The sequence below is a fragment of the Citrobacter sp. Ct235 genome (assembly GCF_030332305.1).
GTDB classification, from domain to species: Bacteria; Pseudomonadota; Gammaproteobacteria; order Enterobacterales; family Enterobacteriaceae; genus Citrobacter_A; species Citrobacter_A telavivensis.
On record NZ_JAOWIC010000028.1, the window covers coordinates 1 to 57,671 of the forward strand.

The following is a 57,671-nucleotide window of genomic DNA, read 5'->3' on the forward strand; positions in this document are numbered from 1 at the left end:
GGATTTTTCTCTTCAATCTCACTGGCGTTTTTCTGTGAAGTGATTCACATCCGCCGTGTCGATGGAGGCGCATTATAGGGGGTCGACTCAGGAAGACAAGCGGAAAAATGCAGATTTATTTCAACCGCTCACCTTTTGACCATAATGCTTATTTTTGCTGCTTTTTGATCGCCGATGGCAGGTCAGCAAGGCTATTTAATACCCAATCGGCGGCATTTTCTGCTTCCGGGGTGATCGGCTTGCCGGTACGAACTAACACTTTTGTCCCGACGCCTGCCGCGGCAGCCGCCTGCATATCTTCTAATTTGTCGCCCACCATATAAGACGCTGCCATATCAATGTGCAGGAAATCGCGGGCCGAGATCAGCATCCCCGGATGCGGTTTACGGCAATCACAGACCTGGCGGTACTCTTCCACGCTGCCCTGCGGATGGTGCGGACAGTAATAGATACCGTCGAGGTCGACATCGCGATCGGCCAGCGACCAGTCCATCCACTCTGTTAATGTCTCAAACTGCGCTTCGGTAAATTTGCCGCGCGCAATCCCTGACTGGTTGGTGACAACCACCAGCGCATAGCCCAGGGTTTTAAGCTCGCGCATGGCATCAATAACACCGTCGATAAATTCGAACTCGTCGATTTCATGTACGTAGCCGTGATCGACATTAATTGTACCGTCACGGTCGAGAAAAATTGCGGGTACGGACTTTGCCACCTTTTATAGCTCCTGAATAAGGCATGTAGCGCTAGTATCGCATGTTTCGGCAGGCAAGAAAGTGCTCATCGTAGAAACCCTGATTGATTTAGACGTCTGGATGCCTTAACATCCATTTTGTTGACGGCTTTTGACCGCATCAGACAGACGAAAATGCCACGGTAACTTCATTACGATAATAAATAATCAATGATTAAACTTTCGAGTATCACCAAAGTGTTCCATCAGGGGACTCACACCATTCAGGCGTTGAACAACGTTAGCCTGCATGTCCCTGCCGGACAAATTTATGGCGTTATCGGTGCCTCAGGAGCCGGTAAAAGCACACTGATCCGCTGCGTAAACCTGCTGGAGCGCCCGACGGAAGGGAGCGTTCAGGTCGGTGGACAAGAGCTGACCACGCTATCTGAATCTGAGCTAACCAAAGCGCGTCGCCAGATTGGCATGATTTTCCAGCACTTTAACCTGCTGTCCTCCCGTACCGTTTTTGGTAACGTCGCTCTGCCACTTGAACTCGACAACACGCCGAAAGAAGAGGTTAAGCGTCGCGTGACAGAACTGCTCGATCTCGTGGGACTGGGTGATAAGCACGACAGCTACCCTGCAAACCTGTCCGGTGGTCAGAAGCAGCGTGTCGCCATCGCCCGTGCGCTGGCAAGCCAGCCCAAAGTGCTGCTGTGCGACGAAGCCACCAGCGCGCTGGATCCTGCCACCACTCGCTCCATCCTCGAACTGCTGAAAGACATTAACCGTCGCCTTGGCCTGACCATTCTGCTGATTACGCACGAGATGGACGTGGTTAAGCGGATCTGCGACTGCGTGGCCGTTATCAGTAATGGTGAACTCATTGAGCAAGATACCGTCAGCGAAGTGTTTTCACACCCGAAAACGCCTCTGGCGCAAAAGTTTATTCAGTCAACGCTGCACCTGGATATTCCGGAAGATTATCTGGCGCGCCTCAAGGCGGAATCGACAGCCGACAGCGTCCCGATGCTACGCATGGAATTTACCGGTCAGTCGGTTGATGCTCCGCTGCTTTCCGAAACGGCGCGCCGCTTTAACGTGAATAACAACATTATCAGCGCGCAGATGGATTACGCCGGCGGCGTGAAGTTCGGCATCATGCTGACTGAAATGCACGGCACACAAGAAGAAACGCAGGCCGCAATTGCCTGGCTGCAAGAACACCATGTAAAAGTAGAGGTACTGGGTTATGTCTGAGCCGATGATGTGGCTGCTGGTTCGTGGCGTCTGGGAAACGCTGGCGATGACCTTCGTATCGGGTTTCTTTGGTTTTGTGATCGGTCTGCCAGTTGGCGTACTGCTATACGTGACGCGCCCCGGACAAATCATTGAGAACGCGAAGCTCTACCGCACCCTGTCTGCGGTTGTGAACATCTTCCGTTCGATTCCGTTCATTATTCTGCTGGTATGGATGATTCCGTTCACTCGCGTAATTGTCGGAACGTCAATCGGTTTGCAGGCCGCGATTGTCCCACTCACCGTCGGTGCTGCGCCATTTATCGCGCGTATGGTGGAAAACGCCCTGCTCGAAATCCCGACGGGGCTGATTGAAGCCTCGCGCGCAATGGGCGCAACGCCGCTGCAAATTGTACGCAAAGTGCTGCTGCCGGAAGCCCTACCAGGGCTGGTGAACGCGGCGACCATTACGCTGATTACACTGGTCGGCTATTCCGCTATGGGGGGTGCCGTGGGTGCCGGCGGTCTTGGACAGATAGGCTATCAGTACGGCTACATTGGATACAATGCTACTGTTATGAATACGGTACTGGTATTACTCGTTGTTCTGGTTTATTTAATTCAGTTCGCGGGCGATCGCATCGTCCGGACTGTGACGCACAAGTAACGTTCTACAAAACACAAATATCACATTAAGGAAATAAGCATGGCGTTCAAATTCAAAACCATTGCGGCAGTAGGCGCCCTGATTGGTTCACTGGCACTCGTGGGTTGCGGTCAGGATGAAAAAGATCCAAACCACATCAAAGTCGGCGTGATTGTCGGTGCGGAACAACAGGTTGCTGAAGTCGCACAAAAAGTCGCAAAAGAAAAATACGGTCTGGACGTTGAGCTGGTGACCTTCAATGACTACGTTCTGCCGAACGAAGCGCTGAGCAAAGGCGATATCGATGCCAACGCCTTCCAGCACAAACCGTATCTGGATCAGCAGATCAAAGATCGCGGGTACAAACTGGTTGCCGCAGGTAATACCTTCGTTTATCCGATTGCTGGCTACTCCAAAAAAATCAAATCCCTGGATGAACTTCAGGATGGCGCACAGGTAGCGGTTCCGAACGATCCGACCAACCTGGGCCGTTCCCTGCTGCTGCTGCAGAAAGTGGGCTTGATCAAACTGAAAGATGGCGTAGGCCTGCTGCCGACTTCACTGGATATCGTCGGAAATCCGAAAAATCTGAAAATCGTCGAACTGGAAGCCCCGCAACTGCCGCGTTCTCTTGATGATGCGCAGATTGCCCTGGCGGTGATCAACACAACCTATGCCAGCCAGATCAACCTGACGCCGGCAAAAGACGGAATCTTTGTTGAAGATAAAGATTCCCCGTACGTTAACCTGATCGTGACCCGTGAAGATAACAAAGACGCGGAGAACGTGAAGAAATTCGTCCAGGCTTATCAGTCTGACGAAGTTTACGAAGCCGCAAACAAAGTCTTCAACGGTGGCGCTGTTAAGGGCTGGTAATTTTTAGGCGCTTTTCACAATCTGTAATATCATTCAGGACGGGCGTTAGCCCGTCTTGTCATTTATGCAAGCTCCTGATTCAATATGTGACAGTTAGATCATTCATTGAGGAAATATTATGCGTGCTTTACCGATCTGTTTATTGGCACTCATGCTGAGCGGCTGTTCTATGCTAAGCAGATCCCCTGTTGAACCCGTTCAAAGCACCGCAACCCCGCCTAAAGCGGAGCCGGAAAAACCGAAAGCGCCGCGCGCGGTCCCCGTCAGAATTTACACCAATGCGGAAGATCTGGTCGGCAAGCCGTTCCGCGATCTCGGCGAAGTAACCGGTGAATCCTGTCAGGCCTCTAATCAGGACTCTCCGCCGAACATCCCGACGGCACGTAAACGCATGCAGATTAATGCGTCGAAAATGAAAGCCAATGCCGTTTTACTGCATAGCTGTGAAGTCACCAGCGGGACACCCGGCTGCTATCGTCAGGCCGTCTGTATTGGTTCTGCGCTCAACATCTCGGCTAAATGAGTCATTTTCAGTTTGAGCAAATCGGTGTCATTCGCTCGCCCTACAAAGAGAAGTTCGCCGTTCCCCGCCAGCCAGGGCTGGTAAAAAGCGTCAACGGCGAACTGCACCTGCTGTCGCCCTATAATCAGGCCGATGCGGTACGCGGTCTTGAAGCATTCAGCCACTTATGGGTGATCTTTGTTTTCCATCAGACGATGGAAGGGGGATGGCGCCCAACCGTGCGCCCGCCTCGTCTTGGCGGTAACGCGCGTATGGGCGTATTCGCCACGCGCTCAACGTTTCGCCCCAATCCCGTCGGCATGTCGCTGGTCGAACTGAAAGGCATTGTCTGTCAGAAAGATCAGGTTATTCTGCAACTGGGTAGTCTGGATCTGGTCGACGGTACGCCGGTCATCGACATCAAGCCTTATCTGCCGTTCGCGGAATCTTTGCCGGATGCAACCGCCAGCTACGCACAACAGGCACCTCAGGCCGAAATGGCGGTGAGTTTTACCGACGAGATTGAACAACAGTTTCCTGCACTGGAAAAGCATTACCCCCTGCTGAAAACGTTTATTCGCGATGTGCTGGCGCAGGACCCGCGTCCAGCCTATCGGAAAGGGGAAGAGACAGGCAAAACCTACGCCGTCTGGCTGCACGATTTCAACGTGCGCTGGCGCGTAACCGAGACGGGTTTCGAAGTCTTTGCGCTAGAACCCCGCTAATTTCACGCCCTTCTCTTTTGACATCCCTTTCTCGCTGGTAAACTGAGTTACTTTTTTTGTGTCAGGCTCGCATTGAGCCTGTTCGATCGTTCAACTGGAACCGTAACAACATGCGTACTAGCCAATACCTGCTCTCCACTCTGAAGGAGACACCTGCCGACGCCGAGGTTATCAGCCATCAGCTGATGCTGCGCGCCGGGATGATCCGCAAGCTGGCCTCCGGGTTATACACCTGGCTGCCGACCGGCGTGCGCGTCCTGAAAAAAGTCGAGAACATCGTGCGTGAAGAGATGAACAACGCCGGTGCCATCGAGGTGTCTATGCCAGTCGTTCAGCCTGCTGACCTGTGGCAAGAGAGTGGCCGTTGGGAACAGTACGGTCCGGAGCTGCTGCGTTTTGTTGACCGTGGCGAGCGTCCGTTCGTACTCGGCCCAACGCACGAAGAAGTGATCACCGACCTGATTCGTAATGAGCTCAGCTCTTACAAACAGTTGCCGCTGAACTTCTACCAGATTCAGACGAAATTCCGTGACGAAGTGCGTCCGCGTTTCGGCGTGATGCGCTCCCGTGAATTCCTGATGAAAGATGCCTACTCTTTCCATACTTCTCAGGAATCGCTGCAGGAAACCTACGACACGATGTACGCGGCTTATAGCAAGATCTTCAGCCGTATGGGGCTGGATTTCCGCGCGGTGCAGGCTGACACCGGTTCTATCGGCGGCAGCGCCTCGCACGAATTCCAGGTACTGGCGCAGAGCGGTGAAGACGATGTGATCTTCTCTGACTCCTCTGACTACGCGGCCAACATTGAATTTGCTGAAGCCGTTGCGCCGAAAGAACCACGCGCTGCGGCAACGCAGGAGATGACGCTGGTTGATACGCCGAATGCGAAAACCATCGCCGAGCTGGTTGAACAGTTTAATCTGCCTGTCGAAAAAACCGTTAAAACTCTGCTGGTAAAAGCCGTGGAAGACAGCAAGTCTCCGCTGGTCGCGCTGCTGGTTCGTGGCGATCATGAGCTGAACGAAGTCAAAGCGGAAAAACTGCCGCAGGTTGCCAGCCCGCTGACGTTCGCCACCGAAGAAGAGATCCGCGCACTGGTGAAAGCCGGTCCGGGTTCCCTGGGTCCGGTGAACATGCCGGTGCCGGTGATTATCGACCGTACCGTGGCTGTAATGAGTGATTTCGCGGCGGGCGCTAACGTGGATGGTAAACACTACTTCGGTATCAACTGGGATCGCGATGTCGCAACCCCAGAAATTGCTGATATCCGTAATGTTGTCGCCGGCGATCCGAGCCCGGATGGTAAAGGCACGCTGCTTATCAAGCGCGGTATCGAAGTCGGTCATATCTTCCAACTGGGCACCAAATATTCGGAAGCGATGAAAGCCTCCGTTCAGGGTGAAGATGGCCGCAATCAGATCCTGACCATGGGCTGCTACGGTATCGGGGTTACACGTGTGGTGGCGGCGGCCATTGAACAGAACTACGACGATCGCGGCATCGTCTGGCCTGACGCCATCGCCCCATTCCAGGTCGCGATTCTGCCGATGAACATGCACAAGTCCTATCGCGTGCAGGAACTGGCTGAAAAACTGTATGCCGAGCTGCGTGCGCAAGGCATTGAAGTGCTAATGGACGACCGTAAAGAGCGTCCTGGCGTGATGTTCGCGGATATGGAACTGATCGGTATTCCGCACACTATCGTGCTGGGCGACCGTAACCTCGACAACGACGATATTGAATACAAATACCGCCGCAATGGCGAGAAACAGCTGATTAAAACCGGCGACATCGTCAACTATCTGGTTAAACAGATTAAAGGCTGATGTCATAAGAGGCTCTGATTTTCAGGGCCTCTTTTTTACATGGATTGTATAAAATGGCTAAACCAACGGCGTATTACCGCCTGTTCCTCCCTTGCCTTCTTTTGCTTTCGGCCTGCACCGTTGACGTCAGCCCACCGAATAAATCCGCCACCGCCATTGATGCGCAATCTAAAAAATGGGCGGTTAAATTCCAGCGCCAAAGCTCATTCACGAATAAAGCACTGGTCGAAATTACTGATACCGAACTTAAGCCAGGCGATCTCCTGTTCTCCTCCAGCCTTGGGGTCACCTCATTAGGCATCCGCGCGTTCAGTAACGCTTCCGTAAGCCACGTTGCCGTCTATCTGGGAAATAATGAAGTGGCAGAAGCCACCGGGGCTGGCGTGCAAATCGTTTCACTCGAACAGGCGATGAAGCATAGTGATAAGCTTTTTGCCCTGAGAGTTCCTGAACTGACCCCGCAACAGGCCGCGGAGATCAAAACCTTCGCCTATAAAATCAAGAACAGCGGCTACAACTATCGCGGTATCGTGGAATTCATTCCGTTTATGATGACCCGCCAGATGTGTTCGCTTAACCCCTTCTCCGAAGATTTCCGGCAGCAGTGCGTCAGCGGACTGGCGAAAGCGCAGCTGAGCGATCCCCGAGCGGGAGAGAAAACGGCGTGGTTTTGTTCCGAATTCGTAACCGATGCGTTTGCTAAAGCGGGACATCCGCTAACTCTGGCGCAGTCGGGCTGGATAAGCCCTGCCGACCTGATGCACATGCGGGAAGGCGACCTTGCCGCGTTTAAGCCAGAAACGCAGCTTCGCTATGTCGGTCATTTGAAGTTAGGGATTTATATCAAGACGGGACGTTTTGTAGGACTGACGCGCTAAGCTGCAGACGCCATAGCATCACCGCAGGTAAGACGATAGCGGTCCGGTGACCGGACCGCTATCTTTCAGTCTGCCACTCAGTCGGTGCAGCCCTTACCCGGGATAAATTTAATCTCTTTATCCGCCATCAGCGTTTTCACAGGCTCATGGGTATCCGGATTCACCTCCAGCGTGAAGTGCCCTTCGACAGACAACAGCACCGGTTTTTCACTGGTGCCACGCGCCGCAAGATAACCGCGTTCCAGCTCGGCGTTACTGGCAACGGATACCCGCTTTCCTGTCGCGCAGTCGGTGAAGGTTGCGGCATCCGCCATATAGAAATACATGCCACGCATCGCCATCGGCGTCACTGGCAAGCTCGATTTCACAGGCGCAAGCGTATAGTTAAACTGAGACTCGATAGGGTTACCCTCCCGATCCAGCATCTCCAGCGCTTCTCCTTTCGCACGATAGTAGGATTTCTCGCCCTGACTGTCGGTCAGCACCAGTTTATCGGCCGTACGCGCCCAGGTGCCGTAGGAGGCAAAAGAAGACGGCTCTTCACGTACGCCCTGATAGCGTTCGTTCATTACCCATGTGCCATCTTTCTCCAGAAACAGAGACGTCTCAATTCCCTCGCAGTCAGCACAAGGTAGAATGCCTCGCCAGCTTTGCTGCATCGGTTTTAATTCTGCAACCTGAGTCGGCTGGATAACGTCAACGTCTGAACGGTTATTACAACCAATCAATGCGAAGAGCGTAAACGCCGCCATCGCTGAAAGTAGTGTTTTTTTCACCCTGACTCCCTATCCATTTTTATTCCTGCCCGTCAGTCATCGCGACGGACTTTCCCGCGAAGGGCTTTTACTGAGGATTTCTGCGCCTTCGAATTTAATCTTCGTTCTTTCGATGCCCGCGTTGGTCGGGTTGCGCGTCGGCTTTTTTGTTCTGCGGTGAGTTCTTTTATGACCGCCACTAGCCTGGCAAGCGCCGCTTCCCGGTTGAGTTCCTGGTTGCGGTATTCCTGCGCCTTAATAATCATCACGCCATCGGCCGTAATCAGGTGATGGCTGGCGGCCAGCAGACGTTCCTTATAATACTCTGGCAGGCTGGAGGCCCGAATGTCAAAACGCAAATGTATCGCCGTTGAGGTCTTATTGACGTGCTGTCCCCCTGCGCCCTGGGCTCGAATGGCGGTGATCTCCAGCTCATCGTCAGGGATTGAGACAGTTCGCGAAATGACGATCATGCCGGCTGATGCCACGACGTCAGATGAATTTCCAGATTATTCTGAGAATCAGACAACCAGATAGCACCATCCTGAATCGTCGCCTGTAGCGTCATGGTACGGTTCGCAAAGGCGCTGAGCTGGGCCAGTTGTTCATCATCCAGATACCAGACCGTGAGATTCGAAAACTGCGCGCATTTACTCTGGTTTTGCTGCCACCAGATCTGCGCTGCCCGACTGTTATAGGCAAACAGCGCCACGTCGGCGGCCTGCGTGCACGCCTTCTTAATACGCCTTTCATCCGGCAATCCCAGCTCGACCCACAGGTCGATACCCATATGATCGTTACGCAACCATGCTTCCGGCTCATCCTCCGCGCTTAAGCCACGCGTAAACTGGAGACGCTCATCCGCATACTTAATCCACGCCAGCAGACGCAGCATCATGCGCTCCTGGGTTTCAGAGGGGTGACGCGCCAGCGTCAACGCCGCATCAAGAAACTGGTTACGGTCAAGGTCCGCCACGTTAACAACGGCTTTATAAATTGTCGCTTTAAGCGCCATGGAAAAACTCCTTTCGAATCAGGCGATCATTGTAGCGAAAATGAAGCCAAAAGGCTGTCAGAGGATCATCTATCAAGGCGCTGATATTGCGCGAATGGCTGTGGTATAGTCACCTTGCTAAACAGAGTTTATCTTCGTAGGCTTAGACTTGCATCCACGGTTAAGTCAGAATGCTGACAGGAGGGCATGTGGAAAAATATTGTGAGTTAATACGCAAGCGGTATGCGGAAATCGCCAGCGGAGACTTAGGGTATATCCCGGATGCGCTGGGTTGCGTATTGAAGGTGCTTAATGAAATAGCGGCAGACAGTGCCCTTTCAGAGTCGGTCAGGGAAAAGGCGGCCTATGCTGCGGCGAACTTACTGGTGAGCGATTATGTCAATGAATGATACATACCAACCCATCAACTGTGATGACTACGACAACCTCGAGCTCGCCTGCCAGCATCATTTATTACTGACGCTGGAACTGAAAGATGGTGAAGTTTTGCAGGCGAAAGCCAACGATCTGGTTTCGCGGAAAAACGTGGAATATCTGATCACCGATGTTGCGGGTGAAACGCGCGAGCTTCGTCTCGATAAAATTGTCAGCTTCAGCCATCCGGAAATCGGTACCGTGGTGGTTAGCGAATCCTGAATATGTGCTGCCGGATGGCGGTGCAAGCACCTTATCCGGCCTACGCGCCATGCGATACGTAGGCCTGATAAGCGCAGCGTCATCAGGCATTTCAGATGCTCTTATCCCACACCAATTTCGCCCCTGATTCCCCCTCTGTAAGCCCCTCACGCGTGACAAATACCCCAGCGGCCGCAATCAGCGTTTCACCGTAAAACAGCAACGGCGTGGTATCTCGTCGCCAGGAAGGCACATTCAGCTCCTGCCAGATTTTCTTTAACTTACGCCCACCGTTGCGGCCAACAATATGCAGCATTCCGGATGCTTTAAAACGGATGCTGACGCACTCATCCTCGCGGGGCATGCGCAATTCCCCCCCCGGTTGTAGCCTGAGATAGCCCAGACCGGCAGGCAGCGTGAGCGGCATCTGCCAGCAAGGCCAGGGCAGTATGGTCTCACTCTGCCCGACAGCAGATTTAATCCACCACAGTTGCCCCTGATAACGTCGCACCTCATAGTCGCCGAAACGCAGACACGGTGAAGCATCTTCACGCGCCAGCGCCACCTCCTGCCAGAGACGGTCAAGTCCATCGCGTGAAGGCATTGGCGCATTTTGCGCAGCCAGCCAGCGGCGAAGCAGCGCTGCACGCCGGACACGGCTCATTGCCTTGAGCGGCGTAAGCGCCAGCGTTCCGTTTGCCGTGGTGCAACCAGACAGTTCATCGGCAAGCAGTTCATCCAGCAGACTCTCCTGCTCGGCGCACAGCGCGGCGCTGCGCGCTGTGGCATCAGCGAAATGCGGCCAGCGCTGTTGCAGAAGCGGCAGAACCTGCAAACGCAGGAAGTTGCGATCGTAGGCGTCATCCTGATTGCTTTCATCTTCAATCCAGCGAAGCTGATATTGCCTTGCCCATTGCTCCAGCGCCGCACGAGTTTGCGTCAGCAGCGGACGGATGAGTTGCGTGCCGGCAAACGCAGAAATCTCCGCCATCGCAGACAGCCCCGCCGGGCCGCTGCCGCGTTTGAGCGCCAGTAAAAAAGTTTCACACTGATCGTCAAGATGCTGGGCGGTCGCCAGCACTTCACCGGGCAACAATGCGTCGGCAAACGCCTGATACCGCGCCTGTCGGGCATGAGCTTCAATCCCCAGTCCCGCGTCCGCCAGCGTTACCCGCTCCACCACCAGCGGTACCTGCCATTGCGCACAGACGGCTTCGCAATGCGCTACCCACGCATCGGCGTGAGCGCTTAGCCCGTGATGGATGTGAATTGCGCGAAGTGAGAGCGTCGGTTGCTGCGCCCGCCATTGCACCAGTTGGTGCAGGAGCACGGTAGAGTCCAGACCGCCGCTAAAAGCGACCAGTATCTGTCGGGAGGTGAAAAGCGAAGTGTTCAGCGTGAGTGTTGTCATAGCGGTTATTTACAGTGACGTTGCCCGGCACGTTACCGGGCAATCGCCGCAATAACAAGTCTTACTGCTCATACAGTTCGAGCGGCAGGCCATCCGGGTCTTTAAAAAAGGTGAAGCGCTTGTTGGTGAAGGGATCGATGCGGATGGCTTCGCAACTGACGTGATTTTCCTCCAGATGCGCAACCGCGTTATCCAGGTCATCCACGCTGAACGCCAGATGGCGCAATCCGCAGGCTTCCGGGCGACCTGGACGCGCGGGCGGGAAAGGAAATGAAAAAAGCTCAATCACATATTGTCCGTTTAGCGCCAGATCACCCTTCCACGAGTCTCGTTCTTCACGATAGGCTTCGCTCATCAGCGTAAACCCCAGAATATCGCAATAGAAGGACTTACTCGCGGCATAGTCTGTCGCAATAATCGCAATATGGTGAACCTGTTTTAATCCCAGCATAGTGTCTTCATCTCCTTTATTTATCATCAGCACGTTACCCGCCAGAGGGCGCTGAAGGCAAGCTGTCATGCTGTTTTTAAGACTCGTACGTGGTATACGCCATCGTCATCCTGCTTCGCCCCGTGAATATCCGTTTCAAAGCCCGGATAGTGGTGGCCGACGGAACAGAGCATCAACAGGAAATCGAGCACTGCGCGACTCTGCCCGGTGATCATTTCTCCCGGCATCAGCAGCGGAACGCCAGGGGGATACGGCAGGATCATATTCGCTGACACGCGTCCCACCAGCTGATCGAGAGTCACCGTTTCGACTTCGCCTTTGATCTGCCGTTGCCAGGCCTGATGCGGCGTCATGATCATTTCCGGCAGAGTATCAAACGCTCGCAACATCAGTCCGGAAAGATCGTGCTGGCGAATGAGCTTATGGATCCCTTGCGCCAGATCCTGGATACGCATGTGACGATAAAAATCAGGATCTTCCGCATACAGATCCGGCAGCATATTCTTCACACGCAAATTGAGATCGTAAGAGCGTTTAAATTCGGTCAGGCCACGCAACAGCCCCATCGCCCGGGTTTTATCAATCCCGATACTAAAGAGAAACAGCAGGTTGTACGGGCCGGTTTTCTCCACCACCACGCCGCGCTCATCGAGGAATTTTGCCACCAGCGCGGCGGGGATCCCCTCGTCACTCATCTTCCCCTGCTCATCCATACCGGGAGTCAGGATAGTCACTTTTACCGGGTCGAGGAACATATGGTCGTCGTCGGCATCGGTAAATCCGTGCCAGTCTTCACCTGGCGCAACCGGCCAGCACGCCGCTTCATCAACCTCTTCTGGCTGCCAGATATCAAAGAACCAACCGTCAGACTCTTCACGCAATCGCTGTACCTCTTTGCGAAAATGCAGCGCACGCTCTACCGAGCGGTTGATTAACCGCCTACCCGAATTTCCACGCAGCATCGCCGCCGCCGTCTCAATGGAGGCAACAATGGGATAGCTCGGTGAGGTAGAGGTGTGCATCATAAAGGCTTCGTTGAAGGTCTCTTCGTCATATTCCCCTTTAATATGGATAAGCGACGCCTGCGACAACGCCGCCAGCATTTTGTGAGTGGATTGTGTCTCAAAAATCACCTTGCCAGGCACTCGCTCACCGCTCATCCCGCTTTTCCCCTGATAAATGGGATGGAAGTGGGTATACGGCACCCAGGCAGAATCGAAGTGGATAGAGGGAACATCCAGCGTCTGTTTGATCCAGTTGGTGTTATACAGCAGTCCGTCATAGGTTGAGTTGGTTATCACCGCATGAACCGGCCACTGTGCCTGGGTCGTGGCGGCAACTTTGCTCGCAATACTCTCGTGCGTAAACTCGCGCTTAGGAATGCCGCCCAGAATGCCGAGCGCGTTACGCGTCGGTTTCAGCCAGATTGGGACCACGTCGCTCATCATCAACAAATGCGCCAGCGACTTATGGCAGTTGCGGTCAATCAGCAGCGTACTGCCGGTCGGCGCGGCGTACATCCCCACAATTTTGTTTGAGGTAGAGGTGCCGTTGGTCACCATGTAACTCTGCTCTGCACCGAAGGTTCTGGCAATGTACTCTTCGGCCTCCAGATGCGGTCCGGTGTGGTCGAGTAACGAACCCAGCTCAGTGACCGATATCGACACATCTGCTTTTAGGGTATTGCCGCCGAAAAAGTCATAGAACAGGCAGCCAACCGGGCTTTTTTGATAGGCCGTTCCAGCCATGTGCCCCGGCGTACAGAAGGTGTACTTCCCCTCTTTCACGTAAGTGAACAGCGCCCTGGTGAAGGGCGGCGTGATATTGTCGAGGTACTCGTTGGTGTACTGGCGAATGCGCGTCGCAATATCTTCCGCCTGCCCCAGCGCATACTCAAAAAACCATAACGCCATGCGCATATCGTGAACGCTGACGTCCATGGTTGAATGCGTGTTGATAAACGCATACAGCGGTAAATACTCATTAAGCTGGTTAATCTCGCTGCACAGATCGAGACTGTACTCATCCCAGTCAAAAATTACCCCGCAGATGCGCGGGTTGTGTTCGATAAATTTCAGCAGGTCGACGCTGTTCTGTGGCCAGATTATCTGAAATCCCTGTGATTGCAGCGCACGCTCAAGCTCCTTGATGGGCTCATCTTTATAAAAAACCCCGTGCGGCCCCATGATGGCGATGATGTTCATGCGTTCCTCCTGGAAAAACCTACGCTAATCATAGCGGGTTCAAACCACAGGTAAAAAAAAGGGCCACAATTTGTGGCCCTTTTCGGAATGGTCAACGTTTATGCGTAACCGTAGCTCATCAGACGCTGATAGCGACGGTTTTTCAAATCTTCGGTGCTCAGTACATCGAGATCGGCAAGATCGGCCAGCAGTTGCGCTTTCAGCGAAGCCGCCATCACTTCCGGGTTGCGGTGCGCACCGCCCAGTGGTTCAGGGATGATGGAATCAATCAGCTTCAGCTCTTTCAGACGCGGCGCGACGATACCCATTGCTTCAGCGGCCAACGGCGCTTTGTCCGCGCTTTTCCACAGAATGGACGCACAGCCTTCCGGGGAGATCACGGAATAGGTGCTGTATTGCAGCATATTCACTTTGTCACCCACGCCGATTGCCAGCGCGCCACCGGATCCCCCTTCACCGATCACGGTGCAGATAACCGGAACGCTCAGACGTGACATTTCACGCAGGTTTCGTGCAATAGCTTCAGACTGACCGCGCTCTTCCGCACCGACGCCTGGATAAGCACCCGGCGTGTCGATAAAGGTAATGATCGGCATGTGGAAACGCTCGGCCATTTCCATCAGACGCAGCGCTTTACGATAGCCTTCCGGTGCCGGCATACCAAAGTTACGACGGATTTTTTCCTTGGTCTCGCGGCCTTTCTGATGACCAATGATCATCACCGGACGACCATCCAGACGCGCGATGCCGCCGACGATAGCTTTATCGTCGGCATAGGCGCGATCGCCCGCCAGTTCGTCAAATTCATCAAACGCCAGGCGAACATAATCCAGGGTGTAAGGACGCTGCGGATGGCGTGCCAGTTGGGCAACCTGCCATGCGCCAAGATCGGCGAAGATTTTGCGCGTCAGCTCTACGCTCTTTTCACGCAGGCGATGCACTTCTTCATCGATATTAATATCCAGTTTCTCGTCCTGACGGCTCACCGCAGTCAGAGAATCGATTTTTGCTTCCAGCTCTGCAATCGGCTGTTCAAAATCAAGGAAATTCAGACTCATAGTATTCCTGTATTAGTCAAACTCCAGTTCCACCTGCTCCGAACCAATGAGGCCACGGAGATCGTTTAGCAAACGATCGCTCGGAGAGACACGCCACGTTGCGCCAAAACGCAACCGCGCACGTGCATCCGCCCTCTGATAGTAGAGATGTACTGGAATTGTCCCCGAGCGGTGGGGTTCCAGAGACTGACGGAGTCGGTTTAAAAGCTGGTCATCAATTTGCCTGTCCGTCAGCGAGATAGCAAGCCCGCGAGCATATTTTTCCCGGGCTTCGTCAATATCCATCACTTCGCGGGCGGTCATTTTAAGCCCCCCGCTGAAGTCATCAAAGCTGACCTGTCCGCTGACGATAAGTATGCGGTCTTTTTCCAGCAATTGCTGGTATTTATCCAGGGCGTCGGTAAATAACATCACCTCCAGACGTCCGGAACGGTCATCCAGCGTACAGATGCCGATACGATTGCCGCGCTTGGTGACCATAACCCTTGCGGCAATGACGAGCCCCGCAGCCGTGGTCACTTTACCACGTTCTGTCGGATGCATGTCTTTCAGCCGGTAGCCTCCGACATAGCGCTCAATTTCTTTCAAATACTGATTGATAGGGTGACCCGTCAGGTACAGCCCCAACGTTTCACGTTCCCCATCTAACACCACCTGTTCCGGCCACGGTTGGCAGCTGGCGTAGGACTGTTCAATTTGCTCCGGCTCTTCCGCCAGCACACCGAACATATCCGCCTGGCCAATCGCTTCCGCTTTCGCGTGCTGGTCGGCGGCTTTCAGCGCATCGCCCAGCGAGTTCATCAGTGCGGCACGATGCGGCCCCAGCCTGTCAAACGCCCCGGACATGATCAGTTTTTCCAGCACCCGACGGTTGAGCTTTTTGGTATCGGTGCGCGCGCAAAGATCGAACAACTCGCGGAAATAGCCGCCGTTGTTACGCGCCTCAATGATCGCCTCGATCGGACCTTCACCCACGCCTTTGATCGCGCCGATACCGTAAACAATCTCGCCGTCGTCGTTGACGTGGAAGTGATACAGCCCGGAGTTGATATCGGGCGGCAGGATCTTCAGCCCCATGCGCCAGCATTCGTCCACCAGTCCAACCACCTTCTCGGTGTTGTCCATATCAGCGGTCATGACCGCCGCCATAAACTCGGCAGGATAGTGTGCTTTCAGCCACAGCGTCTGGTAAGAGACCAGCGCGTAGGCAGCAGAGTGCGATTTGTTAAATCCGTACCCGGCGAATTTCTCCACCAGGTCGAAGATTTTCATTGCCAGTTCGCCGTCAACGCCGTTCTTTTTCGCCCCTTCTTCGAAGGTGCCGCGCTGCTTGGCCATCTCTTCCGGCTTTTTCTTACCCATCGCACGACGCAGCATGTCCGCGCCGCCAAGGGTATAGCCAGAGAGCACCTGAGCAATCTGCATGACCTGTTCCTGATACAGGATGATGCCGTAGGTCGGCTCCAGTACCGGCTTCAGGCTTTCGTGTTGCCACTGCACATCCGGATAGGAAATCTCTTCACGCCCGTGCTTACGGTCGATGAAGTTATCCACCATCCCGGACTGCAACGGCCCCGGACGGAACAAGGCCACCAGGGCTATCATATCTTCGAAGCAGTCAGGCTGCAGACGCTTAATCAGGTCTTTCATGCCGCGGGATTCAAGCTGGAAGACCGCCGTAGTTTCCGAGCGTTGCAGCATATCGAAACTTTTCTTGTCGTCCAGCGGGATAGCGGCAATATCCAGCGGCGGCTCGCCGTGCTTCTCGCGGCGGGCGTTGATCATCTCCAGCGCCCAGTTGATGATGGTGAGCGTACGCAGGCCGAGGAAGTCGAACTTCACGAGGCCGGCATATTCCACATCGTTTTTATCAAACTGGGTAACCGGATGCAGCCCCTGTTCATCACAGTACAGCGGCGCAAAATCGGTGATTTTCGTCGGTGCGATAACCACCCCACCGGCATGTTTACCGGCGTTACGGGTCACGCCTTCCAGCTTACGCGCCATGTCGATCAGCGCTTTAACTTCTTCATCTGCCTCGTAAATTTCTGGCAGTTGCGGTTCGGCTTCGAAGGCTTTCGCCAGCGTCATCCCAGGATCAGGCGGTACCAGCTTCGAAATCCTGTCGACAAAACCGTACGGGTGGCCCAGTACACGGCCCACGTCGCGAATAACCGCTTTCGCCGCCATCGTACCGAAGGTAATTATCTGCGATACCGCATCACGACCGTACATGTCCGCAACGTGTTCAATCACCTGGTCGCGTTTCTCCATACAGAAGTCAACGTCGAAGTCAGGCATGGAGACACGTTCCGGGTTAAGGAAACGTTCGAACAGCAGGTCAAATTCCAGCGGATCGAGGTCGGTGATTTTCAGCGCATAGGCCACCAGCGATCCCGCACCGGAACCACGGCCCGGGCCTACCGGCACGCCGTTGTCTTTCGACCACTGGATAAACTCCATCACGATGAGGAAGTAGCCAGGGAACCCCATCTGGTTGATCACCTGTAGCTCAATGTCCAGGCGTTCATCGTACGGCGGACGTTTCTCTTTCCGCTCGGCTTCATCCGGGAACAAGAATTCCAGACGCTCTTCCAGACCCTCTTTCGATTTCTGTACCAGGAAATCTTCCGTGGTCATATCGCCAGTCGGGAACTGCGGCAGGAAGTATTCGCCCAGACGCACCGTTACGTTGCAGCGTTTGGCAATTTCGACGGTGTTTTCCAGCGCTTCCGGAATGTCGGAGAAGAGCTCGCACATCTCCTCTTCCGAGCGCATATACTGCTGCGCCGAATAGTTGCGCGGACGCTTGGGATCGTCGAGCGTAAAGCCATCGTGAATGGCGACGCGGATTTCATGCGCGTCAAAGTCTTCACTGTTGATAAAGCGCACGTCGTTGGTGGCCACCACCGGCAACCCCCGCGATTCCGCCAACTTAACGGCCGCATGCAGATAGGTCTCTTCATCCGGTCGACCGGTACGGATCAGCTCAAGGAAGTAACAGTCCGGGAAGTGCTCTTCGTAGAAAGCGACACACTCTTCCACCAGCGCGCTATTGCCGCGCAGCAGGCTACGCCCGACGTCGCCCATCCGGCCGCCGGAGAGCAGGATCAACCCTTCTTTCAGCTCGATCAGCCAGTCGCGGTCGATGATCGGCCCCGCCGCACCATAACCGCGCTGATAGGCTTTGGAGATCAGCAGGGTGAGATTTTGATAACCGGTGTTATTCGCGGCGAGTACCGTCAGATGCGTGAGTTCATCGCCCATCTGCTCACTCTGAACATGGAAGTCAGCGCCAACAATGGGTTTAATCCCTGCGCCATGACCCGCTCCGTAGAACTTCACCAGACCACAGAGGTTCGTAAAATCGGTGATCGCCAGTGCAGGCATGCCTAACGCGGCCGCCTTTTTCACCAGCGGCCCGGTTTTCGCCAGCCCATCGATCATGGAATAGTCGCTGTGCACCCGCAGGTGGACGAAACGAGGTTCAGACATCTTCAGATTCCTTCAACACAAGAATCAGGACGCGAGTCCCAGTGCGCGTTTAACGGGAGCAAAACTACGTCGGTGATGCTCCGTTGCGCCATGTTCAGCCAGTTTTTCCAGATGGAAAGCGGTTGGATACCCTTTGTGTTGGGCAAAACCATATTGCGGGAAAACGATATCCAGCTCGGCCATTTCGGCGTCACGCGTGACTTTTGCAAGAATAGACGCGGCGCTGATTTCCGCCACCCGACTGTCGCCCTTCACCACCGCCAGGGATGGCACAGGCAATGCCGGACAGCGATTGCCATCGATCAGCACATATTCCGGCGCAATGTGTAACCCCGCCACCGCTCGCTGCATAGCCAGCATAGTGGCGTGGAGAATATTCAGCTCATCGATTTCGTGTGGTTCTGCACGACCGAGGCTCCAGCTCAACGCTTTTTCTTTGATTTCGTCATACAGCGCCAGACGGCGCTTTTCAGATAATTTTTTGGAATCGTTAAGACCCACAATCGGGCGCGCCGGGTCGAGGATCACGGCAGCAGTGACGACCGCGCCGACCAATGGACCGCGTCCGACTTCATCCACACCCGCCACTAACTGCGTGTGCGGATAAACAAATTCGATCATTGTACTAACTCCAGGACCGCATCCGCCGCCTGCTCATCGGCGTTACAGCGGATCTGCTGATGCAGTTCGCGAAAAGTATCATGCATCGCATGGCTGGTTTTACCGTTGGCCAACAAGGGGAGGAGCGCCTCAGCCAGCTTTTGCGGCTCACACTCTTCCTGCAATAGCTCTTTCACCAGTTCCCTTCCCGCCAGCAGGTTTGGCAGCGAGACATAATCAGTCTTCACCAGCCGCTTCGCCAGCCAGAACGTAAAGGGCTTCATGCGATATCCCACTACCATCGGGCATTTCGCCAGCATGCACTCAAGCGCGGCGGTGCCCGATGCCAGCAATGCTGCATCACTGGCGACCATCGCTTCGCGTCCCATCCCATCCAGCAGGTGAACATGAAGATCGGGTGCAACCTCAGCCTTGATGCGTTCAAACTGTTCGCGGCGTTTGGCATTGACCAATGGCACCACGACTTCAAGGTCAGGGTATGTCTGTCGCAACAGTTGTGCTGTTTTTAAAAAATCGGCACTCAACATTTCGACTTCTGCACCACGGCTACCAGGCAATAACGCCAGGCAGTGGGCATCATGGGAAATACCCAGCACATCCCGCGCCGCGTTTTTATCCGGGTCCAGCGGCATGGCATCCGCCATCGTGTGACCGATAAAACGGCACGGTACATTAAACTTGTCGTAAAACGCTTTTTCGAAAGGCAGAAAAGCCAGAACCATGTTGGTGGATCTGCCTATTTTGAAAACGCGTTTCTGTCGCCACGCCCAGACGGACGGACTGACGTAATGAATCGTTTTGATGCCCTGTTTTTTCAAATTCCCTTCGAGAGTGATATTGAAATCGGGTGCATCGATACCGACGAAAACATCGGGCTGCAACTCGGTGAATCGACGGGTCAGATCGGCGCGGATATGCAGCAGACGACGCAGGCGTCCAAGCACTTCCACAATGCCCATCACCGCCAGTTCTTCCATTTCATACCAGGCTTCACAGCCTTCAGCCTGCATGCGCGGGCCGGCGACGCCGACAAAACGCGCATCAGGTACGCGCGCTTTCAGCGCCCGGATTAAGCCAGCACCAAGAATATCGCCGGAGGTTTCTCCGGCGACCAGGGCAATCGTTAAGGAGCGCTGTTCAGCCATTAACGAATCAGTCCGCGCGTTGAGCGGGCAAAGAAATCGCTGAACGCCTGAACTTCCGGATACTGCTTCGCCAGTTCAGCGATTTCCGGTTTCACTTCTTCCAGGGTTTTGCCGCTACGGTACAACGCTTTGTAAGCATTGCGGATAGCGGTAATCGCTTCGCGGGTAAATCCGCGACGCTTCAACCCTTCGATGTTGACGCCAAACGGCGTCGCGTGGTTGCCCTGAGCAATAACGTACGGCGGAACGTCCTGAGCAACGCCAGAACAGCCACCGACCATCACGTGTGCACCAATAATGCAGAACTGATGCACTGCGGTCATGCCACCGATGATGACGTAATCATCCAGCGAAACGTGACCCGCAAGCGTGGCGTTATTTGCCAGAATACAGCGATCCCCTATTGTGCAATCGTGTGCCACATGGGCATTAATCATCAGTAAGTTATCGCTGCCCACCTTCGTCAATCCACCGCCCTGTACTGTACCACGATGAATGGTAACGCTTTCACGAATGCGGTTACGATCGCCAATTTCCACACGGGTCGGTTCACCCGCATATTTCAGATCCTGGTTCACTTCACCGATGGAGGCGAACTGATATATCTCGTTATCGCGGCCAATTTTAGTATGACCATTCACGACAACGTGAGACTTCAGTACGGTACCTTCACCAATTTCAACATGGGGTCCAACGAGGCAAAAAGGACCAATGTGAACGTTAGCGCCGAGTGAGGCGCCTTCTTCCACAATGGCGGTTGGATGAATAAAGGCGGATTTATCAATCACGTATCAGGCCTCCCGGCTACGAGCGCACATCATCGTTGCTTCGCAAACTACTTTACCGTCAACCAGCGCAACCCCTTTAAAGCGGGTCAGGCCACGGCGCGTTTTCTCGAAAGTGACTTCCATGATCATCTGATCGCCTGGCACGACGGGACGCTTAAAGCGTGCTTCATCGATACCCGCGAAATAGTAGAGTTCTCCTGGCTCCAGTTTCCCTACGCTTTTAAACGCAAGAATACCCGTAGCCTGTGCCATTGCTTCCAGAATCAGCACGCCTGGGAAAATAGGTTTACCCGGGAAATGGCCCTGGAAAAACGGCTCGTTAACGGAGACATTTTTCACTGCGCGCAGAAAACGACCTTCTTCAAAGTCCAGCACGCGGTCAACCAGTAAAAACGGAAAACGGTGCGGCAGAAGTTCTAAAATCTCTTCAATATGCAGAGTATGAGTGTTAGTAGTCAAAATACTCTTCCTGTCCAAATATACTAAAAGCCAATAATAACACGGCCTGCCGCAATCGTATGAATGCCGACAGGCCGTAAAGTATGTGTGACCGGGTGAGAGTTTAGTCTTGTTGATTAACCTTGCGCTCAATGGCTTTGAGGCGCTTGCTCATATCATCAATATTCATCACCAGTGTGGCTGTCTTACGCCATACTTTGTTAGGTTGCAGCGGAATGCCTGAGGAATAGACGCCAGGTTCAGTGATGGGACGCATCACCATCCCCATGCCCGTCACGGTAACCTTGTCGCATATTTCCATATGCCCGTTGATTACGCTGGCACCGCCGATCATGCAGTAACGGCCAATCTTCAGGCTGCCCGCCATGATGACGCCCCCGGCAACCGCCGTATTGTCGCCAATCACAACGTTATGTGCAATCTGACACTGGTTATCAATGATAACCCCATTGCCGATCACCGTATCATCCAGTGCACCGCGGTCGATGGTAGTACAAGCGCCGATCTCCACACGATCGCCAATAATGACGCGACCTAACTGCGGGATCTTCACCCAATTGCCACGATCGTTGGCATAGCCAAAACCGTCAGCACCAATGACCGTACTGGACTGGATCAGGCAATTCTCACCGATCTGAATGTCGTGGTAAACCGATACATTCGCCCACAGGCGCGAACCGGCCCCAATTTTCGTATTTTTTCCGACGAAGCAGCCCGCGCCGATAACCACGTTATCGCCAAGCTCCACGCCAGATTCAATCACCGCATTTGCGCCAATTGAAACATTACTACCCAGCGTTGCCGTCGCATCAACCACTGCACTCGGTGCAATGTTCTGTGCCGGCTGCGGCGTGGTATCTAAAATTTGCGCCATTCGCGCGTACGTCAGGTAGGGATTCTTCACTACCAGCGCAGCACTCTTAGCAAAAGGAAGATCGTCCTGCGTCATGACAACGGCAGACGCCTGGCATAAGGCCAGGTGCTCACGGTATTTCGGATTCACCATGAACGTGATGTGACCCGTTTGCGCAGATTGCATGGACGCAACGCCGGTGATGACGAGATCGCCATCACCGTGTAATTCTGCATCCAACTGCTCTGCTAAATCAGCCAGTCGAATTGAAGGCATTACTTATTTAACCTGTTTCAGTACGTCAGCAGTGATGTCTTTTACGTCGCTGCTGTTGTAAGCAACGGTGTTCGCGTCAACGACCAGATCGATGCTCTGGCTGCTGGCAACAGATTTCACAGCAGTCTGGATACGGGTAACCAGTTTGCCACGTTCTTCGTTGGAACGACGTGCACGATCCTGCTCAAAAGCCTGCGCTTTCTGAGAGAAGGTCTGGCGCTGAGCCATCACGTCTTTTTCCAGCTTAGTACGATCGCTCCCCGCTTTCATGGACTGCAGACGCTGCATTTTAGATTGCAGATCGGATTCCATACGCTGCAGTTCGCTCGCGCGGCCTTTAAACTCATTTTCCAACGTGTTGGAAACACCGGTCTTCTGCGCAACCTGCTGGAACAGGCTACCCATGTTGACGATTGCAATTTTGTCAGCAGCCTGTGCAGACGTAACCATTGCTAAACCGAGACCTGCCGCTAATAACCACTTTTTCACAATAAACTCCTTACCATCCCATTTGCACCCGAAGGTACAGTTCTTTGCGTGGCCAGGCGATCCCATGCAAGATCGCCTAAAGTCATCGCTACACTACCATTACATTCCTTTGCGAAGAACAATTACCAGGTTTTACCAATGTTAAACTGGAACTGCTCTTTTTTGTCTCCATCGTAATCCTTAAACGGCTGGGCGTAGGAGAAGACCAACGGCCCCAATGGGGACATCCATTGTAATGCGATACCAGCAGACATACGGATATTGCTCGGATCACTGTAGTCTGGATAACCGGCATATGCACTTGAATCCCAGTTAGTATCCCAGACAGTACCCATATCCCAGAAGAACGAGGTACGCACCGAGTTGGCGTATTTATCGCTGATGAACGGTGTTGGGGTAATGAATTCCAGGCTGGCGACAGCCATGGCGTTACCGCCCACTGCATCATCCGATTTACACGGCGCTGACTGAGTGCTCTCACATTCGTTATTGTAGTCGCTATCGCCATCATGACGACTGCTGGATGGGAAATAGACTGCTTTCGGACCAATGGTGTTGGACTGGAAGCCACGCACGGTGCTGGAGCCACCGGCATAGAAGTTCTCATAGAACGGCATCTCTTTACCGCCGATTCCATCCCCGTAGCCCCAACGGGTACGACCGAGGACCACCCACTTGTGATCGTCGTCGATCGGTACGTAGGTCGCGGTATCCAGCGTCGCTTTGTAGAACTCGTTATCAGAGCCAGGAATGGTCACCTTACCGTTCAGGTTGACGCGGGTCCCTTCCGTCGGGAAGAAGCCACGGTCAAGCTTGTTATACGTCCAACCATAGTTGAAGGTGAAGTCGTTGGCACTGTAAGAGTTACGGTCATTCGAGTTATCCGGGTATTCACCCACGGAGTTCAAATAACGCCACATCGCGACCTGCGGCTGCATGTTGGACAGGGAGTTATGCACATACCCTAAGCCAGCACGCAACGTGTTGTATTCGTTGACCGGGAAGCCCAGCGTGACGTCTGTACCATAACTTTTGTTGGTATAGTCAGACAGATCCGCATCGTTCGCATCGAAGTCGTTATAGAAGATACGACCGCCCAGGCTCACACCATCAACGGTGAAGTACGGGTTGGTAACGGAGAGTTCGCTGTAGGTCTGGTAATCGTTCTTGGTACCGTTAATCCCCACCGCGTAACCCGTACCCAGCCAGTTATCCTGCTGAACACCCGCCTGGAAGCTTACGCCGCTTTCCGTACCGTAACCGACACCGAAGTTGAAGCTACCGGTGTTACGCTCTTTCACCTTATAGACCACATCAACCTGGTCCGGGCTGCCCGGAACACGCTGCGTGTCGGTGTCGACCGTTTCAAAGTAACCCAGACGGTTCAGACGCTCTTTACCCTGATCAACCATATCGCTGCCCAGCCATGCCCCTTCCATCTGACGCATTTCGCGACGCAGGACGGCATCTTTGGACGTATCGTTACCTTCAAAACGGATCTTACGCACGTAGAAACGGTTACCCGCATCGACGTTTACGCGCAGTTTAACGGTTTTGTCAGCGTCGTTGATTTCAGGCTGTGACTGAACGCGCGGATAAGCATAGCCATAGCGACCCAGAAGCTTTTTAATATCATCTTCCATTTTGGTCACTTTGGTGCCGTTATAGAGTTCGCCCGGCTCAATTTTCGTCAGGCTTTCTATCTCCGCTGAGTGCCCCGCCAGGTTCCCCGTTACCTGAACGCCAGAAAGCTTATACTGCTCGCCTTCCGTGATGTTCACGGTAATGTAGATCCCTTTCTTATCCGGGGTCAGGCTGACCTGCGTTGAATCGATGTTGAAACGTGCGTAACCGCGATCCAGATAGTAGCTGCGCAGGGTTTCAAGGTCACCCGCCAGTTTCTGCTTCTGGTATTTGCGATCGCCAACGACGTTCCACCACGGGACTTCATCACGCAACTGGAAGTGAGAGATCAGTTCATCCGTGCTGAAGGCATGGTTACCGACGATGTTGATCTGCTGGATCTTCGCCGATACCCCTTCCTGGAACACCAGTTTAAGGTCAACACGGTTGCGCGGCAGTGGTGTGACAACCGCTTTCACACTGGCACTGTATTTACCGACGCTATAGTAGAAGTCTTCCAGACCTTTCTCGATATCGGCAATGGTGGTGCGATCCAGAGATTCGCCAACACGCACGCCAGATGCCTCGAGGTTTTGCTTCAGCATGTCATCTTTCACCGATTTGTTACCGGAGAAGGTGATGCTGGCAATAGTCGGACGTTCTTTTACCTGAACCAGAAGCGTATCGCCATCGCGAAGGACACGAACATCCTCAAAGTTGCCAGTGGCAAACAGTGCGCGAATGGTATTACTGATATCTTCATCATTAACCGTGTCGCCTGTGCGCACCGGCATACTGAGGAGGGCCGCACCAACGGCGACACGCTGCAGGCCTTCGAAATGAATGTCCTTCACTACGAACCCTTCAGCACCGTATACGGTCGCGCTGCTAAACAGCAGCGACGCTATGAGCAACTTTTTCATCGCCATCGTTATTATGCGTTCTTCCTAACTAACTCTCTTACAACCGAGAGAAATCATTGAAAAGTGCAAGCCCCATTAACAGCACCAGCAATATCGAGCCAATGCGATAACTAAAGTCTTGAACCCGCTCGGATACCGGTCCGCCCTTAAGCTTTTCAATCGCCAGGAACAGCAGATGCCCCCCGTCAAGAACGGGCAACGGAAACAGGTTGATTATCCCTAAGTTCACGCTAATCAGCGCAAGGAACATCAGATAATAAATCACCCCGAACTCCGCTGACATCCCAGCCCCCTGAGCGATAGAAATCGGCCCACTGAGGTTGTTCAGTTTCACATCACCGGTTATCAATTTTCCCAGCATACTGACCGTCAGCTTCATCAACTGCCACGTTTTATCCGTGGCCTGTGCAATGGCGCTGAACGGCCCATACTGGCGTACTGTCTTGTACTCATCCGGCAGAGGAATGATTTTCGGCACAACGCCGGCAAAACCTTCTGCCTTCCCATTACCCGATTTCGAATCCGGAATTAATGTTAAAGACAAGGCACTCCCCTGTCTTTCAATCTCCAGCGCTAACGGCTGACCTGGATTATCGCGCACCAGGGTCACGAACGTCATCCATTGCGTTAGCGGTTGACCATCGACTTTAACGATCCTGTCGCCTGCTTGCAAACCCGCCTTACTTGCGGCGGACTGCGGCTGGACTTCTGACAGCACCGGTTCAATTTGCGGTCCGCGCGGTCGAATCCCTAAAGAAGATACAGGATCTTCCTTATCAGGCTCAAATGCCCACTGCCGCAAATCCAGCGTTTTTTCCTGTCGCTGGTTGCTGCCGAAAGGCGCCACGCTGATTGTCGTCTGTTCATCGCCAATTTTTGCGACCAACTGTAAACGCACTGCATCCCAATCAGGGGTTTCGATGCCATCAACGGCTTTAAGTTCCGTGCCTGGAATAATTTGCGCCTGGGCGGCAATCGAATTGGGCGTTATTTCACCAACAACCGGACGAACACCGGGGACGCCGATGATAAACACCAGCCAGTAAGCAAAGATGGCAAAGAGGAAATTGGCAACCGGACCGGCTGCAATGATTGCTGCGCGCTGGCCAACGGTTTTATTGTTGAAAGCGTGGTGACGCAGCTCCGGGATCACCGGTTCCGCGCGCTCATCCAGCATTTTGACATAGCCGCCCAGAGGGATCAGGGCGATGACATATTCGGTCCCAGACCGATCGGTACGGCGCCAGAGCGCTTTACCAAATCCAATGGAAAAGCGCTCAACACGGACACCGCAGCGCCGGGCAACCCAGAAATGACCAAATTCATGCACGGTGATCAGCACACCCAGTGCGACAATGAATGCAGCCAGATTCCAGAGAATACTCAGCATAAAACCTTCCGTTAAAGCGTTTTGAATACCAGTAACAACAGGCAAGCAAAGACCGGCACTGCCGCCGTCAGGCTATCAATACGGTCCAGAATACCACCGTGTCCTGGAATCAAATGACCGCTGTCTTTAATTCCCGCTTCACGCTTAAACATGCTCTCAGTCAGATCGCCCAGCACGGAGGCCAGCGCGGCGACAATAGAACAGATTAATAAGGTGACAGGCGCAACATCCAGATTCGCCCACATGCCGTAACCCCAGGAGATGACAGCTGCCGTGGCAAGGCCACCAAAAAAGCCCTGCCAGGTTTTCCCCGGCGACACTTTTGGTGCCAGTTTATGCTTGCCAAACAGTTTGCCAAACATATACGCCCCGGAGTCCGCTCCCCAGACCAGGATCATGACATAGAGTAGCCATATTGCGCCACTGTAATGATTCTCGTCGTAGTGCCAGGCACGCAGCGCCAGCATTCCCCAAAAGAAGGGAACGATCGTCAGCACGCCAAAAATTATGCGTAATGTCTTCGAATTGCGCCAGAGAGTCGCCGAGCCAGGATAAAAAAACACCAGCACTAACGCAACAATCCACCAGCCCAACGACGCCCACAGCGAGGCCTCGACCCACGGCTGATGAATATTATGATGATATTCCGGCAGCAGAAACAGCATCAGTGCGAGCAACAGCCCGCACAGCACCGCCAGCCAGACGCGTTGCGTGCGCGTGGCAAAACCGCTTAACTGTCCCCATTCCCACGCGGCCAGCATACAAACAACCAGCGTCACAATGGCGAACCCCACCGGCGGCAACAGAAACAGCGCCGCGATGACCACGGGTATTAAAACGAAAGCAGAAATCAGGCGATACTTCAGCAAAAGCGACCCCCATCAGGCTTTATCATCACCGGGCTCGGTGCCGCCGAAACGACGCTCTCGATTAGCAAAGGCATGCAGCGCACCTTCAAAGTCTTGTTCATCGAAATCGGGCCAGAGAACATCTGTAAAGTAAAGTTCGGCATAGGCGATTTGCCAAAGCAAAAAGTTACTTATTCGATGCTCTCCCCCAGTCCTAATTACTAAATCCACCGGAGCCAGCTCATGCATACAGATTTGTTGATTGAGCATGTCTTCATCAATCTGCTCAGGCCGCAGTAAACCTTCCTGCACCTGTTCTGCCAGCTGTCTGACTCCCTGGACAATATCCCAACGTCCGCCGTAATTCGCCGCAATATTCAGCGTCAACCCGGTATTCTGGGCGGTAATCGCTTCAGACTTACGAATACGTTCTTGCAAACGCGCGTTAAATCGACTGGTGTCGCCAATAATGCGCAGGCGGACGTTATGGCGATGCAGGCTTTTAACTTCACTATCAAGCGCCCACACAAATAACTCCATTAACGCACTCACTTCCTGCGCCGGTCGGTTCCAGTTTTCACTACTAAAGGCATACAGCGTTAACGCATCAATACCATTGTTGGCAGCAAAAGAGACGGCCCGGCGGACGGATTTCGCTCCGGCCTTATGCCCAAATGCGCGAATCTTCCCTTGCTTTTTCGCCCAGCGACCATTGCCATCCATAATGATCGCGACATGACGACAGCCATGTGCAGGCAAATTTTCGCTTACTGGTTGAGTTGCAGACAACATAACGCGTTTATAGTCCCTGAAAGGATTTAGCGGTACTCAGGAATACTGAAGCCTTTACACAAAAAAGCCGTGTCAAACCACGGCTTACCTGACCCAAAAAAGCCAAATACCTGCGATCAGGTGGCGCAGACTATATCACTGAAGCACAACGCTAACAAATAGCACGATCTCCTGTAGAAGGATTATCCTAAGCTTGCGAGTCGCATCACTTGTTTTCTGGCGACTTCTCGCGCAATCGCATCCACCCTCAGTACGTCATCAACGCTCTGGGGTTCCTCCAGATCCATCTGCTCCAGCACAGCTAAATTGAGATCGGCGATATCGGTAAAGCGTATTTCTTCAGCAAGAAATGCAGCAACGACAACTTCATTGGCTGCATTCAGCGCGGTTGTGGCAGCTTGCCCCTGCTCAAACGCCTCCATCGCCAGCTTCAGGCATGGGTAACGTTGGTAATCCGGCGCGCTGAACGTCAACGCGCTGAGTTTGCAGAAGTCGAGCGGCTTCACGCCGGAGGTTACGCGATTCGGCCAGGCCATCGTATGAGCGATAGGCGTGCGCATGTCCGGCTCACCCAATTGCGCCAGAACGCTGCCGTCCTGATAACGCACCATCGAGTGAATCACCGACTGCGGGTGAATCAGCACTTCCATCTGGCGTGCACTGGCGTTAAACAACCAACGCGCTTCAATGTATTCCAGACCTTTATTCATCATAGTGGCTGAGTCGACGGAGATCTTACGTCCCATCGACCAGTTCGGATGACGGCATGCCTGATCGGGCGTCATCGACACCAGCTCATGCAGCGGCGTTTCCCGGAACGGGCCACCAGACCCGGTAAGCAAAACGGACATCACGCCATTCTGCTCCAGGTCAGCGTATCCCAGATTGTGTTGAATGGGTTGGGGCATACTCTGAAAAATAGCGTTATGTTCGCTGTCTACCGGCAAAAGTTGGGCTTTACTGCGCTTCACGGCATCCATGAACAGGCGTCCACAGGTCACCAGAGATTCTTTGTTTGCCAGCAGAATGGTCTTTCCCGCACGAATAGCGGCAAGTGTTGGCAGAAGGCCCGCAGCGCCCACGATGGCAGCCATCACCTGATCAACCTCATCAAGCGCCGCCATATCACAGGCCGCCTGTTGTCCGCTCAGGACTTCCGTCTGGCTACCGTGCTGTTTCAGCGTGGCATTGAGGAGGCGCGCGCTGGCGTCATCATCCATCACGGCATAGCGCGGGGAAAATTCCAGGCACTGCTCCACCATACGACTGACATTTTTACCTGCCACCAGCGCGATAACACGGAAGTGCTCAGGATTATGGCGCACCACGTCCAGCGTGCTGCAGCCGATAGAGCCGGTCGAGCCCAGAATGGTTAATTGCTTCATCAAACATCCAGCAAAATGATACCTGTCATCCTTCACGTTGCAGGTGTGTTAGCTTTCCTGCGACGCAAATTATCCAGGGTATGGACAGATTAAAAAGCAAAACGCCGCCAGCCGATCCTAAACGATCTTCTGAGCGGCGTTTTGAGCGTACAGGAGAATCAGAACTGCATCAGTTCTGCTTCTTTATCTGCCAGCGCCGCATCCACTTTCTTGATAGCGGCGTCAGTCATTTTCTGTACGTCGTCCTGAGAGCGGCGATCGTCATCTTCGCTGATCTCTTTGTCTTTCAGCAGCGCTTTCACTTTGTCGTTTGCGTCACGGCGGACGTTACGTACGGCAACACGCGCCTGTTCAGCTTCACCACGAACGATTTTCGTCAGATCTTTACGACGTTCTTCCGTCAGCGGAGGCAGTGGAACGCGAATATCGCTGCCCGCAGAGCTCGGGTTCAGACCGAGGTCAGAAGCCATAATCGCTTTCTCAACGGCCGGGCTCAGGGAGCGATCAAACACGTTGATTTTCAGGGTACGGGAATCTTCTACCGTTACGCTTGCCAGCTGACGCAGCGGCGTAGGCGTGCCGTAATATTCCACGACAATGCCATCCAGCAGGCTGGGAGAAGCACGACCCGTGCGTATTTTGCTGATTTGGTTTTTGAACGCTTCTACGCATTTTTCCATGCGTACTTCAGCATCTTTTCTGATATCGCTAATCACGTTACGAATCCTTGAAAACTTGTCTCAGTCAGACCAGACAGGACACCTGCAGAGGTGTGCTTAGTATAGCCCTGATTAAAATATTGCGGGTAAGCCCGCGATATTAACGCGGAATCTTACCTCTATTTAGCCGTTACGGGAATTATTCCGTAATTAATGTGCCTTCTTTTTCACCCATGACTACGCGACGCAGTGCGCCAGGCTTGTTCATGTTAAAGACACGAATCGGCAACTTATGGTCACGCGCCAGCGTGAACGCGGCCAGATCCATTACTTTCAGTTCTTTATCCAGCACTTCGTTGTAAGTCAGTTGCTCGTACATGGTAGCAGAAGGATCTTTCGCCGGATCGGCAGTAAAGACGCCATCAACTTTCGTCGCTTTCAGAACCACGTCAGCTTCGATTTCAATGCCACGCAGGCAGGCCGCAGAGTCAGTGGTGAAGAAAGGATTCCCCGTACCCGCAGAAAGGATAACCACGCGGTTATTGCGCAGCAGGCTGATAGCCTCTGCCCAGCTATAGTTGTCACATACGCCATTAAGTGGGATGGCGGACATCAGGCGGGCGTTCACATAGGCGCGGTGAAGCGCATCGCGCATTGCCAGGCCGTTCATCACGGTGGCCAGCATGCCCATGTGGTCGCCCACAACGCGGTTCATACCCGCTTTCGCCAGACCAGCACCACGGAACAAGTTACCGCCACCAATCACCACACCAACCTGAATACCCAGTTCAACCAGTTCTTTGATTTCCTGAGCCATACGATCCAGTATGCTTGCGTCAATACCGAAGCCTTCCGAACCCTGCAGAGCTTCGCCACTTAACTTAAGCAGAATGCGTTTATAGACGGGTTTTGCATTGGTAGCCATGTTTCTTTCCTGAGACTGTCGACGATTAAAAATGGGGGTTAATTCTGGCGACAAATGATATGCCGCTACTCAGTACAACGAAATAAGAGCCATACTGATTTTTGCGTGATGGGTGACAAAAAGAAGCCGCCCTCAGGCGGCTCCTTTTCGACAATTAAGACTGCTTGGACATCGCAGCAACTTCTGCTGCAAAGTCAGTCTCAACTTTCTCGATGCCTTCGCCCACTTCAAAGCGGATGAAGCCAGTCACGTCAGCGTTGTGCTCTTTCAGCAACTGACCAACAGACTTGCTCGGCTCCATAACGAAAGGCTGACCCGTCAGAGAAACTTCGCCGGTGAATTTCTTCATGCGGCCTTCAACCATTTTCTCTGCGATTTCTTTCGGCTTACCAGACTGCATCGCGATGTCCAACTGGACCTGGTATTCTTTTTCTACCACTTCAGCAGACACGTCTTCCGGCTTAACGAATTCAGGCTTGCTTGCAGCAACGTGCATCGCCAGCTGTTTAACCAGCTCTTCGTCAGCGCCTTTAGCCGCAACCAGAACACCGATACGCGCACCGTGCTGATAGCTACCCAGAACGTCGCCTTCCAGAGAAGCGATACGACGGATGTTGATGTTCTCACCGATTTTCGCAACCAGCGCAACGCGCTCTTCTTCGAACTGCGCTTTCAGCACTTCAACGTCAGTAATTTTGCCTGCCACAGCAGCGTCCAGGACTTTGTCAGCAAATGCCTGGAAACCACCATCTTTAGCAACGAAGTCAGTCTGGCAGTTAACTTCCAGAATGAAAGCGATGTTGCCATCGATTTTGGTTTTGATTACGCCGTCAGCAGCAACGTTGCCTGCTTTTTTCGCTGCTTTGATAGCACCGGACTTACGCATGTTTTCGATTGCCAGCTCGATGTCGCCATTAGCTTCAGTCAGTGCTTTTTTGCAATCCATCATGCCTGCGCCAGTACGCTCACGCAGCTCTTTTACCAGGGATGCGGTAATTTCAGCCATTCTAAAATCCTCGGAAGATTTGATCTGCCCGGCGTCAAACCGCACAGATTTAAAAGTGAAAAAGGGGCCTAAAGGGCCCCTAACCAAACGTGATACTACCTGGTTTATAAGGGGGCTCGAACGAGCGTGCCTTATTATTCAGCTTCTACGAAGCTTTCTTCCGCCTGGGAAGCCAGATCCTGAGAACGGCCTTCACGAACGGTTGCAGCGACAGCGCCCAGGTACAGGCTAACAGCACGGATGGCGTCGTCGTTACCCGGGATAACGAAGTCAACACCGTCCGGATCAGAGTTGGTATCAACGATAGCAAATACCGGAATACCCAGGTTGTTTGCTTCTTTGATAGCAATGTGCTCGTGGTCAGCATCGATAACGAACAGAGCGTCCGGCAGACCGCCCATGTCTTTGATACCGCCCAGGCTGTTTTCCAGTTTCTCAAGCTCACGAGTACGCATCAGCGCTTCTTTCTTGGTCAGCTTTTCGAAAGTACCGTCCTGAGACTGAGTTTCCAGGTCTTTCAGACGTTTGATGGACTGACGAACGGTTTTCCAGTTAGTCAGCATACCGCCCAGCCAGCGATGGTTCACGAAGAACTGGTCGCAGCTGTTAGCAGCGTCTTTCACCGCTTCGCTTGCAGCGCGTTTAGTACCAACGAAAAGGATTTTACCTTTACGAGAAGCAATCTTGTTCAGTTCAGCCAGAGCGTCGTTGAACATCGGTACAGTTTTCTCAAGGTTGATGATGTGAACTTTGTTACGCGCACCGAAGATGAACGGCTTCATTTTCGGGTTCCAGTAACGGGTCTGGTGACCGAAGTGAACACCAGCCTTGAGCATGTCGCGCATGGAAACAGTTGCCATGATTAAAACCTCTATAGATAAAAGTTGGGGTTATGCCTCCACGTATCCCATATTACCGACCCCAAAGGGCACCCCGGAATATGTGCCGATACGTGTGTGTTGTTACACAAAGTGAGATTTGTCGCTTCCGTCTATTCTGTGTATACGAAATGAGATCGGAAGTCCGGCGCGCTTTATACCACAAATACGCCACAGACACCAATAATTGTTGGCGGTCTGTGCTGAATTGAACGATGCCAGCAGCGGCCCCGACAGGGGCGGAGTCACTAAGCAGCCAACGCACTTGTGGCACGAAAGGCGAAGTTCAGAATGATTCTCAATTTGGCAGGGTATACCCCTGGCTGATACCATTGGCAGCACTTACACAATTATTGTCGAAATAACCGACACTGATGGACAGAATTCATGGCTATCTCAATCAAGACCCCTGAAGAAATCGAAAAAATGCGCGTCGCGGGCCGTCTGGCCGCGGAAGTGCTGGAGATGATCGAACCGTATATCAAACCGGGCGTCAGCACGGGTGAACTGGATCGTATCTGTAATGACTATATCGTCAACGAGCAGCACGCGATCTCCGCCTGTCTCGGCTATCACGGTTATCCGAAATCCGTCTGCATCTCTATTAATGAAGTGGTGTGTCACGGCATTCCGGATGATGCCAAGCATCTGAAAGACGGCGATATCGTCAACATCGACGTGACCGTCATCAAAGATGAGTACCACGGTGACACCTCCAAAATGTTTATCGTCGGCAAACCGACCATTCTGGGCGAGCGTCTGTGCCGCGTCACGCAGGAAAGCCTGTATCTGGCGCTGCGAATGGTAAAACCGGGTATCCGTCTGCGCACCCTCGGCGCGGCAATCCAGAAATATGCGGAAGGCGAAGGTTTCTCCGTGGTACGTGAATACTGCGGACACGGTATTGGCCGCGGCTTCCACGAAGAGCCGCAGGTGCTGCACTATGATGCGGACGACGGCGGCGTGGTACTGCAGCCGGGCATGACCTTTACCATCGAACCGATGCTGAACGCCGGTGATTACCGCATCCGTACCATGAAAGACGGCTGGACGGTCAAAACCAAAGACAGAAGCTTGTCTGCGCAATACGAGCATACTATTGTGGTAACCGAAAACGGCTGTGAAATTTTGACGTTACGCAAGGATGACACCATCCCGGCGGTACTCACGCACGACGTATAACTTTTTTGCCTGATGGCGCTCTCGATTATCAGGCCTACAAATGGCACTATTCCGTAGGCCGGATAAGGCGCTTTCGCCGTATCCGGCTTTTTTAATGGGTGGCGCATGATGAATACACTTCCTGAACAGCACGCGAATACCGCACTCCCCACCCTCCCCGGTCAGCCGCAGAATCCGGGTACCTGGTCTCGCGACGAACTCACCGTCTCCGGAGTCAAAACGCGCATCGACACCTTCCAGCAGTGGTTGGGGGATGCCTTCGACAGTGGGATATCCGCCGAACAATTGATTGAAGCCCGTACCGAATTTATCGACCAGTTGCTGCAACGCCTGTGGATCGACGCCGGTTTTGGACAGATTGCCGACCTGGCGCTGGTCGCCGTTGGCGGATACGGGCGCGGTGAGCTGCATCCGCTTTCCGACATCGACCTGCTCATCCTGAGCCGTAAAAAATTACCGGACGAACAGGCGCAAAAGGTCGGCGAACTGCTGACGCTGCTATGGGACGTCAAACTGGAGGTCGGGCACAGCGTGCGTACGCTGGAAGAGTGCCTGCTGGAAGGGTTATCGGACCTGACTGTTGCCACCAACCTGATTGAAACCCGTTTGTTGATTGGCGACGTGGCCCTTTTTCTGGAGCTGCAAAAGCATATCTTTAGCGAAGGCTTCTGGCCGTCCGATAAGTTTTACGCCGCCAAAGTGGAAGAGCAGCATCAGCGCCACCAGCGCTATCACGGTACCAGCTATAATCTCGAACCCGATATCAAAAGCAGTCCCGGCGGCCTGCGCGATATCCATACGCTGCAGTGGGTCGCTCGTCGCCATTTTGGCGCCACCTCGCTCGACGAGATGGTGGGCTTCGGCTTTTTGACCCAGGCAGAGCGCGCTGAGCTGAACGAATGCCTGCACATTCTGTGGCGTATTCGTTTTGCTCTGCATTTAGTGGTCAGTCGTTACGATAACCGTCTGCTGTTCGATCGCCAGTTGAGCGTCGCTCAACGCCTGAACTACAGCGGCGAAGGTAACGAACCGGTCGAGCAGATGATGAAGGATTATTTCCGCGTCACCCGCCGCGTTACTGAACTCAACCAGATGCTGCTGCAACTGTTTGACGAAGCGATCCTCGCGCTGTCCGCCGACGAGAAACCGCGTCCTATTGATGACGATTTTCAACTGCGCGGCACGCTAATCGATCTGCGTCAGGACGATCTGTTCATCCGTGAACCGGAAGCGATCCTGCGGATGTTCTACACCATGGTACGCAACAGTGCGATCACCGGGATCTACTCCACCACTCTGCGCCATCTGCGCCATGCGCGCCGCCATCTGAATCAGCCGCTGTGCTATATCCCGGAGGCGCGGTCGCTGTTTCTCAGTATGCTGCGTCACCCTGGCGCGGTCAGCCGCGGTCTGCTCCCAATGCACCGCCATAGCGTGCTGTGGGCCTACATGCCGCAGTGGTCACGTATTGTCGGGCAGATGCAGTTTGACCTGTTCCACGCCTACACGGTGGACGAGCACACGATTCGCGTGATGCTGAAGCTGGAAAGTTTTGCTAAAGAAGAGACCCGCCAGCGTCACCCGCTGTGCGTGGATCTCTGGCCGCGTCTGCGTCAACCCGAGCTGATTTTTATCGCCGCGCTGTTCCATGATATTGCCAAGGGGCGTGGCGGCGACCACTCGGTGCTGGGTGCGCAAGACGTGCTCAAATTCGCTGAACTGCATGGTCTGAACTCGCGCGAAACGCAGCTGATTGCCTGGCTGGTTCGCCAGCATCTGCTGATGTCGGTGACCGCTCAGCGCCGCGATATTCAGGATCCCGAAGTCATTAAGCAGTTCGCCGAAGAAGTGCAGACGGAACACCGCCTGCGCTTCCTGGTCTGCCTGACGGTAGCGGATATTTGCGCCACCAACGAAACGCTGTGGAACAGCTGGAAGCAAAGCCTGCTACGTGAACTGTACTTCGCCACGGAAAAACAGCTGCGTCGGGGGATGCAAAACACGCCGGACATGCGCGAGCGCGTGCGTCATCATCAGTTGCAGGCGCTGGCTTTGCTGCGGATGGATAACATTGATGAAGAGGCGCTGTACCATATCTGGTCGCGCTGTCGCGCCAACTACTTCGTGCGCCACAGCCCAAATCAGCTGGCCTGGCATGCGCGTCATCTATTGCAGCACAACCTCAGCGAGCCGTTAATTCTGCTCAGCCCGCAGGCGACGCGCGGCGGGACGGAAATATTCATCTGGAGTCCGGACAGACCGTATCTGTTTGCCGCCGTCTGCGCCGAGCTGGACCGACGTAATCTGAGCGTCCACGATGCGCAGATTTTTACGACCCGCGACGGAATGGCGATGGATACCTTTATCGTACTGGAACCGGACGGCAGTCCATTGTCGTCAGACCGGCATGAAGCCATCCGCTTTGGACTGGAACAGGCAATCACCCAGCACAGCTGGCAGCCGCCGCAGCCGCGTCGACAGCCGGCAAAATTGCGCCATTTTACCGTCGATACCGAGGTCACGTTCCTGCCGACACACACCGACCGCAAATCGTTCCTCGAGCTTATCGCGCTCGATCAGCCCGGGCTGCTGGCGCGGGTCGGGCAAATTTTTGCCGATCTCGGAATTTCGCTTCATGGCGCCCGAATTACAACCATTGGCGAGCGAGTAGAAGATTTATTCATAATCGCCACAGCGGACCGGCGTGCGCTTAATAATGAGCTTCAGCAGGAAGTGCATCAACGGTTGACAGAGGCCCTCAATCCAAACGATAAAGGGTAGTGTGTTTATTTATAGGGAAAGAGTTTAACAATGCAGCAGTTACAGAACGTTATTGAGACCGCTTTTGAGCGCCGTGCCGACATTACTCCGGCCAATGTGGATACCGTGACCCGTGAAGCGGTGAATCAGGTGATTTCTCTGCTGGATTCCGGCGTACTGCGCGTGGCAGAAAAGGTAGACGGTCAGTGGGTGACTCACCAGTGGTTGAAGAAAGCGGTTCTGCTCTCTTTCCGTATCAACGATAACCAGGTGATCGACGGCGCGGAAAGCCGCTACTTCGATAAAGTGCCGATGAAATTCGCGAACTACGACGACGCGCGCTTTCAGAAAGAAGGCTTCCGTGTGGTTCCGCCTGCCGCAGTGCGTCAGGGTGCATTTATCGCCCGTAACACCGTGCTGATGCCGTCTTATGTCAACATCGGCGCTTATGTTGATGAAGGCACGATGGTCGATACCTGGGCAACCGTCGGTTCCTGCGCGCAGATCGGCAAAAACGTTCACCTGTCCGGCGGCGTCGGCATCGGTGGCGTACTGGAACCGCTGCAGGCGAACCCGACCATTATCGAAGACAACTGCTTCATCGGCGCGCGTTCTGAAGTGGTAGAAGGCGTGATCGTGGAAGAAGGCTCCGTGATTTCAATGGGCGTTTATATTGGTCAGAGCACCCGTATTTACGACCGTGAAACTGGCGAAGTTCATTATGGCCGCGTTCCGGCGGGCTCGGTTGTCGTTTCCGGCAACCTGCCGTCGAAAGATGGCAAGTACAGCCTGTACTGTGCGGTGATTGTAAAAAAAGTCGACGCCAAAACGCGCGGCAAGGTCGGCATCAACGAGTTGTTGCGCACCATCGACTAACGGTGATTTGAAAAAGCGGGCTTAGCCCGCTTTTTTTACATCTGCGAGTGGCAGAAACAGGGCTTTTCGTTAATTATTCAATAGTTATAGTGAGCTTAAGGGTACCGCTATGTATGACAATCTGAAAAGTCTGGGCATTACTAATCCTGAAGAAATCGATCGTTACAGCCTGCGGCAAGAAGCCAACAACGATATCCTGAAAATCTATTTCCAGAAGGATAAAGGTGAATTCTTTGCCAAAAGCGTGAAGTTTAAATACCCCCGCCAACGCAAAACCGTGGTCGCCGATGGGGTGGGTCAGGGATACAAAGAGGTGCAGGAGATCAGTCCTAACCTGCGCTACGTGATTGACGAACTCGATCAAATTTGCCAGCGCGATCGCACTGAAGTGGATCTGAAACGCAAGATCCTTGATGACTTACGTCATCTGGAAAGCGTGGTGGCGAATAAAATCACCGAGATTGAAGCCGATCTGGAAAAACTGACGCGTAAATAAGCCGTTTGTTGCCGGATGGCGGCGTCATACGCCTTATCCGGCCTACAGGTGCATCCTCATACACCTTATCCAGCCTACAGATTCATCCTCGTAGGCCTGATAAGCGTAGCGCCATCAGGCAATTCATCAACGCTGCTCATCCAGTTTGTTGCCGGATGGCGGCGTTATACGCCTTATCCGGCCTACAGGTGCATCCTCGTAGGCCTGATAAGCGTAGCGCCATCAGGCAATTCATCAACGCTGCTCATCCAGTTGCAACGCTACGTACAGCAGCAACCGGTCGTCAAAGTTCCCTAAATCCAGACCGGTCAATTCTGAGATGCGATTCAGTCGATACTCCAGTGTGTTACGGTGAATAAACAGCGCCTTCGAGGTGGCCAGCGGCTGCACGTTGTGACGAAACCATGCCGCCAGAGTGCGGCGCAACAGACCGTTATTGTCCATCGCCTTCAGTCGTACCAGCGGACGCGCCAGCTCATTGGCCTGCCAGCCGCCGCGCAGACTGTCGAGCAGCACCGGCAGCATCAAATCCTGATAAAAATAGCTACGACTTTCCGGCATTCGCTGTTTGCCGACCATCATCGTCGTGCGCGCGGTACGGTACGAACGCGCGATACTGCCAGGCCCGGTAAAGTAATTGCCCAGCGAAACGCGAAAGCGTAACTGCCCGTTCTCTTTCATGCGCGCAATAAGCTGCTCAACGCGCTTGCGGTGATCTTCCGCATCCCAGCGGCCAAACGAATTCAGCGCCGGTTTTAACACCACCATCTCAGTCAGCGAAACAATCGCAATCAGGTTATTACGCTCCGGGGTGGTCAGTGCATTCTGTAACTGCTGCAGCTCCGCCATGGCGCTGTCCACGCCGAGTTGCCCGCTGTCCACTTCCACCACCGCCACTACGCGCGGCTGGTTGAGATCAATGCCTAAACGTTGCGCCCATTCGGTCAACGCCGGCGTGTTCTCTTCTGCCTGAATCAGGTTCATCACCAGCTCTTCACGCAGGCGACTGTCCTGCGCGAGCAGGTGCATCAGGCGCGATTGTTCCAGCATCATCTCCGCCGTCATGCACACCAGTTCGCCATACTTGCGCAGATGCTCAGGCTCGCCGGTCAGGCCTATCACGCCCACGATCTCGCCTTCCAGACGCAGCGGCAGGTTGATCCCCTGACGGACGCCGTGCAGATGGCGCGCGACAGCGTCATCAATATCCACCACACGGCCCTGAGAGAGGACTAACAGTGCGCCTTCGTGCAATTCACCAATACGCTCGCGATCGCCGCTGCCGATGATCCGCCCACGGGCATCCATTACGTTGATATTGGTATCAATGATGCGCATCGTGCGTGCCACGATATCCTGCGCCATTTTGGTATCAAGATGCCAGCCAGCCATAAACCCCTCCTGTGAGCAGAGCTCCAGCATAAAGAAGATAAGGAACGCTGACATTGTGCGAATGCACAAAGCAAAGGGAAGAAGTATGGAGTTGTGGGAAGTATCACAAAAAGAAACCCCTTCCTGTGAAAGGAAGGGGTTCAGAGGGAATTACTGCATCAACAGGTAGATATTGCTGTCGCCACGCTGAATGTTCAGCGCCAGGACAGACGGTTTGCTGTCGAGGATTTTACGCAGTTCAGCGATGTTTTTCACCGGCTGCTGGTTAGCGCCAACAATCACATCCCCTTTCTTCAGGCCAATCTGCGCCGCCGGGGTGTTCGCTTTCACGTTGTTCACCACGACGCCTTTATCCTGACCTTTGTTGCTCATTTCAGCCCCTTCAATGCCACTGAAGATGGAGCTGGAATCAACCTGAGTCTGGCTGCTCTGCTGCAGTTCCAGATTAACGGTAACCGGCTTACCGTCACGCAGCAGGCCGAGAGCAATTTTGCTGCCCACCGGCATGGTGCCAACCTGCGCACGCAGTGCGGCGAAGCTGCTGATCGGTTTACCATTCAGAGAGGTGATCACATCCCCGGCTTTAATTCCGGCCTTCGAGGCAGACGAGTTCGGCATTACCTGGCTGACAAACGCGCCGCGCTGAGCGTCGACTTTCATCGCTTTCGCCAGTTCAGAGCTCAGTTCGGTACCCATGATCCCCAGCTCACCGCGTTTCACCTGGCCGAATTCCACCATCTGAGAGGTCAGGTTTTTCACCATATTACTTGGGATCGCAAAACCGATACCGATGTTGCCGCCATCCGGCGCGAGGATCGCCGTGTTAATGCCGATCAGCTCGCCGTTCAGGTTAACCAACGCACCGCCGGAGTTACCCCGGTTGATCGCCGCATCGGTCTGGATGAAGTTTTCATAGTTTTGCGCATTCAGGCCGCTACGACCCAGCGCTGAGACAATACCGGAAGTCACCGTCTCGCCCAGACCAAACGGGTTACCGATGGCGACGGTGTAATCCCCCACGCGCAGTGCGTCGGAGTCAGCCAGTTTAATCGCCGTCAGGTTTTTCGGGTCCTGAATCTGGATCAGCGCGATATCAGAACGCGGGTCTTTGCCGACGATCTTAGCGTCGAATTTACGGCCATCGCTCAGTTGAACCTTAATCACCGTGGCGTTATCCACCACGTGGTTGTTGGTGACGACATAGCCTTTCGCAGCATCAATGATGACACCAGAACCCAGCGCCATGAACTTCTGCTGCTGGCCGCCACCGTTACCGCCCTGCGTACCGCCACCCTGACAGAATGGCGAGCTCTGGAACGGTGAACCGTCCTGGCAGAACGGGGAATCATCACCAAAGAACTGCTGGAAATTACGCGGCATACGCGGCGTATTGACGGTTGTACTACCTTCCACGTTAATGCTGACCACCGATGGCATCACTTTTTCGAGCATCGGTGCCAGACTTGGCATCTGCTGTGCGGTCGTGGCTGATGCAGTTTCAGCTGCCGTTGCAGAAAGCGGGGATAACGCCAAACCTAAACTCAGAGCCAGTGCACTCATTGCTAATGTGGTTTTTTTCATGTGTCTCAATCTCGATTAACAGATAACGCAAAATTGCTGTGTACGTCAGATTCATTTTATAGCGCTAAGTTCCGGACAGAAGTTTATGGAAAAGGTAAAAATTTATTGTCCGTCTTTACAAAACTCAGCTTATTGTTCAACCGCCATCAGGCGACGATATTCATCCCAGGCATAGAGGTCGGTCATGCCGCTGATATAATCCTGGATCAGCCGGCAACGGTAATAATATTCCAGCACAGGATACTCAGGTGAATCTGACGTTAATTTACCCACGGCCTCCACGTAGGCCAGTCGGTGACGCGTTGACAGTTTCTGAAATAAGCGCGATTCGATAGGAAAACGCTGCAGGCGCTCTTTTTCCACTAATTCACTGAAATCCGCAAGCGGCAGGCTTAATAAAGGACGGTAGATATCGAGTAAGCCACTGATCACCCGGTAACCCTGTAATTCGAGTTGCTCCACATCAGGATGGCTAAACACATGTTTCATCGCAACATTTTTATAGATCTTCAGCAACCGGCTAAAACTGCTGCCGTCTTCCAGCAACGCCTGATTAAACCTTCCGTCGAAGATCTCCGCCAGGTTATCAATGAAACGCTGCGCGGCGTAGGGCACCAGTTTATTAAGCGTATTTACCCGCAAATACATGAAAAACTGATCTTCAGTACTGCGACTCAGATAATTTGCGCGTGATTTGTCCCAGGCATTTTCGACAACCTGTGCAAAGAGCGAACCTTTCTCATGCTGTCCCCAGGCTTCATGTAAATGATGATAGAGTTGCTCAACGCTGAAGATTCTTTTCTCTACTGCATCTTCCAGATCGGCTACACAATAAGAGATATCGTCGGCGGCTTCCATTATCCAGGTTAACGGAAAGCGACTGTAAAGGGCGAGATCCAGTTCTTTACGTAACCTCTCAATATACGGTTCTTCAGAAAGGTAATAGCCCGGTTTTTTCATTAAATAGTTGTGCGTCGCGGGTGTGTCTCCCCGCCACCATGCCGGGCGAGTATATTTTAAGATCCCGCCAACCTGGGCCCATGTCAGGTTCATCCGCATCAACGTGTGTACCAACCGAATTCCCTGCGCATTCCCTTCGAAATGACACAGATCCTGGCGTACTTTACGACGGATATCATTCAGCAACTCCTCGCCTTCACGCAGACGCAACGTCGCCACAATGCAACGATCTTCCGTTAAGGGTTGGCTTTCCGCATCCGCCGGATGTAAGCGCTGGCGAAACCAGTCATTGATCGCCGCCTCGCCAAAATGGCCAAACGGCGGGTTGCCAATGTCATGCATCAGGCAGGACATTTCGACGATGCTCTCAAACGGTCCCGTCAACTCATCCAGGCCGTATTGTTCCAGCAATTTCTGTTCTTTGAGGCGGCTTAAGACCTCTTTGGCGATATAGCGCCCCACCTGCTGAACTTCCATCGAATGGGTAAGACGCGTACGCACGGCGGCATTACGCTCGAGGGGGAACACCTGGGTTTTTTGCTGCAAGCGACGGATCGCCGGAGAATTAATGATGCGCCCACGGTCGCTTTCAAAAATGCGTAGAATCTCATGCTCGGTTTTTACCCCTTGCGGTGAACGAAAACGACGGTGCCAGTTTATTTTTTTCCGGAAATCAATCTGTGACATGTCCTCTCCCGCGTGAGAATGCACTTCGCCTTAAGCGCATGATAGACTATGCCTTTAAATCTCACCTGGCGCGAGTAAATCTATGAAAATCGGCATCATTGGTGCAATGGAAGAAGAGGTTACGCTGCTGCGTGACAAAATCGAAAACCGTCAAACTCTCACCCTGGGCGGTTGCGAAATTTACACCGGTCAGTTAAACGGAACCGACGTTGCGCTGCTGAAATCCGGTATTGGTAAAGTGGCGGCGGCGCTGGGCGCAACGCTGCTGCTGGAACGCTGCAAGCCGGACGTCATTATTAACACCGGTTCCGCAGGCGGCCTCGCACCGACCCTGAAAGTGGGCGATATTGTGGTCTCTGACGAAGCGCGCTATCACGACGCTGACGTCACCGCATTTGGTTATGAGTTCGGTCAACTGCCGGGCTGCCCGGCCGGCTTTAAAGCCGATGAAAAACTGATCGCCGCAGCGGAGTCCTGCATTGCGCAACTGAACCTGAACGCGGTGCGTGGTCTGATCGTCAGCGGCGATGCCTTTATCAACGGTTCCGTGGGTTTGGCCAAAATCCAGCATAACTTCCCGCAGGCAATTGCCGTTGAAATGGAAGCCACTGCGATTGCCCACGTTTGCCATAACTTCAAGGTGCCGTTTGTCGTGGTCCGCGCGATCTCTGACGTCGCCGATCAGCAGTCCCATCTCAGCTTTGATGAATTCCTGGCCGTTGCCGCGAAACAATCCACGCTGTTGGTCGAATCGCTGGTACAGAAACTGGCGCATGGCTAAATCCCTCTCCAGGGCGCTTGTCGCCCTGCTGTTAGCCCTTCCGGTGTGGCTGCATGCCGCACCTCGCGTGATCTCACTCTCTCCAGCCAATACGGAGCTCGCCTTTGCCGCCGGGATCACGCCCGTTGGCGTCAGCAGCTATTCTGACTATCCGCCGCAGGCGCAACGCATTGAACAGGTCTCGACCTGGCAAGGCATGAATCTGGAACGGATTGTGGCGCTAAAGCCGGATCTGGTCCTCGCCTGGCGCGGCGGCAATGCCGAACGGCAGGTGAATCAACTCACCTCGCTGGGCATCAAGGTCATGTGGATCGATGCCGTCACTATTGAGCAGATTGCCGATACGTTGCGGAAACTGGCCGCCTTTAGCCCGCATCCCGAAATAGCAACGCGCGCCGCGCAAACCTTGCTGGACGACTATTCGCAGCTAAAATCTCAGTATGCAGGCAAAGCGAAAAAACGCGTGTTTTTGCAGTTTGGCATCAATCCTCCCTTTACCAGCGGAAAAGGGTCAATTCAAAACGAGGTTATTGAGCTCTGCGGCGGAGAAAACATCTTTGCCGGTAGCCGGGTTCCCTGGCCGCAGGTCAGTCGCGAACAGGTGCTGGCGCGCGCGCCGCAGGCGATCGTTGTCGCCGGAGATGCGGGGGAAATTCTCAAAATTAAACAATACTGGGGTGATCAGCTACAAATTCCGGTCATTCCCCTCACCAGTGACTGGTTTGAACGCGCAAGCCCGCGTATTATCCTCGCCGCAAAACAACTCTGTAATGCGCTTTCACAGATGAATTAGCGTCTGCCCCCACCAGGTTTGTTGTGAGGTTTTGAGAATGCTCGTCTATTGGCTGGATATTGTAGGTACCGCGGTATTTGCCATCTCTGGCGTGTTACTGGCCGGAAAACTGCGTATGGACCCGTTTGGCGTGCTGGTTTTGGGCGTGGTTACCGCCGTGGGTGGCGGGACAATCCGCGATATGGCATTAGATAACGGGCCCGTTTTCTGGGTCAAAGATCCTACCGATCTGGTGGTAGCGATGGTCACGAGCATGCTGACAATCCTGTTGGTGCGTCAGCCCAGACGCTTACCCAAATGGATGCTGCCGGTGCTGGACGCCGTCGGCCTGGCGGTCTTTGTGGGTATCGGCGTCAACAAAGCATTTATTGCGGGAACCGGCCCCCTGGTGGCTATCTGTATGGGCGTCATTACCGGCGTGGGCGGCGGTATCATTCGCGATGTGCTGGCGCGGGAAATCCCGATGATCCTGCGTACGGAAATCTACGCGACGGCCTGTATCATCGGCGGGATCGTCCATGCCACCGCGCATTACACCTTCGCGATGCCGTTAGAAGCCGCCAGTATGTTGGGGATGGTTGTCACGCTGGTGATTCGCCTCGCGGCGATCCGCTGGCATCTGAAGCTGCCGACGTTTGCGTTAGATGAGAATGGTCGTTGACTTGATGTTGCCCGATGGCGCTGCGCTTATCGGGCCTACAACAGAACAACACCGTAGGCCGGATAAGGCATTTATGCCGTCATCCGGCATGACAGACAGCACTCAGATGCTGAAGGAAGAACCACACCCGCAGGTGCTTTTCGCATTCGGGTTGGTGACTACGAAGCGGGAACCTTCCAGACCTTCGGTGTAGTCAACGGAACCGCCGACCAGATACTGCAGGCTCATTGGGTCAACCACCAGGCCAACACCCTGTTTCTCGATGGTCATATCGCCTTCGTTGATCTGATCATCAAAGGTAAAACCATACTGGAAACCGCTGCATCCCCCTCCGGTAATATACACACGCAGTTTCAGGTTCGGGTTTTCTTCGTCAGCGATCAGGCTTTTTACTTTATTGGCTGCTGCTTCAGTAAATTGCAGTGGCAGCGCTACGTCATCACTCATATTTTTGCTCCAAACGACATCGGCAATTGGGCAAATTCTGACCCAATATTAACGCCATTATCTAATACCCTGGTATTTCATTCAAGTATTCTCGCCCGCGGTGGTCGTCTGACTTTTTGCCGCCTGCTCTGCTTCCTGCTTCGCCAGCGTGCGGGCAAGAATAGTGGAGTATAGCGGTTTTCCGCCCAGGAATTGTGCCAATAGTGTTGCGCCAAGACAGGTAATAATCATTGGCAAAATGAGCTGATAGTTATCGGTCATCTCCAGCACCAGCACAATCCCGGTCAACGGCGCGCGCACCGAAGCCGCCAGCAGTGCGCCCATTCCGGCGATGGCGAACGTCCCGGCCTCAAGGTGATAATGCGGAAAACCGGCGGCGGCTGCCATGCCAAATGCCGTCCCCAACAGCGTACCCAACGCCAGCATCGGCGCAAAAATGCCGCCCGGCGCGCCAGAAGAGAAACAGAGCAAGGTGGTGATCACCCGCGCGATAAAGATAAACAGCAGCAGCCCGACGCTAAAATTGCCCGCCGCCGCAATCGGGATAAGGTTAAAACCGCCACCCGCCGCCGCGGGTTCAATCAGTCCCAGAATGCCGCACAGACCGCCAATCGCCCCGCCCATGAGCACCCATTTGGTCATATTACCGTGATGAAAACGCTGGAACATATCCTGGGTACCCAGCACCAGCTTATTGAAAACTGGCCCCACGCAGCCGAAAATCATCCCGAGGATCAGGTACAGCCACAGCGTATTGACCGGCGCGTTGGACAGTTTCCCCACCTCGATAATCGGCGATTCACCATTGAAGATGCGAAAAACAATGCTCGACATGATCACACCGGTGAAGACGGCTTTGATCGAGATAAGGTTGTAGCGAAACTGTGGGCGCATCTCCTCAATGATAAACAGAATGCCCGCCAGCGGCGCATTGAAGGCGGCGGAAAGCCCCGCAGCCGCCCCGGTCGCCAACAGGGTATGGCGTGCTTCGGCGCTGCGCATACGGAAGATATCCAGCACCATACGACCTATATTCCCGCCAATTTGTACCGTCGGCCCTTCGCGACCCAGCACCATTCCCGCGCCCAGCGTGCCCATCCCGCCGATAAACTTGACCGGCAGCACGCGCCACCAGCGAACGGGGCGCAACTCTTCCAGTGCCCCTTCAATCTCCGGGATCCCCGAACCACCGGCTTCTGGCGCAAATTTACGCACCAGAAAATAGCCGACCATCGCCAGTAATGCGGAGAGAATAAACGCCAGCGGCCAGAGCAGAAGCGGATGATCGGCCGCATTCACCAGCGCACCGATACGCAGGTTTTGCACCCCGCTCACCGCTTTTTCGAACGCCACGCCCACCAGGCCGGTGAGCGTCCCCACCACTGCCGCCATCATTAAGATCGCCAGCGGCGTTTTATCGCGCTCCAACAGTCGACGGATTTGGTCCCTGCGCCGTAAGCGCACAATTTGCTGTGCTTCAAAAGAGGGAGTTTCTGTCTTCATCAGATGATCATTAATTGGTAATACAAATGCAGAGGCGGCATTGTACTCGCCTCTTCCCCGAAAATCCCCTGCAAATCGTACTGTTTCAAATGCGCAAAACTTTCATAACCTTCTCTGAATAACTAGAATAGCGACCATTCACATTTTCTACGAATCAGGAACCCATCCATGAGTAAGTCTGAAAACCTCTACAGCGCAGCACGCGAGCTAATTCCCGGCGGCGTTAACTCCCCTGTTCGCGCCTTTACTGGCGTGGGTGGTACTCCGCTGTTTATCGAAAAAGCTGACGGGGCCTATTTGTACGATGTCGATGGTAAAGCCTATATCGATTACGTCGGCTCCTGGGGCCCCATGGTGCTGGGACACAACCATCCGGCAATCCGCAACGCGGTAATCGAGGCGGCAGAGCGGGGCTTAAGCTTCGGCGCGCCAACCGAGATGGAAGTCAAAATGGCGGAACGGGTGACCGAACTGGTGCCGACGATGGATATGGTGCGAATGGTCAACTCCGGTACCGAAGCGACCATGAGCGCTATTCGTCTGGCGCGCGGCTTCACCGGCCGCGATAAGATCATCAAATTTGAAGGCTGCTACCACGGCCACGCGGACTGTCTGCTGGTGAAAGCCGGCTCCGGCGCGCTGACGCTGGGCCAACCGAACTCTCCGGGCGTACCGGCAGATTTCGCGAAGCACACCCTGACCTGTACCTATAACGATCTCAATTCCGTGCGTGCCGCGTTCGAGCAGTTCCCGCAGGAGATCGCCTGTATCATCGTAGAGCCGGTGGCGGGCAACATGAACTGCATCCCGCCGCTGCCGGAATTCCTGCCCGGTCTGCGCGCGCTGTGCGATGAGTTCGGCGCGCTGCTGATTATCGACGAAGTGATGACCGGCTTCCGCGTCGCCCTGGCAGGCGCGCAGGACTACTACAACGTGGTACCGGATCTGACCTGTCTGGGCAAAATCATCGGCGGCGGTATGCCTGTGGGCGCGTTTGGCGGTCGTCGTGACGTGATGGACGCGCTGGCGCCCACTGGCCCGGTCTATCAGGCGGGCACCCTCTCCGGCAACCCGATTGCGATGGCGGCAGGTTTTGCCTGTCTGACTGAAGTGGCGCAGCCGGGCATTCATGAAACGCTGGATGACCTGACGACGCGCCTGGCGGAAGGTCTGCTGGAAGCGGCACAAGAAACCGCAATCCCGCTGGTCGTTAACCACGTTGGCGGCATGTTCGGGATTTTCTTCACCGACGCGAAAACCGTCACCTGCTATCAGGACGTGATGGCCTGCGACGTGGAGCGCTTTAAGCGCTTCTTCCACATGATGCTGGACGAGGGAATTTACCTTGCGCCATCCGCGTTTGAAGCGGGATTTATGTCCGTGGCGCACAGCATGGAAGACATCAATAACACCATCGACGCCGCGCGTCGGGTGTTTGCGAAGCTGTAACAGAGTACGTTTTAAACCGTAGGCCGGGTAAGGCGAAGCCGCCACCCGGCTTTTTATTGCCGGATGGCGACGCGAAGCGTCTTATCCGGCCTACACGAAAAATAACCGAATCAACGACTCTGCTTACGTAACAGATAAATAAAGTATGGCGCACCGATAAACGTCGACAGTATCCCTGCCGGGATCTGGTACGGAAACAGCACCATCCGCCCGCACCAGTCGGCGAAGATCAGCAATAATCCCCCCGCCAGCGCCGACATCACAATATGCGGCATCGTTCGACGAAAACCCAACATCCGCGCGATATGCGGCGCCATCAGTCCGACAAAGCTCAGCGGGCCAATCGTCATTGTGGCGGTGGCTGTCAGACTGGCCGCCAGCAACAGCAGAGCCACCCGCGACGGCGTCAACGCGATACCGACTGCGCGGGCGGTATCGCCGCCCAGCGGTAAAATCGTCAACCAACGACGACAGAGCGGCGTGATGGCCAGCAGGATCACCATCACAATCCCGGTGTGCAGCACCTGCTCGCCCGACGCGTTATAGGTCGAACCGGAGATCCAGGTCAATACCCCTGCCATGCGCGGATCGCCGCTCGCCTGCAGCATCATCAGCAGCATGGTAAACGCGGTACTGAGCGCCATCCCGGCCAGCAGCATACGGTGGGGTGAGAACCCTCCCCGTCCGGCGGCGATCATAATGATCAACAGCGTGGCGGCAGCGCCGAGACTCCCGGCGGGCAGCAGCCAGCCAAACGCATTGCCCGGCACCAGAAACAGCATCAGTACAACACCAAATGCCGCGCCGGAACTGATCCCCAGCACCTCAGGACTCGCCATCGGGTTACCGGTCAGCCGTTGAATAATGCACCCCGCAACGGCCAGCATCACTCCGGCGATCATTGCCGCCAGGATGCGCGGCCAGCGCCAGGGCATCAGTTCTTCCAACTGCACGCCGCTAGCCCAACTCCAGCCCTGCGCGTCACGACCCAACGACAGCGCGGCATACACCCCAATCAACAACAGCAGGCCGCCGATCAGCGCATAGCCCAGCACATGCTGACGTTCTGTCGCCACCCGATCGCTGACGTTCATGTCCGGCGCGCTCATGCTTCGCAGGCGCGGCAATAGCCACAGCAGCAGCGGTGCGCCGATCAGCGCCGTCACGGAACCGGTGGACACTTCCATCCATACCCGGGTCAGCCAGAGAATGATCTGATCGGAAAGCCAGAGAATCAGCGCCCCGATCAGCGGAGCCAGCATCAGACGAGCCAGCAGACGACGCGCGCCCAGCATTTTCGCCAGCAACGGTGCAAACAGGCCGATAAAACCGATAATCCCCACCGCATTGACCAGCAGCGCGCTGAGCACAATCGCCAGCGTCAGCGCCGCCAGACGCGCCAGCGACAGCGCCAGCCCTAAATTACGCGCAACGCCGTCGTCCAGCCCCATCAGGGTCAGCGGACGCAGCAACAACAGGGTGAGCATCACGCCGCCCAGCAGTTGCGGCCACAGACGCTGCACGCCGCCCCAGTCGGTTTGCGTCAGCGTTCCGGTACTCCACAGGAACATGCTTTGCAACTGATCGTGGTGGAAGATAACCAACAGCTGATTGATTGCCCCACAGTACAAACTGACCACCAGACCGGCGAGGATCAGCGTCACGGGAGAAAGACGTTTGCCCCAGGCGACGCCAAACACCAGCGCCCCGACAATACAGGCTCCCGCCAGAGCAGCGAACTGCGCGGCCAGTACGCCCGGGATCGCCCATAACGTCGTGACCGTCATCCCCAACTGTGCGCCTGTCGCCACGCCCAGCGTGGTCGGCTCCGCCAGCGGGTTACGCAGCACCTGCTGAAAGAGCACGCCAACCAGCCCCAGCCCGGCCCCCACCAGCAGGGAAATCACCAGGCGGGGAAGAAGGCTGTAGTGGAAAATCATCTGCTCGATGATGTCGATATTGGGTGACCATAGCGCCTGTTGCCACTGAGCGCGGGGCAGCGCAATAGAGAAATTCGTCCAGGTTAAGCCCAGCGCTGCAACAAACAGCAGCACCAGCAATAACGCCGGGAAGCGTGCAATACGTTTGCTCACGCTTTGCCCCCCAGCGCAGTATCCAGAATGCGCACAAAGTTCATGGTCGACAATGTGGCACCATAGAACCACACGGGCGGTACGCGCTGGAAACGCCCTTCGCGCACAAACGGCATTGCCTGCCAGAGCGGTGTCGCCATCAGTGCCGCCATCTCTTTGTTATTGCCATGATCAAAGCAGAGCACATCGGCATCTTTGTAGGCCGCAAGACGATCGATCCCCACTGCCGTACTGCCCCAGAAGTTGGTTTCCCCCTGCCAGGCGTTGCGAATACCGTACTCATCCAGCACGTCCTGGAACAGGCAGTTCGGGCCAAAGACCAGCATATGACGGGGGTCAAGCAGGGTGACCAACAGCAGCGGACGCTCGCCGCGCTGCGCAAAGCGCGGTTTCCGGCTGGCAATAAACTGATCATATTCCGCCAGATGCCGCTCGGCTGCCGGTTCCAGATTCAGCATCTGCGCCATCTCGATCAAAGACCGGCGGGCCACCGTTAAGGGCTGTTTGCCATCGCTGAAGTTGAAGCCGCGTCCGGGGGCTATCCGCGCCAGCGTCTCGGGGGAAGGACCATACCCTGTCGACCAGAACATATACGAGGGTTTCATTTCGGTCAGCAGTTCAAGATTCGGCTCGGTGCGTAAGCCGACATCAATCACCGACGCCGGCAGTGGGGGGTCATTCACCCACAGGCGATAATTGGGAATGTCCGCCACGCCGTAAGGCGTCACGCCAAGCGCCAGCAACAGCTCAACCGGCAGCCACTCCAGCGCCACAATGCGATGCGGATCGACCGAGGCCGCGCGCGCCGGTTTCATCTGCCAGAGCAGCGGGGAAAGTGCCATCGCCGTTAATAAACGACGACGCGTTATGTGGGGTAAGCCGCTCATCAATACACAAAACTCACAGGTGCAGCGCCTGCCGGATGCGGCAGGATCCCCATCGGGATGCCATAAATCCGCTCCAGGGTTTCGCTACGCATCAGGTCGGCAGGCGTTCCCTGGGCAATCATTTCGCCACCGCGCAGCGCGACTAAATAGTCGCAGTAGCGGGCAGCCATGTTGATATCATGCAGCACGGCGATCACCGTCAGGCCACGCTCCAGGCTGAGGCGATGCACCAGCGCCAGCACATCAACCTGATGGGCAATATCCAGCGCCGAGGTGGGTTCATCCAGCAGCAGACAGCGGCTGTCCTGCGCCACCAGCATCGCAATCCACGCGCGCTGACGTTCACCGCCGGAAAGGCTGTCAACCAGACGATGCGCCAGCGGCTTCAACCCCACCAGCGCGATCGCTTCTTCCACTTTTTCTCTGTCCGCGACGCCAAAACGACCCAGCGCCCCGTGCCACGGATAGCGACCAATCGCCACCAGTTCACGTACGGTCATCCCTTCCGCCTGCGGCAACTGCTGCGGCAAATACGCCACCTTACGGGCAAACGCTTTGCTGTTCCAGCTGTTCAGCGGCTGGGCGTCCAGCAGGATATCTCCTTCTGACGGCGGCTGATGGCGACCCAGCATTTTTAACAACGTGGATTTACCTGAACCGTTGTGGCCGATAAGGCCAGTCACTTTACCGACGGGAAAGGTTAACGACAGAGGATGCAGAAGCGTGCGACCAGGCACGCGAAAGGAGACATCACGCAGTGCAAACGTGGTATCGGGATGATGGGTCTGTTCCTGCATAGCGGCCAACTTGTAAAGCGGGCACGCCATGCGTGCCCAAAGAAAAATTAGAAGCGGAAAGTTGCGGTAGCAACGACCTGACGTTCCGCGCCCCAGAAGCAGCCATAAGTGTTAAAGCAGCTGGCGACGTATTCGCGGTCAAACAGGTTGTTGACGTGCAGTGCGACGTTAGAACCCGCCATACCAAGGCGTGCCAGGTCGTACCGAACCAGCGCATCCACCAGGGCGTAGCTGCCGACTTTAAAGGAGTTCGCCGGATCGCCATAGCTGGAGCTGGTATAGCGAACGCCGGTGCCCAAAGTCAGGCCGGAGAGCGGGCCGTCAAACATCGTGTAATCGCCCCACAGCGACGCCATGTGTTTTGGCACCTGCGGCGGGGTGTTGCCCTTGTAGTTGGTGTCGGTGGTGTATTCCGCATCCGTATAGGTGTAGGAACCGACCACGTTAACGCTGGCAGACAGCGCCGCTTTCGCTTCAACTTCAACGCCGCGTGAACGAATTTCACCGCCTTCGACCGAGAAGAAGGAACCGTTAGGATCCGCCATCAGGTTGTTGGTTTTGGTCAACTGGTAGACCGCACCGGTGATCACGATCGGACGATCGTTCGGGACATATTTCACGCCCGCTTCGTACTGCTTGCCTTTGGACGGTGCGAAGATACTGCCATTCGCGCCCACAGTAGAAGCCGGTTCGAACGATTCGCTGTAGCTGAAGTACGGTGTAACACCGTTATCAAACAGGTAGTTCACGCCGCCACGCCAGGTGAACTCGTTATCATTACGTGAATGCTGGGTATTCTCTTCACGATCCAGAGAATCCTGCTGCGCCCAGTCGTAACGTCCGCCCAGAGTCACCAGTACTTTATCCCACTGCATCTGATCCTGGGCGTACAGGCCGGTCTGCTTCTGCTTGTTCAGAACGCGGTAAGCGGCACCAGGCCCAGGGTGTGAGCCAAAATCGAAGTCGCTGCGGTCAAGGTTGTAGATATCAGATGGCGCAACCGACCCCGCCCAGCCAAACCAGGAGTCGATGTCGTTACGCATGCGCATAAAGTCAACGCCGGTTAGCAGGGTGTGATCCACTGAGCCGGTCGCAAACTTGCTTTGCAGTTGGGTATCCACAGAGAAGTTCTGCAGTTTTTCGTTATCATCCACGTACTGACGGGTCAGCGTATGGCCCCACTGCGACTGCGGCACGCTGGCGCAAGGACTGGTGCTCGGATTGCTCGAATAGAGCGGATCGGAGCACATGCCGTAACCGTAGACGCTGTTCTGCGACACTTTGTTTTCCGCGTAACGCAGGTTCTGACGCACGGTAAAGGTATCGTTGAATTCGTGGTCGAAGCTGTAACCAACCATCTTCTCATTACGTGAGTAGGTATTGTTGTTCGCGCCTTCGTTGAAGTCGGTCGACAGACGTTTACCGTTCGGCAGCGTGCTGACGGTCCCCTCCTTCGGCAACCAACCGTAGTAACCAGTCTCAGGTTCGTTCTGGAAGTAGGACAGGAACGTGAAGTTGGTCTTGTCATCCGGACGCCAGCTAAAGGACGGCGCGATAGCATAACGCTGTTCTTCCGCACCCTGCTGCTGCGCATTCGCTGAGCGAGCCAGACCGGTTAAGCGATAAGAGTACACACCGTCATCATCCAGTGCATCGCTGAAGTCAAAACCGGTCTGGAACAGGCTGTCAGTGCCCATTTTAAACTGAACTTCTTTCAGCGGCTCGGTGGTTGGACGCTTGCTGACCATATTCAACAAACCGCCCGGGTTGCTCTTACCATACAGAACGGAAACCGGCCCACGCATCACTTCCGCGCGTTCCAGCATATAGGGGTCAATCACCGCATCGTTGTAGAAGTTCCCCTGCATCTTCAAGCCATTCAGATAGTTATTCTGACTTTGGCCGTCGGCAGCGAAACCGCGAATGATCAGGTAGTCATAGGTGTTAGACGCACCACGGGTACCCACGGCAACGCCTGGGGTATAGCTGAGCGCCTCTTTTACGGATTTCGGCTGATGCAACGCCATCTCTTCAGCAGTCACCACAGAAATAGACTGGGGAACTTTTTGAATAGGGGTATCCGTTTTGGTTGCGGTGGCAGACTGGCGTGCCGCGATCGTCGCCGCCGGGCCCCACGCACTTTCCTGCGGAGCAGGTGCAGCGGTTACGGTGATAGTGTCTTCTTTTTTCGGTTCAACCGCCGCCTGTGCATAGACAGACATGCCGCTAACCGCTGTGGCTACTACAACTGCGACTTTACGCAGCGAGTGTTTTGGCTGAGCAGTTTTTTGACGCGCCATTGGTATATCTCTGATGAAAAGTGAATGATAACGTAAACGAGAATTATTATTATGCCGGCAGAATAATATTCGAAACGCGGGCGCGATAGCAAGCGATACGCGTCCCCACCAAAACTAAGGGGTTAAGAAATATCCAGATGAAAAGAAAGGGTTAAGAAAGTGGCGTGAAATGTTTTGTAGGGGAATTGCCGGATGGCGGCAAAAACGCCTTATCCGGCCTACAAGCCCAATGCCGTATTGATCCTGTAAACCGGATAAACGAAGTGCCATCCGGCACGACGGTTAGTTACTGCCGAACATGTCTTTAATCCAACCCGCCACGCCGTCGCCGTCTTTCTTCTCTTCCTTCGGCGGCTGTTGCTGCTGTTGCTGCGGTTGAGAAGATTGATCGAACGGGTTCCCGGTCGGCTGCTGCTGCATTTCACCCTGCTGGCAGAGCGAATCTGGGTCTGATGTCCAGACCGGCAGCGTGCGCATGCCGCCGCTGCAGACAAAGTTGCCGTCATAGTCGACGCCCATCTCCGCAATATCCTCCGGCGGCGTCAGCGTCAGCGGCGTCGGCGTCTGGTTTGCCAGATAACGCTGATAAATCGACATCGCCCCGCTCGCACCGTACAGCTTCGTTGGCTGGTTGTTATCGCGACCCACCCAAGTGATGGTCACCTGGCTGCCGTCAATACCGGCAAACCAGGTATCGACGTTGTTGTTCGTGGTCCCGGTTTTACCCGCCAGATGCAGATTCGGATACTTCGCGCCAAGCTGACGACCGGTGCCGCGCTGCACAACCTGCTGCATCGTCCACAGCGTCATGTAGGCAGCCTGAGCCGGAACGGCGCGTTCCGCCTGCGGGAAGCTCTGGTACAGCACGGTGCCATCTTCGGCAATAACCGAACGCAGCGCGGAAAGCGGCGCACGGTTACCGCCGCTGGCGATCGTCTGGAACGCCTGCGCCACTTCGATTGGCGTCAGGTTCAGCGCCCCCAGCAGCATGGCCGGAACCGGATGCAACTGCTCTTTTGGCACGCCCAGCTTCAGCCAGGTATCGGTGACGGCTGGCAGACCCAGTGCCATCCCCAGATTGACCGTCGGTACGTTCATGGAGCGTGTCAGCGCATCCACTAACATGACTTTGCCACTTTCGCTGTAACGACGATCGTCGTTCTGCGGGGACCACACCTGACCGTTTGGCTGGCGCAGCGCAATTGGCGCATCGGCAATCCAGGTGTTCAGGCGATAGATTTTCGGCTGACTCAGCGCGGTCAGATAGGTCGCCGGTTTGGCCAGAGAACCAATCGAACGACGCGCCTGCATCGCGCGGTTATAGCCAGCAAACTGCGGTTCAGCGCCACCGACCATGGCGCGGACTTCGCCACTGAAGCGGTCCACCACCACAATCGCGGTTTCCAGATCGCTCAGCTTGCGCTGTTTTTTCAGTTCCGGAATCCCGTCAACCGCCGCTTTCTCGGCAGCATCCTGGGCAACAGAGTCAAAGGTGGTGAAGATCTTCACGCCGGAGAGATCTTTCACTTTATCGCCCAGCTTCGCCTGCAACTCCTGACGCACCATCTGCATAAACGCGGGCTGTGGTGAGATCACCCCGCCGCGCGGCTGCACGCCTAACGGACGCGCGCTCAGCATGTCGTACAGTTCCTGATCGATCACCTGCTGTTGCTGCAGCAGACGCAGCACCAGGTTACGACGTTCAAGCGCCAGTTTCGGGTTACGCCACGGGTTGTAGATTGACGCCCCTTTCACCATCCCCACCAGCAGCGCCTGCTGGTCCAGGCTCAGCTCTTCCACCGGGCGGCCAAAGTAGTACAGGCTCGCCAGCGGGAAGCCACGAATTTCGTTATCGCCGCTCTGACCGAGATACACCTCGTTCATATACAGCTCAAGAATGCGATCTTTGCTGTAGCGCGCATCCATCAGCAGCGCCATGTAGGCTTCGTTGGCCTTACGCCAGTACGAACGCTCGCTGGAGAGGAACAGGTTTTTCACCAGCTGTTGGGTCAGGGTACTTGCCCCCTGCACCGTGCGTCCGGCGGTCAGGTTTGCGAGCACCGCGCGGCCGATAGAGTACAAACTCACCCCGTCATGCTCATAGAAATGACGGTCTTCGGTCGCCAGCAGCGTATCCACCAGCAGATCCGGGAAACCGCTGCGCGGAACAAACAGACGCTGTTCGCCGTTTGGCGACGAGAGCATGGTGATCAAGCGCGGATCGAGACGGAAGAAACCGAACTGGCGGTTGTTATCCATGTTGACGATCGTGTCCAGACGGCCGCTATCGAACGTCAGACGCGCGCGCACCTGACCCTCTTTGCTGTCCGGAAAATCAAACGGACGGCGGATCATCTCAATGCTGTTGGCCTGCACGGTAAACTCGCCAGGACGCGTCATCTTGCTGACCTGACGATACTGAGTGGCTTCCAGCAATTTGACCATTTCGTTTTTGCTGACCGACATTTCCGGCTCAAGGTTGACCATCCGGCCATACACCGCCGCCGGCAACTGCCAGACTTTGCCATCGATCCGGCTACGGATTTTTTGATCCAGATAGACACCATAGATGGCAAGCAGTACCGCAAATA

51 protein-coding genes and 2 pseudogenes (1 of these 53 running past the window's edge) are annotated in these 57,671 nt (G+C 54.6%); 18 read left to right on the forward strand and 35 right to left on the reverse strand.

Going from position 1 to position 57,671, the window contains the following annotated elements; all coding sequences use genetic code 11:
* Window positions 1-148: 148 nt before the first annotated feature.
* Window positions 149-715, reverse strand: a complete 567-nt coding sequence (gene gmhB / locus OGY35_RS01120; protein WP_286631206.1) for a D-glycero-beta-D-manno-heptose 1,7-bisphosphate 7-phosphatase — start codon at window positions 713-715, stop codon at window positions 149-151.
* Window positions 716-904: 189 nt separating this feature from the next.
* Here gmhB and metN point away from each other — a divergent pair, with 189 nt between their 5' ends.
* The 7 genes from metN (at window position 905) to OGY35_RS01155 (ending at window position 7,371) form a co-directional block, all read left to right on the forward strand.
* Complete coding sequence (gene metN / locus OGY35_RS01125; RefSeq protein WP_046475860.1) at window positions 905-1,936, forward strand: methionine ABC transporter ATP-binding protein MetN; 1,032 nt, start codon at window positions 905-907, stop codon at window positions 1,934-1,936.
* Window positions 1,929-2,582, forward strand: coding sequence for a methionine ABC transporter permease MetI (locus tag OGY35_RS01130; RefSeq protein WP_042323638.1), 654 nt, complete (start codon window positions 1,929-1,931; stop codon window positions 2,580-2,582). The genes metN and OGY35_RS01130 overlap by 8 nt, the downstream gene beginning before the upstream one ends.
* Before the next feature lie 39 nt (window positions 2,583-2,621).
* The gene (gene metQ / locus OGY35_RS01135) at window positions 2,622-3,437 is read left to right on the forward strand and encodes a methionine ABC transporter substrate-binding lipoprotein MetQ (RefSeq protein WP_042997845.1); all 816 of its coding nucleotides are present in this window, start codon (window positions 2,622-2,624) and stop codon (window positions 3,435-3,437) included.
* Between the two features lie 118 nt (window positions 3,438-3,555).
* Entirely contained in the window at window positions 3,556-3,960 is a 405-nt protein-coding gene (gene rcsF, locus OGY35_RS01140) for an envelope stress sensor lipoprotein RcsF (RefSeq protein WP_042323642.1), read from the forward strand.
* A complete protein-coding gene (gene tsaA, locus OGY35_RS01145) occupies window positions 3,957-4,664 on the forward strand; it encodes a tRNA (N6-threonylcarbamoyladenosine(37)-N6)-methyltransferase TrmO (RefSeq protein ID WP_152405804.1) in 708 nt (235 codons plus the stop codon). The genes rcsF and tsaA overlap by 4 nt, the downstream gene beginning before the upstream one ends.
* A 110-nt stretch (window positions 4,665-4,774) precedes the next feature.
* Window positions 4,775-6,493 carry a proline--tRNA ligase gene (proS, locus tag OGY35_RS01150; RefSeq protein WP_286631208.1) on the forward strand — a complete coding sequence of 573 codons (1,719 nt, stop codon included), beginning with the start codon at window positions 4,775-4,777 and terminating at the stop codon, window positions 6,491-6,493.
* A 53-nt stretch (window positions 6,494-6,546) separates the two neighbouring features.
* Window positions 6,547-7,371: a YaeF family permuted papain-like enzyme gene (locus OGY35_RS01155; RefSeq protein WP_152405806.1), complete on the forward strand. Its 825-nt coding sequence runs from the start codon at window positions 6,547-6,549 to the stop codon at window positions 7,369-7,371.
* A 77-nt stretch (window positions 7,372-7,448) separates the two neighbouring features.
* Here OGY35_RS01155 and nlpE read toward each other — a convergent pair whose 3' ends face one another.
* From nlpE to OGY35_RS01170, 3 genes are read right to left on the reverse strand one after another with little or no spacing between them, the layout of a single operon-like run.
* A complete protein-coding gene (nlpE, locus tag OGY35_RS01160; RefSeq protein WP_286631209.1) occupies window positions 7,449-8,147 on the reverse strand; it encodes an envelope stress response activation lipoprotein NlpE in 699 nt (232 codons plus the stop codon).
* 32 nt (window positions 8,148-8,179) lie between these two features.
* Window positions 8,180-8,599 carry an alternative ribosome rescue aminoacyl-tRNA hydrolase ArfB gene (gene arfB, locus OGY35_RS01165; RefSeq protein ID WP_042323653.1) on the reverse strand — a complete coding sequence of 140 codons (420 nt, stop codon included), beginning with the start codon at window positions 8,597-8,599 and terminating at the stop codon, window positions 8,180-8,182.
* Window positions 8,596-9,141, reverse strand: coding sequence for a YaeQ family protein (locus tag OGY35_RS01170; RefSeq protein ID WP_286631210.1), 546 nt, complete (start codon window positions 9,139-9,141; stop codon window positions 8,596-8,598). Before OGY35_RS01170 ends, arfB begins: the two co-directional genes overlap by 4 nt.
* Window positions 9,142-9,329: 188 nt before the next feature.
* On the opposite strand from OGY35_RS01170, the gene OGY35_RS01175 reads away from it, so the two are divergent.
* Window positions 9,330-9,530, forward strand: coding sequence for a YaeP family protein (locus OGY35_RS01175; RefSeq protein WP_042323658.1), 201 nt, complete (start codon window positions 9,330-9,332; stop codon window positions 9,528-9,530).
* Entirely contained in the window at window positions 9,517-9,777 is a 261-nt protein-coding gene (rof, locus tag OGY35_RS01180) for a Rho-binding antiterminator (RefSeq protein ID WP_286631211.1), read from the forward strand. The genes OGY35_RS01175 and rof overlap by 14 nt, the downstream gene beginning before the upstream one ends.
* Before the next feature lie 91 nt (window positions 9,778-9,868).
* Here rof and tilS read toward each other — a convergent pair whose 3' ends face one another.
* The 20 genes from tilS to rpsB all read right to left on the reverse strand — a co-directional run bounded on the left by tilS (window position 9,869) and on the right by rpsB (window position 33,417).
* On the reverse strand, window positions 9,869-11,167 hold the full coding sequence (gene tilS, locus OGY35_RS01185) for a tRNA lysidine(34) synthetase TilS (RefSeq protein WP_286631212.1): 1,299 nt from the start codon (window positions 11,165-11,167) through the stop codon (window positions 9,869-9,871).
* A gap of 61 nt (window positions 11,168-11,228) precedes the next feature.
* A complete protein-coding gene (locus OGY35_RS01190; RefSeq protein WP_178826613.1) occupies window positions 11,229-11,618 on the reverse strand; it encodes a VOC family protein in 390 nt (129 codons plus the stop codon).
* Between the two features lie 65 nt (window positions 11,619-11,683).
* A complete protein-coding gene (ldcC, locus tag OGY35_RS01195) occupies window positions 11,684-13,822 on the reverse strand; it encodes a lysine decarboxylase LdcC (protein ID WP_286631213.1) in 2,139 nt (712 codons plus the stop codon).
* Between the two features lie 98 nt (window positions 13,823-13,920).
* Window positions 13,921-14,880, reverse strand: a complete 960-nt coding sequence (accA, locus tag OGY35_RS01200) for an acetyl-CoA carboxylase carboxyl transferase subunit alpha (RefSeq protein ID WP_046475834.1) — start codon at window positions 14,878-14,880, stop codon at window positions 13,921-13,923.
* Window positions 14,881-14,892: 12 nt separating this feature from the next.
* Window positions 14,893-18,375, reverse strand: coding sequence for a DNA polymerase III subunit alpha (gene dnaE / locus OGY35_RS01205; RefSeq protein ID WP_286631215.1), 3,483 nt, complete (start codon window positions 18,373-18,375; stop codon window positions 14,893-14,895).
* Between the two features lie 24 nt (window positions 18,376-18,399).
* Window positions 18,400-18,996: a ribonuclease HII gene (gene rnhB, locus OGY35_RS01210; protein WP_152405813.1), complete on the reverse strand. Its 597-nt coding sequence runs from the start codon at window positions 18,994-18,996 to the stop codon at window positions 18,400-18,402.
* Window positions 18,993-20,141 carry a lipid-A-disaccharide synthase gene (gene lpxB / locus OGY35_RS01215; protein WP_286631216.1) on the reverse strand — a complete coding sequence of 383 codons (1,149 nt, stop codon included), beginning with the start codon at window positions 20,139-20,141 and terminating at the stop codon, window positions 18,993-18,995. The genes rnhB and lpxB overlap by 4 nt, the downstream gene beginning before the upstream one ends.
* Window positions 20,141-20,929 (reverse strand): acyl-ACP--UDP-N-acetylglucosamine O-acyltransferase, encoded by a 789-nt coding sequence (gene lpxA / locus OGY35_RS01220; protein ID WP_042323676.1) that lies wholly within the window; start codon window positions 20,927-20,929, stop codon window positions 20,141-20,143. The genes lpxB and lpxA overlap by 1 nt, the downstream gene beginning before the upstream one ends.
* Window positions 20,930-20,932: 3 nt before the next feature.
* On the reverse strand, window positions 20,933-21,388 hold the full coding sequence (fabZ, locus tag OGY35_RS01225) for a 3-hydroxyacyl-ACP dehydratase FabZ (RefSeq protein WP_003018528.1): 456 nt from the start codon (window positions 21,386-21,388) through the stop codon (window positions 20,933-20,935).
* 103 nt (window positions 21,389-21,491) lie between these two features.
* Window positions 21,492-22,517, reverse strand: coding sequence for a UDP-3-O-(3-hydroxymyristoyl)glucosamine N-acyltransferase (gene lpxD / locus OGY35_RS01230; RefSeq protein ID WP_286631217.1), 1,026 nt, complete (start codon window positions 22,515-22,517; stop codon window positions 21,492-21,494).
* 3 nt (window positions 22,518-22,520) lie between these two features.
* Window positions 22,521-23,006 (reverse strand): molecular chaperone Skp, encoded by a 486-nt coding sequence (gene skp / locus OGY35_RS01235; protein WP_042323679.1) that lies wholly within the window; start codon window positions 23,004-23,006, stop codon window positions 22,521-22,523.
* A 122-nt stretch (window positions 23,007-23,128) separates the two neighbouring features.
* A complete protein-coding gene (bamA, locus tag OGY35_RS01240) occupies window positions 23,129-25,558 on the reverse strand; it encodes an outer membrane protein assembly factor BamA (RefSeq protein ID WP_152405815.1) in 2,430 nt (809 codons plus the stop codon).
* Window positions 25,559-25,589: 31 nt separating this feature from the next.
* Window positions 25,590-26,942 (reverse strand): sigma E protease regulator RseP, encoded by a 1,353-nt coding sequence (gene rseP / locus OGY35_RS01245; RefSeq protein ID WP_152405816.1) that lies wholly within the window; start codon window positions 26,940-26,942, stop codon window positions 25,590-25,592.
* 11 nt (window positions 26,943-26,953) lie between these two features.
* Window positions 26,954-27,811: a phosphatidate cytidylyltransferase gene (gene cdsA / locus OGY35_RS01250; protein WP_152405817.1), complete on the reverse strand. Its 858-nt coding sequence runs from the start codon at window positions 27,809-27,811 to the stop codon at window positions 26,954-26,956.
* Between the two features lie 12 nt (window positions 27,812-27,823).
* Entirely contained in the window at window positions 27,824-28,582 is a 759-nt protein-coding gene (gene ispU / locus OGY35_RS01255) for a (2E,6E)-farnesyl-diphosphate-specific ditrans,polycis-undecaprenyl-diphosphate synthase (protein ID WP_152405818.1), read from the reverse strand.
* A gap of 182 nt (window positions 28,583-28,764) precedes the next feature.
* Complete coding sequence (gene ispC, locus OGY35_RS01260; protein WP_152405819.1) at window positions 28,765-29,967, reverse strand: 1-deoxy-D-xylulose-5-phosphate reductoisomerase; 1,203 nt, start codon at window positions 29,965-29,967, stop codon at window positions 28,765-28,767.
* Window positions 29,968-30,125: 158 nt separating this feature from the next.
* Entirely contained in the window at window positions 30,126-30,683 is a 558-nt protein-coding gene (gene frr / locus OGY35_RS01265) for a ribosome recycling factor (RefSeq protein ID WP_046475801.1), read from the reverse strand.
* A 142-nt stretch (window positions 30,684-30,825) separates the two neighbouring features.
* Entirely contained in the window at window positions 30,826-31,551 is a 726-nt protein-coding gene (gene pyrH / locus OGY35_RS01270) for a UMP kinase (protein ID WP_042323694.1), read from the reverse strand.
* 154 nt (window positions 31,552-31,705) lie between these two features.
* The gene (gene tsf, locus OGY35_RS01275) at window positions 31,706-32,557 is read right to left on the reverse strand and encodes a translation elongation factor Ts (protein WP_042323696.1); all 852 of its coding nucleotides are present in this window, start codon (window positions 32,555-32,557) and stop codon (window positions 31,706-31,708) included.
* Between the two features lie 134 nt (window positions 32,558-32,691).
* On the reverse strand, window positions 32,692-33,417 hold the full coding sequence (gene rpsB, locus OGY35_RS01280; RefSeq protein WP_042323700.1) for a 30S ribosomal protein S2: 726 nt from the start codon (window positions 33,415-33,417) through the stop codon (window positions 32,692-32,694).
* A gap of 405 nt (window positions 33,418-33,822) precedes the next feature.
* Here rpsB and map point away from each other — a divergent pair, with 405 nt between their 5' ends.
* From map to OGY35_RS01300, 4 genes are all read left to right on the forward strand, one after another.
* Complete coding sequence (gene map, locus OGY35_RS01285; RefSeq protein ID WP_152405820.1) at window positions 33,823-34,617, forward strand: type I methionyl aminopeptidase; 795 nt, start codon at window positions 33,823-33,825, stop codon at window positions 34,615-34,617.
* 108 nt (window positions 34,618-34,725) lie between these two features.
* Complete coding sequence (glnD, locus tag OGY35_RS01290) at window positions 34,726-37,398, forward strand: bifunctional uridylyltransferase/uridylyl-removing protein GlnD (RefSeq protein ID WP_286631277.1); 2,673 nt, start codon at window positions 34,726-34,728, stop codon at window positions 37,396-37,398.
* Between the two features lie 30 nt (window positions 37,399-37,428).
* Window positions 37,429-38,253, forward strand: coding sequence for a 2,3,4,5-tetrahydropyridine-2,6-dicarboxylate N-succinyltransferase (gene dapD / locus OGY35_RS01295; RefSeq protein WP_152405821.1), 825 nt, complete (start codon window positions 37,429-37,431; stop codon window positions 38,251-38,253).
* Window positions 38,254-38,362: 109 nt separating this feature from the next.
* Window positions 38,363-38,749 carry a DUF3461 family protein gene (locus OGY35_RS01300; RefSeq protein ID WP_042997870.1) on the forward strand — a complete coding sequence of 129 codons (387 nt, stop codon included), beginning with the start codon at window positions 38,363-38,365 and terminating at the stop codon, window positions 38,747-38,749.
* A gap of 234 nt (window positions 38,750-38,983) precedes the next feature.
* Here the strand turns inward: OGY35_RS01300 and cdaR are convergent, their stop codons facing one another.
* The 3 genes from cdaR to dgt form a co-directional block, all read right to left on the reverse strand.
* Window positions 38,984-40,141 carry a DNA-binding transcriptional regulator CdaR gene (gene cdaR / locus OGY35_RS01305; RefSeq protein WP_042323710.1) on the reverse strand — a complete coding sequence of 386 codons (1,158 nt, stop codon included), beginning with the start codon at window positions 40,139-40,141 and terminating at the stop codon, window positions 38,984-38,986.
* Between the two features lie 150 nt (window positions 40,142-40,291).
* A complete protein-coding gene (gene degP, locus OGY35_RS01310) occupies window positions 40,292-41,722 on the reverse strand; it encodes a serine endoprotease DegP (RefSeq protein ID WP_286631218.1) in 1,431 nt (476 codons plus the stop codon).
* 129 nt (window positions 41,723-41,851) lie between these two features.
* On the reverse strand, window positions 41,852-43,369 hold the full coding sequence (gene dgt / locus OGY35_RS01315) for a dGTPase (protein ID WP_152405822.1): 1,518 nt from the start codon (window positions 43,367-43,369) through the stop codon (window positions 41,852-41,854).
* An 82-nt stretch (window positions 43,370-43,451) separates the two neighbouring features.
* Between dgt and mtnN the strand changes: the two genes are divergently transcribed.
* The 4 genes and pseudogenes from mtnN to OGY35_RS24505 all read left to right on the forward strand — a co-directional run.
* Window positions 43,452-44,150: a 5'-methylthioadenosine/S-adenosylhomocysteine nucleosidase gene (mtnN, locus tag OGY35_RS01320; protein WP_286631219.1), complete on the forward strand. Its 699-nt coding sequence runs from the start codon at window positions 43,452-43,454 to the stop codon at window positions 44,148-44,150.
* On the forward strand, window positions 44,143-44,943 hold the full coding sequence (gene btuF, locus OGY35_RS01325) for a vitamin B12 ABC transporter substrate-binding protein BtuF (RefSeq protein ID WP_286631220.1): 801 nt from the start codon (window positions 44,143-44,145) through the stop codon (window positions 44,941-44,943). Before mtnN ends, btuF begins: the two co-directional genes overlap by 8 nt.
* A 37-nt stretch (window positions 44,944-44,980) precedes the next feature.
* Complete coding sequence (locus tag OGY35_RS01330; protein WP_042323720.1) at window positions 44,981-45,604, forward strand: TRIC cation channel family protein; 624 nt, start codon at window positions 44,981-44,983, stop codon at window positions 45,602-45,604.
* A gap of 4 nt (window positions 45,605-45,608) precedes the next feature.
* Window positions 45,609-45,797: pseudogene (locus OGY35_RS24505) on the forward strand (hypothetical protein); the annotation flags it as partial.
* Here OGY35_RS24505 and erpA read toward each other — a convergent pair.
* The 3 genes and pseudogenes from erpA to clcA form a co-directional block, all read right to left on the reverse strand.
* Window positions 45,707-46,051 carry an iron-sulfur cluster insertion protein ErpA gene (gene erpA, locus OGY35_RS01335; RefSeq protein WP_046475767.1) on the reverse strand — a complete coding sequence of 115 codons (345 nt, stop codon included), beginning with the start codon at window positions 46,049-46,051 and terminating at the stop codon, window positions 45,707-45,709. The pseudogene OGY35_RS24505 and the gene erpA overlap by 91 nt on opposite strands.
* Window positions 46,048-46,101, reverse strand: a pseudogene (gene yadW, locus OGY35_RS24430) (small protein YadW); the annotation flags it as partial. The pseudogene yadW and the gene erpA, both read right to left, overlap by 4 nt.
* 31 nt (window positions 46,102-46,132) lie before the next feature.
* Window positions 46,133-47,554 (reverse strand): H(+)/Cl(-) exchange transporter ClcA, encoded by a 1,422-nt coding sequence (gene clcA, locus OGY35_RS01340; protein WP_286631222.1) that lies wholly within the window; start codon window positions 47,552-47,554, stop codon window positions 46,133-46,135.
* A gap of 168 nt (window positions 47,555-47,722) precedes the next feature.
* On the opposite strand from clcA, the gene hemL reads away from it, so the two are divergent.
* A complete protein-coding gene (gene hemL / locus OGY35_RS01345; RefSeq protein WP_286631223.1) occupies window positions 47,723-49,003 on the forward strand; it encodes a glutamate-1-semialdehyde 2,1-aminomutase in 1,281 nt (426 codons plus the stop codon).
* 110 nt (window positions 49,004-49,113) lie between these two features.
* Here hemL and fhuB read toward each other — a convergent pair whose 3' ends face one another.
* The 5 genes from fhuB to mrcB form a co-directional block, all read right to left on the reverse strand.
* The gene (gene fhuB, locus OGY35_RS01350) at window positions 49,114-51,096 is read right to left on the reverse strand and encodes a Fe(3+)-hydroxamate ABC transporter permease FhuB (RefSeq protein WP_286631224.1); all 1,983 of its coding nucleotides are present in this window, start codon (window positions 51,094-51,096) and stop codon (window positions 49,114-49,116) included.
* Window positions 51,093-51,983, reverse strand: a complete 891-nt coding sequence (fhuD, locus tag OGY35_RS01355) for a Fe(3+)-hydroxamate ABC transporter substrate-binding protein FhuD (RefSeq protein WP_286631225.1) — start codon at window positions 51,981-51,983, stop codon at window positions 51,093-51,095. The genes fhuB and fhuD overlap by 4 nt, the downstream gene beginning before the upstream one ends.
* Window positions 51,983-52,780: a Fe3+-hydroxamate ABC transporter ATP-binding protein FhuC gene (fhuC, locus tag OGY35_RS01360; protein ID WP_286631226.1), complete on the reverse strand. Its 798-nt coding sequence runs from the start codon at window positions 52,778-52,780 to the stop codon at window positions 51,983-51,985. Before fhuC ends, fhuD begins: the two co-directional genes overlap by 1 nt.
* A gap of 47 nt (window positions 52,781-52,827) precedes the next feature.
* Window positions 52,828-55,080, reverse strand: coding sequence for a ferrichrome porin FhuA (fhuA, locus tag OGY35_RS01365; protein WP_286631228.1), 2,253 nt, complete (start codon window positions 55,078-55,080; stop codon window positions 52,828-52,830).
* A gap of 282 nt (window positions 55,081-55,362) precedes the next feature.
* On the reverse strand, window positions 55,363-57,671 hold the 3' portion of the coding sequence (gene mrcB / locus OGY35_RS01370) for a bifunctional glycosyl transferase/transpeptidase (protein WP_286631229.1). The gene runs 220 nt beyond the window's last position; 2,309 of the gene's 2,529 nt are visible here — the last part of the coding sequence; its start codon lies off the right edge, out of view — the gene reads right to left on this strand; its stop codon occupies window positions 55,363-55,365.

Coding starts and splice junctions, on each gene's coding strand:
- arfB (WP_042323653.1), bottom strand. CDS start 8,599: ATGATCGTCATTTCGCGAACTGTCTCAATCCCTGACGATGAGCTGGAG.
- fhuA (WP_286631228.1), bottom strand. CDS start 55,080: ATGGCGCGTCAAAAAACTGCTCAGCCAAAACACTCGCTGCGTAAAGTC.
- rcsF (WP_042323642.1), top strand. CDS start 3,556: ATGCGTGCTTTACCGATCTGTTTATTGGCACTCATGCTGAGCGGCTGT.
- bamA (WP_152405815.1), bottom strand. CDS start 25,558: ATGGCGATGAAAAAGTTGCTCATAGCGTCGCTGCTGTTTAGCAGCGCG.
- OGY35_RS01170 (WP_286631210.1), bottom strand. CDS start 9,141: ATGGCGCTTAAAGCGACAATTTATAAAGCCGTTGTTAACGTGGCGGAC.
- ispC (WP_152405819.1), bottom strand. CDS start 29,967: ATGAAGCAATTAACCATTCTGGGCTCGACCGGCTCTATCGGCTGCAGC.
- map (WP_152405820.1), top strand. CDS start 33,823: ATGGCTATCTCAATCAAGACCCCTGAAGAAATCGAAAAAATGCGCGTC.
- metN (WP_046475860.1), top strand. CDS start 905: ATGATTAAACTTTCGAGTATCACCAAAGTGTTCCATCAGGGGACTCAC.
- OGY35_RS01300 (WP_042997870.1), top strand. CDS start 38,363: ATGTATGACAATCTGAAAAGTCTGGGCATTACTAATCCTGAAGAAATC.
- hemL (WP_286631223.1), top strand. CDS start 47,723: ATGAGTAAGTCTGAAAACCTCTACAGCGCAGCACGCGAGCTAATTCCC.
- mtnN (WP_286631219.1), top strand. CDS start 43,452: ATGAAAATCGGCATCATTGGTGCAATGGAAGAAGAGGTTACGCTGCTG.
- accA (WP_046475834.1), bottom strand. CDS start 14,880: ATGAGTCTGAATTTCCTTGATTTTGAACAGCCGATTGCAGAGCTGGAA.
- lpxB (WP_286631216.1), bottom strand. CDS start 20,141: ATGGCTGAACAGCGCTCCTTAACGATTGCCCTGGTCGCCGGAGAAACC.
- OGY35_RS01190 (WP_178826613.1), bottom strand. CDS start 11,618: ATGCTGGGATTAAAACAGGTTCACCATATTGCGATTATTGCGACAGAC.
- lpxD (WP_286631217.1), bottom strand. CDS start 22,517: ATGCCTTCAATTCGACTGGCTGATTTAGCAGAGCAGTTGGATGCAGAA.
- cdaR (WP_042323710.1), bottom strand. CDS start 40,141: ATGGCTGGCTGGCATCTTGATACCAAAATGGCGCAGGATATCGTGGCA.
- proS (WP_286631208.1), top strand. CDS start 4,775: ATGCGTACTAGCCAATACCTGCTCTCCACTCTGAAGGAGACACCTGCC.
- dgt (WP_152405822.1), bottom strand. CDS start 43,369: ATGTCACAGATTGATTTCCGGAAAAAAATAAACTGGCACCGTCGTTTT.
- ispU (WP_152405818.1), bottom strand. CDS start 28,582: ATGTTGTCTGCAACTCAACCAGTAAGCGAAAATTTGCCTGCACATGGC.
- metQ (WP_042997845.1), top strand. CDS start 2,622: ATGGCGTTCAAATTCAAAACCATTGCGGCAGTAGGCGCCCTGATTGGT.
- fhuD (WP_286631225.1), bottom strand. CDS start 51,983: ATGAGCGGCTTACCCCACATAACGCGTCGTCGTTTATTAACGGCGATG.
- rseP (WP_152405816.1), bottom strand. CDS start 26,942: ATGCTGAGTATTCTCTGGAATCTGGCTGCATTCATTGTCGCACTGGGT.
- erpA (WP_046475767.1), bottom strand. CDS start 46,051: ATGAGTGATGACGTAGCGCTGCCACTGCAATTTACTGAAGCAGCAGCC.
- fhuC (WP_286631226.1), bottom strand. CDS start 52,780: ATGCAGGAACAGACCCATCATCCCGATACCACGTTTGCACTGCGTGAT.
- clcA (WP_286631222.1), bottom strand. CDS start 47,554: ATGAAGACAGAAACTCCCTCTTTTGAAGCACAGCAAATTGTGCGCTTA.
- btuF (WP_286631220.1), top strand. CDS start 44,143: ATGGCTAAATCCCTCTCCAGGGCGCTTGTCGCCCTGCTGTTAGCCCTT.
- degP (WP_286631218.1), bottom strand. CDS start 41,722: ATGAAAAAAACCACATTAGCAATGAGTGCACTGGCTCTGAGTTTAGGT.
- rpsB (WP_042323700.1), bottom strand. CDS start 33,417: ATGGCAACTGTTTCCATGCGCGACATGCTCAAGGCTGGTGTTCACTTC.
- rnhB (WP_152405813.1), bottom strand. CDS start 18,996: ATGATCGAATTTGTTTATCCGCACACGCAGTTAGTGGCGGGTGTGGAT.
- OGY35_RS01330 (WP_042323720.1), top strand. CDS start 44,981: ATGCTCGTCTATTGGCTGGATATTGTAGGTACCGCGGTATTTGCCATC.
- tsaA (WP_152405804.1), top strand. CDS start 3,957: ATGAGTCATTTTCAGTTTGAGCAAATCGGTGTCATTCGCTCGCCCTAC.
- rof (WP_286631211.1), top strand. CDS start 9,517: ATGTCAATGAATGATACATACCAACCCATCAACTGTGATGACTACGAC.
- pyrH (WP_042323694.1), bottom strand. CDS start 31,551: ATGGCTACCAATGCAAAACCCGTCTATAAACGCATTCTGCTTAAGTTA.
- ldcC (WP_286631213.1), bottom strand. CDS start 13,822: ATGAACATCATCGCCATCATGGGGCCGCACGGGGTTTTTTATAAAGAT.
- OGY35_RS01155 (WP_152405806.1), top strand. CDS start 6,547: ATGGCTAAACCAACGGCGTATTACCGCCTGTTCCTCCCTTGCCTTCTT.
- OGY35_RS01130 (WP_042323638.1), top strand. CDS start 1,929: ATGTCTGAGCCGATGATGTGGCTGCTGGTTCGTGGCGTCTGGGAAACG.
- dapD (WP_152405821.1), top strand. CDS start 37,429: ATGCAGCAGTTACAGAACGTTATTGAGACCGCTTTTGAGCGCCGTGCC.
- glnD (WP_286631277.1), top strand. CDS start 34,726: ATGAATACACTTCCTGAACAGCACGCGAATACCGCACTCCCCACCCTC.
- tilS (WP_286631212.1), bottom strand. CDS start 11,167: ATGACAACACTCACGCTGAACACTTCGCTTTTCACCTCCCGACAGATA.
- dnaE (WP_286631215.1), bottom strand. CDS start 18,375: ATGTCTGAACCTCGTTTCGTCCACCTGCGGGTGCACAGCGACTATTCC.
- tsf (WP_042323696.1), bottom strand. CDS start 32,557: ATGGCTGAAATTACCGCATCCCTGGTAAAAGAGCTGCGTGAGCGTACT.